The sequence below is a fragment of the Nocardia sputi genome (assembly GCF_023501985.1).
Genome location: NZ_JAMFLC010000010.1, coordinates 1 through 57,671, shown reverse-complemented (window position 1 = coordinate 57,671; position 57,671 = coordinate 1). Strand labels below are relative to the sequence as shown.

Annotated in this window: 47 protein-coding genes (1 of these 47 running past the window's edge); 24 read left to right on the top strand and 23 right to left on the bottom strand. The window is 69.5% G+C overall.

Translation table 11 applies throughout. The features are described from left to right. Positions 1-391, bottom strand: the beginning of a protein-coding gene (locus tag M8859_RS15935; RefSeq protein WP_159923279.1) for a lysylphosphatidylglycerol synthase transmembrane domain-containing protein. 698 nt of this gene lie to the left of the window's left edge; the window shows 391 of its 1,089 coding nt (coding positions 1-391); it begins with the start codon at positions 389-391; its stop codon lies off the left edge, out of view. Between the two features lie 4 nt (positions 392-395). After that, positions 396-1,916, bottom strand: a complete 1,521-nt coding sequence (locus M8859_RS15930; RefSeq protein ID WP_195069778.1) for an adenylate/guanylate cyclase domain-containing protein — start codon at positions 1,914-1,916, stop codon at positions 396-398. A 140-nt stretch (positions 1,917-2,056) separates the two neighbouring features. Here M8859_RS15930 and M8859_RS15925 point away from each other — a divergent pair, with 140 nt between their 5' ends. The 7 genes from M8859_RS15925 (at position 2,057) to M8859_RS15895 (ending at position 7,925) form a co-directional block, all read left to right on the top strand. Beyond that, positions 2,057-3,352 carry an AI-2E family transporter gene (locus M8859_RS15925; RefSeq protein ID WP_372492913.1) on the top strand — a complete coding sequence of 432 codons (1,296 nt, stop codon included), beginning with the start codon at positions 2,057-2,059 and terminating at the stop codon, positions 3,350-3,352. Further along, positions 3,312-4,505 carry a MacS family sensor histidine kinase gene (macS, locus tag M8859_RS15920; RefSeq protein WP_249644466.1) on the top strand — a complete coding sequence of 398 codons (1,194 nt, stop codon included), beginning with the start codon at positions 3,312-3,314 and terminating at the stop codon, positions 4,503-4,505. The genes M8859_RS15925 and macS overlap by 41 nt, the downstream gene beginning before the upstream one ends. Positions 4,506-4,521: 16 nt before the next feature. After that, the gene (locus M8859_RS15915) at positions 4,522-5,187 is read left to right on the top strand and encodes a response regulator (RefSeq protein WP_159923273.1); all 666 of its coding nucleotides are present in this window, start codon (positions 4,522-4,524) and stop codon (positions 5,185-5,187) included. A gap of 72 nt (positions 5,188-5,259) precedes the next feature. After that, entirely contained in the window at positions 5,260-5,952 is a 693-nt protein-coding gene (locus tag M8859_RS15910) for a DUF1707 SHOCT-like domain-containing protein (RefSeq protein ID WP_283779728.1), read from the top strand. A gap of 356 nt (positions 5,953-6,308) precedes the next feature. Further along, on the top strand, positions 6,309-6,923 hold the full coding sequence (locus tag M8859_RS15905; protein ID WP_249644465.1) for an L-2-amino-thiazoline-4-carboxylic acid hydrolase: 615 nt from the start codon (positions 6,309-6,311) through the stop codon (positions 6,921-6,923). Beyond that, complete coding sequence (locus M8859_RS15900) at positions 6,920-7,438, top strand: PadR family transcriptional regulator (RefSeq protein ID WP_195069734.1); 519 nt, start codon at positions 6,920-6,922, stop codon at positions 7,436-7,438. Before M8859_RS15905 ends, M8859_RS15900 begins: the two co-directional genes overlap by 4 nt. 118 nt (positions 7,439-7,556) lie before the next feature. After that, complete coding sequence (locus M8859_RS15895; RefSeq protein ID WP_159923267.1) at positions 7,557-7,925, top strand: MerR family transcriptional regulator; 369 nt, start codon at positions 7,557-7,559, stop codon at positions 7,923-7,925. Here M8859_RS15895 and M8859_RS15890 read toward each other — a convergent pair. Beyond that, entirely contained in the window at positions 7,922-9,112 is a 1,191-nt protein-coding gene (locus M8859_RS15890; protein ID WP_159923265.1) for a helix-turn-helix domain-containing protein, read from the bottom strand. The two genes, M8859_RS15895 and M8859_RS15890, sit on opposite strands and share 4 nt — an antisense overlap. 498 nt (positions 9,113-9,610) lie before the next feature. On the opposite strand from M8859_RS15890, the gene M8859_RS15885 reads away from it, so the two are divergent. Both M8859_RS15885 and M8859_RS15880 read left to right on the top strand, forming a co-directional pair. Next, a complete protein-coding gene (locus tag M8859_RS15885; protein ID WP_236565401.1) occupies positions 9,611-9,937 on the top strand; it encodes a hypothetical protein in 327 nt (108 codons plus the stop codon). Between the two features lie 141 nt (positions 9,938-10,078). Further along, positions 10,079-12,232, top strand: a complete 2,154-nt coding sequence (locus M8859_RS15880) for a DUF2339 domain-containing protein (protein WP_236565400.1) — start codon at positions 10,079-10,081, stop codon at positions 12,230-12,232. A 92-nt stretch (positions 12,233-12,324) separates the two neighbouring features. Here the strand turns inward: M8859_RS15880 and M8859_RS15875 are convergent, their stop codons facing one another. The 4 genes from M8859_RS15875 to M8859_RS15860 are packed head-to-tail and all read right to left on the bottom strand — an operon-like array spanning position 12,325 to position 18,273. Next, complete coding sequence (locus tag M8859_RS15875) at positions 12,325-15,330, bottom strand: MMPL family transporter (RefSeq protein WP_249644464.1); 3,006 nt, start codon at positions 15,328-15,330, stop codon at positions 12,325-12,327. Then, complete coding sequence (locus M8859_RS15870) at positions 15,330-16,058, bottom strand: NYN domain-containing protein (protein WP_159923259.1); 729 nt, start codon at positions 16,056-16,058, stop codon at positions 15,330-15,332. Before M8859_RS15870 ends, M8859_RS15875 begins: the two co-directional genes overlap by 1 nt. Next, on the bottom strand, positions 16,055-16,867 hold the full coding sequence (gene trmB / locus M8859_RS15865; protein ID WP_159923257.1) for a tRNA (guanosine(46)-N7)-methyltransferase TrmB: 813 nt from the start codon (positions 16,865-16,867) through the stop codon (positions 16,055-16,057). Before trmB ends, M8859_RS15870 begins: the two co-directional genes overlap by 4 nt. A gap of 59 nt (positions 16,868-16,926) precedes the next feature. After that, positions 16,927-18,273: a lipase family protein gene (locus M8859_RS15860; RefSeq protein WP_195069731.1), complete on the bottom strand. Its 1,347-nt coding sequence runs from the start codon at positions 18,271-18,273 to the stop codon at positions 16,927-16,929. A 151-nt stretch (positions 18,274-18,424) separates the two neighbouring features. Here M8859_RS15860 and M8859_RS15855 point away from each other — a divergent pair, with 151 nt between their 5' ends. The 4 genes from M8859_RS15855 to M8859_RS15840 all read left to right on the top strand — a co-directional run bounded on the left by M8859_RS15855 (position 18,425) and on the right by M8859_RS15840 (position 24,073). Then, positions 18,425-19,207 carry an SDR family oxidoreductase gene (locus M8859_RS15855; protein WP_159923253.1) on the top strand — a complete coding sequence of 261 codons (783 nt, stop codon included), beginning with the start codon at positions 18,425-18,427 and terminating at the stop codon, positions 19,205-19,207. Positions 19,208-19,273: 66 nt separating this feature from the next. After that, positions 19,274-20,407: a GTPase Era family protein gene (locus M8859_RS15850; protein ID WP_159923251.1), complete on the top strand. Its 1,134-nt coding sequence runs from the start codon at positions 19,274-19,276 to the stop codon at positions 20,405-20,407. Continuing rightward, a complete protein-coding gene (locus tag M8859_RS15845; protein ID WP_249644463.1) occupies positions 20,394-22,022 on the top strand; it encodes a hypothetical protein in 1,629 nt (542 codons plus the stop codon). The genes M8859_RS15850 and M8859_RS15845 overlap by 14 nt, the downstream gene beginning before the upstream one ends. 218 nt (positions 22,023-22,240) lie before the next feature. Beyond that, on the top strand, positions 22,241-24,073 hold the full coding sequence (locus M8859_RS15840; protein ID WP_159923249.1) for a phosphoenolpyruvate carboxykinase (GTP): 1,833 nt from the start codon (positions 22,241-22,243) through the stop codon (positions 24,071-24,073). 113 nt (positions 24,074-24,186) lie between these two features. On the opposite strand, the gene M8859_RS15835 is transcribed toward M8859_RS15840, so the two are convergent. After that, positions 24,187-24,942, bottom strand: a complete 756-nt coding sequence (locus tag M8859_RS15835; protein ID WP_159923247.1) for an HD domain-containing protein — start codon at positions 24,940-24,942, stop codon at positions 24,187-24,189. A gap of 114 nt (positions 24,943-25,056) precedes the next feature. On the opposite strand from M8859_RS15835, the gene M8859_RS15830 reads away from it, so the two are divergent. Both M8859_RS15830 and M8859_RS15825 read left to right on the top strand, forming a co-directional pair. Further along, complete coding sequence (locus M8859_RS15830) at positions 25,057-26,007, top strand: GlxA family transcriptional regulator (RefSeq protein WP_195069729.1); 951 nt, start codon at positions 25,057-25,059, stop codon at positions 26,005-26,007. A gap of 346 nt (positions 26,008-26,353) precedes the next feature. Next, positions 26,354-26,557, top strand: coding sequence for a hypothetical protein (locus M8859_RS15825; protein WP_159923243.1), 204 nt, complete (start codon positions 26,354-26,356; stop codon positions 26,555-26,557). Here M8859_RS15825 and M8859_RS15820 read toward each other — a convergent pair whose 3' ends face one another. After that, positions 26,558-28,003 carry an aldehyde dehydrogenase gene (locus tag M8859_RS15820; RefSeq protein ID WP_159923241.1) on the bottom strand — a complete coding sequence of 482 codons (1,446 nt, stop codon included), beginning with the start codon at positions 28,001-28,003 and terminating at the stop codon, positions 26,558-26,560. Positions 28,004-28,212: 209 nt separating this feature from the next. On the opposite strand from M8859_RS15820, the gene M8859_RS15815 reads away from it, so the two are divergent. Continuing rightward, on the top strand, positions 28,213-28,524 hold the full coding sequence (locus tag M8859_RS15815; RefSeq protein WP_159923239.1) for a hypothetical protein: 312 nt from the start codon (positions 28,213-28,215) through the stop codon (positions 28,522-28,524). Here the strand turns inward: M8859_RS15815 and M8859_RS15810 are convergent. Then, positions 28,521-29,306, bottom strand: a complete 786-nt coding sequence (locus M8859_RS15810) for a class I SAM-dependent methyltransferase (protein WP_159923237.1) — start codon at positions 29,304-29,306, stop codon at positions 28,521-28,523. The genes M8859_RS15815 and M8859_RS15810 overlap by 4 nt on opposite strands. 116 nt (positions 29,307-29,422) lie before the next feature. On the opposite strand from M8859_RS15810, the gene M8859_RS15805 reads away from it, so the two are divergent. Next, positions 29,423-30,595 carry a glycosyltransferase family 4 protein gene (locus tag M8859_RS15805; RefSeq protein ID WP_159923235.1) on the top strand — a complete coding sequence of 391 codons (1,173 nt, stop codon included), beginning with the start codon at positions 29,423-29,425 and terminating at the stop codon, positions 30,593-30,595. Positions 30,596-30,685: 90 nt separating this feature from the next. Here M8859_RS15805 and M8859_RS15800 read toward each other — a convergent pair whose 3' ends face one another. Continuing rightward, positions 30,686-32,758, bottom strand: coding sequence for an MmpA family trehalose lipid delivery protein (locus M8859_RS15800; protein WP_249644462.1), 2,073 nt, complete (start codon positions 32,756-32,758; stop codon positions 30,686-30,688). 185 nt (positions 32,759-32,943) lie between these two features. Between M8859_RS15800 and M8859_RS15795 the strand changes: the two genes are divergently transcribed. Further along, positions 32,944-34,188, top strand: coding sequence for a polysaccharide biosynthesis protein (locus M8859_RS15795; protein WP_195139216.1), 1,245 nt, complete (start codon positions 32,944-32,946; stop codon positions 34,186-34,188). 327 nt (positions 34,189-34,515) lie between these two features. On the opposite strand, the gene pgfA is transcribed toward M8859_RS15795, so the two are convergent. After that, complete coding sequence (gene pgfA, locus M8859_RS15790) at positions 34,516-35,676, bottom strand: cell envelope lipid trafficking protein PgfA (RefSeq protein WP_159923231.1); 1,161 nt, start codon at positions 35,674-35,676, stop codon at positions 34,516-34,518. A gap of 202 nt (positions 35,677-35,878) precedes the next feature. On the opposite strand from pgfA, the gene M8859_RS15785 reads away from it, so the two are divergent. Beyond that, the gene (locus tag M8859_RS15785) at positions 35,879-37,063 is read left to right on the top strand and encodes an acyltransferase family protein (RefSeq protein WP_249644461.1); all 1,185 of its coding nucleotides are present in this window, start codon (positions 35,879-35,881) and stop codon (positions 37,061-37,063) included. Between the two features lie 9 nt (positions 37,064-37,072). Here the strand turns inward: M8859_RS15785 and M8859_RS15780 are convergent, their stop codons facing one another. The 5 genes from M8859_RS15780 to M8859_RS15760 all read right to left on the bottom strand — a co-directional run bounded on the left by M8859_RS15780 (position 37,073) and on the right by M8859_RS15760 (position 44,031). Further along, positions 37,073-37,573 carry a DinB family protein gene (locus M8859_RS15780; RefSeq protein ID WP_195069725.1) on the bottom strand — a complete coding sequence of 167 codons (501 nt, stop codon included), beginning with the start codon at positions 37,571-37,573 and terminating at the stop codon, positions 37,073-37,075. A gap of 119 nt (positions 37,574-37,692) precedes the next feature. After that, a complete protein-coding gene (locus M8859_RS15775) occupies positions 37,693-42,009 on the bottom strand; it encodes an alpha-(1->3)-arabinofuranosyltransferase (protein ID WP_249644460.1) in 4,317 nt (1,438 codons plus the stop codon). A gap of 43 nt (positions 42,010-42,052) precedes the next feature. Then, positions 42,053-42,223 carry a DUF2613 domain-containing protein gene (locus M8859_RS15770; protein ID WP_159923225.1) on the bottom strand — a complete coding sequence of 57 codons (171 nt, stop codon included), beginning with the start codon at positions 42,221-42,223 and terminating at the stop codon, positions 42,053-42,055. A gap of 171 nt (positions 42,224-42,394) precedes the next feature. Next, positions 42,395-43,489, bottom strand: a complete 1,095-nt coding sequence (locus tag M8859_RS15765) for an isochorismate synthase (RefSeq protein ID WP_249644459.1) — start codon at positions 43,487-43,489, stop codon at positions 42,395-42,397. 53 nt (positions 43,490-43,542) lie between these two features. After that, complete coding sequence (locus tag M8859_RS15760) at positions 43,543-44,031, bottom strand: universal stress protein (RefSeq protein ID WP_159923221.1); 489 nt, start codon at positions 44,029-44,031, stop codon at positions 43,543-43,545. 346 nt (positions 44,032-44,377) lie between these two features. Here M8859_RS15760 and M8859_RS15755 point away from each other — a divergent pair, with 346 nt between their 5' ends. From M8859_RS15755 to M8859_RS15745, 3 genes are all read left to right on the top strand, one after another. Continuing rightward, positions 44,378-45,538 carry a glycoside hydrolase family 3 N-terminal domain-containing protein gene (locus M8859_RS15755; RefSeq protein ID WP_159923219.1) on the top strand — a complete coding sequence of 387 codons (1,161 nt, stop codon included), beginning with the start codon at positions 44,378-44,380 and terminating at the stop codon, positions 45,536-45,538. A gap of 98 nt (positions 45,539-45,636) precedes the next feature. Further along, positions 45,637-46,236, top strand: coding sequence for a TetR/AcrR family transcriptional regulator (locus tag M8859_RS15750; protein WP_040870930.1), 600 nt, complete (start codon positions 45,637-45,639; stop codon positions 46,234-46,236). 110 nt (positions 46,237-46,346) lie between these two features. Continuing rightward, positions 46,347-47,606: a DUF5685 family protein gene (locus M8859_RS15745; protein ID WP_249644458.1), complete on the top strand. Its 1,260-nt coding sequence runs from the start codon at positions 46,347-46,349 to the stop codon at positions 47,604-47,606. Between the two features lie 78 nt (positions 47,607-47,684). Here the strand turns inward: M8859_RS15745 and M8859_RS15740 are convergent, their stop codons facing one another. Then, on the bottom strand, positions 47,685-48,575 hold the full coding sequence (locus tag M8859_RS15740; protein WP_223519429.1) for a MaoC family dehydratase: 891 nt from the start codon (positions 48,573-48,575) through the stop codon (positions 47,685-47,687). Beyond that, positions 48,572-49,930: a 3-oxoacyl-ACP reductase gene (locus tag M8859_RS15735; RefSeq protein WP_159930576.1), complete on the bottom strand. Its 1,359-nt coding sequence runs from the start codon at positions 49,928-49,930 to the stop codon at positions 48,572-48,574. The genes M8859_RS15740 and M8859_RS15735 overlap by 4 nt, the downstream gene beginning before the upstream one ends. Before the next feature lie 208 nt (positions 49,931-50,138). Between M8859_RS15735 and M8859_RS15730 the strand changes: the two genes are divergently transcribed. After that, positions 50,139-51,461, top strand: a complete 1,323-nt coding sequence (locus M8859_RS15730) for an acetyl-CoA C-acetyltransferase (protein ID WP_249644457.1) — start codon at positions 50,139-50,141, stop codon at positions 51,459-51,461. Between the two features lie 225 nt (positions 51,462-51,686). Here M8859_RS15730 and gnd read toward each other — a convergent pair whose 3' ends face one another. Beyond that, positions 51,687-52,715: a phosphogluconate dehydrogenase (NAD(+)-dependent, decarboxylating) gene (gene gnd, locus M8859_RS15725; RefSeq protein WP_159930578.1), complete on the bottom strand. Its 1,029-nt coding sequence runs from the start codon at positions 52,713-52,715 to the stop codon at positions 51,687-51,689. A gap of 481 nt (positions 52,716-53,196) precedes the next feature. On the opposite strand from gnd, the gene M8859_RS15720 reads away from it, so the two are divergent. Next, positions 53,197-54,930 carry a VanW family protein gene (locus M8859_RS15720; RefSeq protein WP_249644456.1) on the top strand — a complete coding sequence of 578 codons (1,734 nt, stop codon included), beginning with the start codon at positions 53,197-53,199 and terminating at the stop codon, positions 54,928-54,930. 69 nt (positions 54,931-54,999) lie between these two features. Here the strand turns inward: M8859_RS15720 and M8859_RS15715 are convergent, their stop codons facing one another. The 3 genes from M8859_RS15715 to M8859_RS15705 all read right to left on the bottom strand — a co-directional run. Then, a complete protein-coding gene (locus M8859_RS15715) occupies positions 55,000-56,085 on the bottom strand; it encodes a glycoside hydrolase family 183 protein (RefSeq protein ID WP_159930580.1) in 1,086 nt (361 codons plus the stop codon). Between the two features lie 68 nt (positions 56,086-56,153). Beyond that, positions 56,154-56,906: a helix-turn-helix domain-containing protein gene (locus M8859_RS15710; RefSeq protein WP_159930581.1), complete on the bottom strand. Its 753-nt coding sequence runs from the start codon at positions 56,904-56,906 to the stop codon at positions 56,154-56,156. A 193-nt stretch (positions 56,907-57,099) separates the two neighbouring features. After that, positions 57,100-57,671, bottom strand: a 572-nt coding sequence (locus M8859_RS15705) for an acyl-CoA dehydrogenase C-terminal domain-containing protein (protein WP_249644455.1), incomplete at its 5' end; no start/stop codon positions are given.

The following is a 57,671-nucleotide window of genomic DNA, read 5'->3' as shown; positions in this document are numbered from 1 at the left end:
AGCGCCTGGTCTGCCGATAGGTGAACGCGGTGGAGAACACCTGACCAGCGGGCAGGGTCACCGACATCGCCGTCGCACCGTAGACCACCGCGACGGATTTTCGCTGACTGACCGCGACGCCGCCCGCGTTGAGCAGTTGTTTCTGCACCCTGGCGAATCCGCTCATGGACAATGCCTGTAGCCAGATCGCGGCCGCCACCCAGCCCCAGTGGATTTCGGTGAGTTTGCGCCAGGATTCGTGCAGGCGCGGCCAGAGATACACGCCCTCGGCGATCAGCAGGGCCAGCAGGGCGGCGCCGAGCACCCATTTCAGCCAGCGAAATTTGCCACGGCGGGAACCCGCCGTGGGCGGCGGCGCAGGATCTCCTGCCAGTTCCCCGTCGGCCGTCACGCGGTCAGCCTAACGAACGCGCCGTTTCGACATCGGTATCGCCGGGCGCGTCGGCCCGTTCTCGTGGCCAGGCCAAGAGCGTTTTCCTGCGCCTGCCGCGCAGCTGTACCTCGTCGCCGGTTTCCCACTGGTCCTGCTCGCTTTCCTCGGCGAAATACAGCGCGCTGCCCGAGGCCAGCGTCCGGCCGGGACGTTCTTTGGCCAGTTCGGTGAGCCGGGACGCCTCGTTGACGGGATCTCCGATCACGGTGTATTCGAATCGATTGGCCGCGCCGATGTTTCCCGCGACGGCCAAACCGGCCGAAACGCCGATCCCGATGTCGAGTCCGGGCACTTCCCGAAGGGTTTCACGCAATTCGCGCGCTGCGGCGAGCGCTGCGGTCGGCGCGTCCGGGCGGTCCAGCGGCGCGCCGAAGATGGCCAGCGCCGCGTCGCCGACGAATTTGTTGACGAAGCCGTGATGGCGGTCGATGACGTCGACCACGATGCGGAAGAACTCGTTGAGCAGGCTCACCACCTCGGTGGGCGGGCGCTCGGCCGCGGTGGCGGTGGAGCCGACCATGTCGACGAACAGCACCGCCACGAACCGCGTCTCACCGCCGAGTTCGGTGCCATAGTCCAGCGCCCGCTGCGCCACCTCCTCGCCGACGTGCTGACCGAACAACTCCTGCAGCTGGCGGCGCTTGGCGGCCTCCTCCATCATCCGGTTGAAGCCGACTTGCAGCAGACCGATCTCGCTGCCGTCGAAGACTTCGACCTGCACGTCGCGTGCCCCGGCCTGGACCCGGTCGATGGCTTGGCTGAGCTGGCGCACCGGATCGGAGATGCTCGATCCGGTGAGCATGGACAGCGCGAGGGCCTGCATGATCACCACGCCGCACAGCAACAGGATGGAGATGGCCAGCGACTGCGCGGAGAACTTCACGTCCGAGGAGATCTGGGTGACGCACAGCAGCACGATGGCGATGGTGGGGGCGAAGGTGCCCATGCCCCAGGTCATCGCCATCCTGGTGCCGACGCCCGGGGTGAGGGTGTGATCGAAGGTGCCTTCGGTCAGCGCCTGCGCCGCGACCGGGCGCAGGATGCGCTCGCCCAGCATGTAGGTGAAGCCGAACACGATGGTCGCGGCCATGCACTCGGTGACGATGACCGCACCGGCCAGCGCGGGAGTGTCCCTGATGATCAGCGCGGCCAGCACGGCTCCGCCGATCAGCCACAGCGCGAGATGCAGGATCGCCTGGCGCAGCGGTGCGTGCAGCGCGGCCATCTGCTCCTGGCGACTGGGAGGTCCGCCGCGCATCTGCCAGCGCATGACCGGGCGCAGCATCAGCGCGGACGCGGCCATGCTGAGCAGGCCGCCCGCCACGAAGACGACGCCCGGGATGAGCAGGCCGGTGCGCCTGGCACCGGAGGGCTCGCCCTCGGGAACGGGTAACCCGTATTGGATGAACGCCCACACCAGAACCGCGCCGAAAGCGTTCGCCAGCAGCATCGATGTCAGGTACAGCGGCCAGCGCGTTCGCATGGTCTGTTTGACCGCTTCCAAGGGCGCCGACACGAGGACCAATCTAGCGTTTCGCTCCCACAGCCAGTGCGGGCGCTGGCGGCCGACGCTGCGGCGCCGATCGCGGACAGGGGTCGGCCGAGCCCGTTAGGCTCACGGAGGTGACCGACCCGAAGTCAAGTCCAGACCGGAAAATCACGCTGTCACGGCCTGCCGCGGACACGGTGCACCCGGTCGTCCGGGTATCGGCGGAGTGGGGCTGGCGGCTGCTGGTGTTGTTCGCCCTGGCGATCGCGATCACGGCGATCGTGCAGAAACTGGCGACCGTGGTCATCCCACTGGCGATCGCGCTGCTGGCGGCGGCTCTGCTGGCGCCGCTGGTGGACTGGATCCAGCGAATGGGCGTGCCGCGCGCGGTCGGTGTCTTCGTGGCGCTGGTCGGTTCGATCGGTGTGGTCGCGGGCATCATGACCTTCGTCGTCGAACAGTTCGTCGCCGGTGTGCCGCAGCTGACCGACAAGTTCACCGACAGCATCCATCAGATCCAGGATTGGCTGATCAACGGCAGGCTGCATCTGAGCAACGAGCAGATCCGCAACGCCGGCGACGCCATCGTCAAGGCCATCCAGTCCAATCAGGACAGCCTGACCAGCGGGGCGCTGACCACCGCGACCGTGATCGGCGAACTGCTGACGGGCGCGTTCCTGACGCTGTTCATCCTCATCTTCTTCCTCTACGGCGGCGACCAGATCTGGGCGTTCGTCACCAGGATCGTGCCCAGCGACCACCGTGAGCGGGTGCGCACCGCCGGGCGGCTCGGGTTCGGCACCCTGGTCGGTTTCGTCCGCGCGACGGTCGTGGTCGCCGCCGTGGACGCCATCGGCATCGGAGCCGGGCTGGCCATTCTCGGTGTTCCCTTGGCGCTTCCGCTGGCCTCGCTGGTGTTCATCGGCGCGTTCATCCCGATCATCGGCGCGTTTCTGGCCGGGTTCATCGCGGTGTTCATCGCGCTGGTGACCAAAGGCCTCGTCACCGCCTTGATCGTGCTGGGCATCATCATCGCGGTGATGCAGCTCGAGGGCCATGTGCTGCAACCGTTGCTGCTCGGGCGGGCGGTCAGCATCCATCCGCTCGCCGTGGTGCTGGCGATCACGGCGGGCGTGGTGCTCGGCGGGATCGCGGGCGGTCTGCTCGCGGTGCCGTTCGTCGCGGTGATGAACACCGCGATCCGGTCGTTGCTGGAAGGTCCCGAGGAGTTGTACGAGGAACTGCAGACCGGTGACGAGCATCGCGGGCTGTATTCGGCCGATCCGGATCGAGCCGATCCCGGCCGGTTCGACGTGGCCGCCACACTGCTGGAGGCGACCAAGAAGCGGGCGGTGGAGCGGAAAGCGGCGCAGCAGAAGGCGGAATCCGATGACGGCGCGCAAGCCGACGACGGCACGGCGAAGGACTGAGCTGCGCTCGGCCGACGTGGCGACCACCCCGCTGTGGCGGGCCGCGCAGGCGCTGCGCCTGGTCACGCTGCTGTACGCGGTGGGCCAGCAGGTCGCCTCGGTGCCGTACTACACCAACCAGCGGTTGAGCTGGGTGCTCATCGCGCTGATGGCGGTGTGGTCGGGCGCCTCGGCGATCATGCTGTCGCAGTGGAGCGTCCCCGAGGTGGCCCGACTGCGCACGTGGGTGGTGATCGGCGACCACGTGGTCGTGATCGGGTTGATGGCCGCGACGCGCTTGGTCGCCGACTACGGCTGGTACCACGGACATCAGACGCTGCCGACCACGCTGTGGGCCACCAACGCCGTGATCGGCGCGGCGATCCTGCGCGGACCGTTCGCGGGTGTGCTGTCGGGAGCCCTGATCGCCGCGGTGTCGCTGACGGTGCGCGATCAGTGGGGTGAGGACGTGTGGACGGATGCGACGGTGCCGGTGCTGGTCTCGGTGGGCCTCGCGCTCGGCCTGGCCGCCAACACCGCGCGGCGTGCCCAAGACCAGCTGGAGCAGGCGGTGCGCTTGACCGCGGCGGCCGAAGAGCGCGAACGACTGTCCCGCGAGGTGCACGACGGGGTGTTGCAGGTGCTCAGCTACATCAAGCGCCGCGGCAGCGAGATCGGGGGCCCCACCGAGGAGTTGGCCCTGCGAGCCGGCGAGCAGGAGGTGGCGCTGCGCGTGCTGATCACCGAGCAGGCCGATCACGGGGACGCGGGCGGAGCCGAGGTCGACCTGCGGCCGCTGCTGACCGCGCAATCCACTCCCACGGTGTCGGTGTCCACGCCGGGCGACCCGGTACGGATCGGCCGCTGGGTGGCGAACGAGATCGCCTCGGCCGTGGCCACGGCGCTGTCCAATGTGGAATCGCACGCCGGGCCGGATGCTCGAGCCTATGTCCTACTGGAGGATACCGGCGACGAACTGGTGATCAGCGTGCGCGACGACGGCGTCGGCATCCCGCCGGGCCGGCTGGCCGAGGCCGAAGCCGAGGGACGGATGGGAGTTTCCCGGTCGATCGTCGGGCGGATCGCGGCTCTCGGCGGCAGCGCGGACCTGCTCACCGAGATCGACGGCGGCGTCGGATTCGGCACCGAATGGGAATTCCGGGTGCCGAGATGAGAGACGGGAGGCGGGGATGACGGACCAGGCGGCAGAGCCGATTTCGGTGATGGTGGTGGACGACCACCCGATGTGGCGGGACGGAGTCTCCCGCGATCTCACCGAGGCCGGGTTCCAGGTGACGGCGACGGCCGACGGTGTCGGCGCGGCGGCCAGGCGGGCGGCGGCGGTGCGCCCGGACGTGGTGCTGATGGACATGCAACTGCCCGACGGTAACGGGGCGCAGGCCACCGCCGAGGTGCTGCGGGTGTCGCCGCGGAGCCGGGTGCTGGTGCTCTCGGCGTCGGCCGAACGCGACGACGTGCTCGACGCGATCAAAGCGGGCGCATCGGGCTACCTGGTCAAGAGCGCGTCGGCGGCCGAGCTGGTCGACGCCGTGCGCGCCACCGCCTCCGGTCAAGCGGTGTTCACACCGGGGCTGGCGGGACTGGTGCTCGGCGAATACCGGCGGATGGCGACCGCGCCCACACGGCCCGACGAGCCACACCGGCCCGCGCTCACCGAGCGCGAGACCGAGGTACTCCGGATGGTGGCGAAGGGCCTGTCGGCCAAACAGATCGCTGCGCGGCTGGGACTCAGTCATCGCACGGTGGAGAACCATGTGCAGGCGACGCTGCGCAAACTGCAGCTGGCCAATCGGGTCGAGTTGACTCGCTACGCCATCGAACAGGGGCTCGAGTAGTCCCGGCGGATGGTCCCGAATCAGGGATCGCCCTGATGCGGCCCCGCGCGCGGGCTCGGTAACCTCGATCGCATGGGCGGGCCCGAATCGGTATCCAATGCGGTCGGCTCCGGCGGCGCGGTGGGCGACCGGGAACTGCGCGTGTCGGATGCCGAGCGCGAACATGTCGGTCAGCTGTTGCAGCGCGCGGTCGGCCTCGGCATGCTCTCGCTCGGTGAGTTCACCGAGCGGATGGACACCGCGCTGGCCGCCAAGACGCGCGGGGAACTGAACGCCGTGCTGATCGATCTGCCCGGTGTCCGTCTGGTCGGGCAGCCCGCGGCGCCGTCGTCGACGTTCGTGAACTCCTCGCCCGCCTTCGCCGGGCGGGCCCATCCGGCGCCGGGCTCGAACTCCGCGGGCAACGTGATCCGTTCGCGCATGGCCGGGGTGAACCGCCGTGGTCCGTGGCAGGTGCCGCCCACGCTGTACCTGAACAACTGGATGTCCGGCGTCACATTGGATTTCACCGAGGCGATCATGTCGACCCAGGTCGTGGAGGTGCGTGTCGACGACTTCTGCGGTTCGGTCACCCTGATCGTGCCCGCGGAGGCCACCGTCGACTTGAACGGGCTGGAGCTGATCGGTTCCAGCGTGAACAACAAGGTCCGCACCGGCCCGCCGCTCGGCCCGCTGCATCTGGTGGTGCACGGCAAGATGCGATTCGGATCGGTTACGGCGAAGCACCCGTTCATCGCGCAGTGGCGCAAGTTGATGGGGCGCTGAGCCGACCGGGTCAGTCCGCCGCAGGGGCCATGGCGTCGGGTGGTCGGTGTAGCCCACGTACATCCGGTGGCGTCGCGCACCGGGTTCCGCGGCGCCCCCGTGCGGAACCGTTCCACCAGATCGGATCGGCAAGGAAGATCTCGGCCCCAGCGAGATCAAATCCGCGCCGCCGCCGAACTGGTTTGGAGTAGCCGTAGCGTCGGCCGAAAAATCGGGCGGATACGCCGTGGGTGCTGGGTGCCCCATCAACGGATTACACCAAACCTGTTGTTTCCCGCGCTGCACTACCGGAACCCCTGGATGACGGAGCAATGAGTCAAATTTGACTATAGGTCAAATTTGACTAAGCTTGTGCCGTGATTCCTACTGATGTCACTTGGTTCAGCACGCCGTTCCTCGCCGCCCTCGCCCCACTCGATGAAGCCGCTGTGGTGGCCGATGCCGCAGGTATCGTCGACGAACAACGACACACCGCCGTGGACAAACCGGCCCTCGACATTCTCTGGTTTACCGCCCTGTCGGTCGCCGCCTATCGGTGCTTGCGGCACCGCAACACCCAGCAAGAAGCGATCGAGCAGTTCCGCGCGGCATTCCTCGGCCCGTTCTACGACTGGATCCGCCGCGATACCGAGACCGCGCTCGACGCCTCGGGCAATCCGCTCGATGTGCTGCGCGAAGGTTCCAAACAGCGCGAACGTGACTTCTTCGGCGGCGCCTTCCGCTTCGACCATCCCCAGGACGACGCGAACGGCTACATAGCGGTCGTCCGAAAGTGCTACTACCAGCAGATCTTGATCGCCACCGACGCCGCGGAACTATTGCCGACGTTCTGCGATTTCGACACGTCCTGGATGGACGCCGCTTCCGAGGAGCGTCACGGCATCCGGGTCGAGCGCCCGACGACCTTCGGGTATGGCGGCCCCTCCTGCTGGTTCGTGATGACCAAACTCGCCGACACCGTCCGATCATGAGTGCCGCTACCCGGATTCTCGTGCTCGGCCTGCTTGCGCAGGGACCCAAGCACGGATACGAGATCCGGCGCTGGTTGGAGTCCAGCCACGCCGAGCGGTGGACCGATGTCAAACGCGGTTCGGTGTATCACGCGCTGGCCAGTCTCGAGCGTGCCGGCACGGCAGAGGTGGTCGAGACGCCCGAGTCTGTCCGCGACTCGACAGCCCGCAAGGTCTACCGCATCACCGCCGCCGGCCGGGCGGAGTTGACCGATCTGCTCAGGGTGGGCTGGGGGCGGATCCGCGGCAGCTACCCGCGTGACCTCTATACGATGCTTACTTTCGCCGAGCCGCTCCCACGTGACGAACTGCTCGGTCTTCGTGACCGACTCCGGTCCGAACTCGAAGTGTGGTCCACCGCCACCGACGCCAAAAGCGGCCTCGCCGAAGCCGACCTCATCGCCCTGCTGCTGACGAACGGCCGCGCCCATCTCGAGGCCGACCTGGCGCTGATCGACCAACTTCTCGCGCGGTAGCTGCGCCTTACCCCGGCTTGCCTGCCACCGTCCTCGGGGAGGGGGACGCACATGCGCGAGATGGTAGAACTTGACACAGATGTGAGATTCAAGGGGAACGTGAAAGGCCGGATGGCGGATGCGTATCGGGGAACTCGCGGAGCGCACCGGCGTGAGTGAGCGGTCGCTGCGCTACTACGAGCAGCAAGGCATACTGGCGTCCGATCGCACGCCCGGCGGTCATCGCGACTATCCGGAGCGGGCGGTGGACCGGGTCATCCACATTCAGGAACTGCTCGCGGCGGGGCTCACCAGCAAAAAGATCGCGCGGATCCTGCCCTGCATGCGCGATACGGACGGTGGTCCCAACGAGCACGCCACTCCCGCGCTGGTCGCCGAGTTGCGGACCGAGCGGGAGCGGATCACCCGTACCATCGATGATCTCCTGCGCTCGCGGGAGGTGCTGGACGAGGTGATCGAGCGAGCCGGGGAACGGTCGGTGAGCTAGGTGTTGACCCCGATCCGGCGGGCGAACGCGCGTAGGGGCACCTTCCGGTCGTGGTCGAGCAGTTCGGACACGATATGGCGGGGCAGCGTCTGGTACTTCAGCCAATCCGCGCCGCCCACCCGCTCCGCGGTCAGCAAGGCGTCCAGCGCGCGCTGGTGCCTGCCGGTGCGGGTCAGCGCGACCGCCGTGTCGGCCAGGTGCCGTGCCCGGGACGCCTGCGGGAGACTGCCGTTGGCAGGCATGTCCTTGGCGGCGGCCAGCGCCTCCGGGTAGCGCTCGGAGGAGACGTTGACATCGACGGTCTGCATGACGACCTGCGAAGGGCCGAAATAGGTCTCGTAGTCCTGCCGATCCTGGCCGATCCGCACCGCGACCTCGCTCGCGGCCTCCACCAGCGACAACGCTTCGTGTACGTCCTGCGCCCGGCCCGCCGCGGTCGCACCCTGCAACACCAGCGATCCGTAAGCGGACAGGTGCGTAGGCGTGACCTCGCCGGAGGGCTCCAGGGTCGCCGCCGCGTTCAGCGCGACGCCGCGCGACTCGTCGTAGCGGCCCTGCACCAGCAGCTGCCAGGCAACCGAACCGCGGATGGTGGCCAGCAGCAGCGGGTCGTTGCCCAGCTCGGCGGCGGAGAGCGCCTGCCGGATCGCCAGGAACGCCGGATCGGTCTGGCCGAGATGTACCAGCGTGCATCCGGTTACCCAATACATCCTGGCCAGCAACTCGTTGGCGGGCGCTACCGAACCGTTGCGGGCGGCGTGCACGGTGGCACGCAGCTGGGTCAATCCGGGCGGCAGGATCGAGGTCAGCAGTTCGTAACGGCCCGACCAGTAAGCGCCCCAGGCGTAGTCGACCGCCCTGCGCCCGTCGTCGAGGCTGACCGCCGCCTCCTCTTCGGTCTCGCCGAGCAGGTCGTCGACCGGTGTCAAAGCTCGGCGGATAGCGACGATGCCCGCGTCCGGGTTGGCGGACGGCACGCCCTGGCGCTTGCCGATCAGGTCGGCGATGTCCACGTCCAGGGCCCGCGCGATCTTCTGCAAGCTGGCGATGGACGCGGTCTGGCGACCGCCCTGCTCGAGTTTGCGCACCAGATCCACGCTCACTCCCGCCTGGTCGGCGAGCTGGCGCTGGGTCAGCGCCTTGCCGCGGAACTGGCGGATCCGAACTCCGATCGACGATTCGTCCATACCCAAGTCCTTTTGTTAAATCTGGGTTTCAGAGTACGACGCTATGTTATCTGGGACCACCGAAGTGGGACATTGCGTACGACTCGTCGGCTCCGAGTTGGAATACCGTTGCCTTTCTGCAACTTTGACTGCAAAGGGCGGCGGCGATGAAAATCATGCCGAATACCACCGTGCAGGCCGGGCGTGCCGATCGCGCGTGCCGGCCCGCCGCACAGACCACGCGACCGGCGCGCCACAGCACATTTCGATCGGTACGCCACGTCAGCGCCCTACCGGCGAACGCCAGAACGCGGATGCGCGAACAGCACGGGCCGCTACCCCGAAAGTCCCTCGTCACCATCGGATTCGACGTCATCGATCGGGGGTAGGCGAATGTTCGAGGGCTGTCATTCTCCGCATGAAGTCGCGCGTCTGCTGCGGCATAGGTACGGGCTGCCGGTTCAGCTTCTCGCCGGACGCCCGACCATCACCACCGGCTCCATTATCGGGGCTATCGTCATGCCGCCGGAATTGGGCCGGAAGGTCTTGGCCCAGTTGAACCGTAACCACGCCGCACCGGTGATCGCCGACCCGGGCGAGCGCACGTGGACCTTTCTCGTCGCGCCGCCGAGCCCCGCTCGGCCGGTCGAGGTCCCGGTCCGGCGCTGCCTCGCCGGACACGGGGTCACCGTGGTGCCCGGCGGTCGTATCGTCCTGCTGCCCAGTTCCGACTCGGCCCTCGGCTGGCACTGGGCGGGCGAACCCGCGTCGGGCGTCTTGCGCATGCCGCCTCGCTCGGCGGTGATCGATGCCGTGCACGAGGTCATCGGCTTGCGCGCCCACTGACCATCGGGCGCGACCGGCCCGCACTCGACTGCCCGGGTGCGGGTCGGTCGGGCGGGGTACCCGCACGGTACGAGTAGAACTCGGCTGTCTACAGGGGTTACTACTCATGCTCGCGCGCTTCGCGGCGACGAGCATGAAGTCATGACTACCTCTATCGATCCGGCGCTGCTCGCCCGGCTCTCCAGCGAGTTCACCACGCTGGGGACGCAGCTGGGCGTGCTCGGGCGGGACCTGCGGTTGCTGCGCGAGCAAATCGCCGCGGATTCGGCGGGTGCCGAGGTGGAGTCCGGCTCAGCCGCAACGGAAGCGCCCCTGACCGGGTCGATGCCGGGCGCTGGGGCTCCGAAGGGCTCGGTACCGGGCGGGACCGGTGACCGGATGCCCGGGGGAACGGCATCCGATGCGCCCGGTCGTCCAGTTGCGGGTGGGTCGTCGAGTGCGATGGAAGCCTCCGCGAGCGGTGGATTCGCGGGATCAGAGCCCGCGCCCGCAGCGGTACCGCCGATGATCCCGCCTTGGCCCGGTCATTCGCCGACAGCCGGTATGCCGGTTCCGCCGCCGCAACCCGCGTACGCACCACGTTTCGCACCGCCGCCTGGCAGCGCTTCCGGCGGAGGAGCTCCGTGGCCGCAGAACGCACCGTGGCCGATGCCGGGAGCTGTGCCGCCGCGTCCGCCCGTCCCGCCGCGTGCCCAACCGCGAGTGCCGCACACTCCGTGGTGGCAGCGTGACGGGGTGATCAGCCGGATCCTGGCGCTGGCTGGTGTCGCGGTGACGTTGATCGGCGTCGCGATGCTCCTGGTGTTGGCCGCTCAGGCGGGTTTCTTCGGGCCGGTGCCGAGAGTGGTCGCCGGAGCGGTGTTCTCGGCGGCGCTGGTGGGTGCGGGCGTGCGGGTCTTCGGGCGGACCGGCGGACGAGTCGGCGCTATCGCGCTGGCCGCCACCGGCATCGCGGGCGCTTATCTCGACGTGGTGGCGGTGACCGCCCTTTATCACTGGCTGCATCCGGTGCTCGGGCTCGCGGTCGCGTTCGGCGTCGCGGCCTGCGGCGTCGCCCTGGCGATGCAGTGGCGGTCACAGCCGTTGGCGGTGCTGGTGGTGCTGGCCGCCGCGGTGCTGTCACCGGTGTTGACCACTCGGCTGGTGCTGCTGGCGTTCTTGATCGTGTTGCAACTGGCCTGCGTGCCGGTGCAATGGACGCGAGATTGGCCGTACCTGCACGTGGCGCGGACATTGCCCGCCGTACTGGCGACGTTCGTGTTCGTCGCGGGCGCGGCCGTGGGAACTCCTACGGCGCAGGAACGCACCTGGCTGCTCGTGGCCGCGGCGGCGGTCGCGCTGGTCGGGCTGGCCGGGACGATCGTCGTCGTCCGTCGTCGGCCCGCCGATCTCACCGCCTCGCTGACGATGGCGGCGGCGCTGGTGCCGGTGCTGATCGCCCCGGGGATGTACGAGCAACGGCTCGTTTCGGTTGTGGTGGCCTCGTCCGCCGCCGCGCTGCTATTGCTCGTCGCCGCGGTGAGCACGGTACCGAAACTGGACGCGCACGTGCGCATTCCGGGACATACCGCGCTCGTCGCGGCCGTGGCGGGATCGATCGCCTTGCTCGAGGCGTGCGTCGGCGCGACCGAGCCCCGGACACTGCCCACGGCGCTGCTCGTGGTGGCGCTGGGCTTCCTCGCCGTGGCGGGCCAGCGGATGTCCCGCCCGGCGGCGGGCATCGGCGCGGCGTTCGCGGTGCTCGGCGGCTTCGGGTTGCTGAATATCGCGGGACCGGAAGTGCTTGCCTCGCAGCATCGCTCGGAGGCGAATCTGGGTGTGGCGACGGTGCTCGGCGCGGTACTCGCCCTCGGGGTGGTCGCGGTCGCGCTGTGGAGCGCGCGGCGGTTGCGCGGCTCGGCGACGGGCAATGAGTGGCAATGGATTACCGCGAGCGTCGCCGGGCTCTACGCGGTGACCGCGGTGACGGTCTCCATCGGCGTCGCGGCCGGGACCCCGAACGGGTTCCTCGTCGGCCACAGCGCCGCGACCATCCTGTGGATGGCAGGCGCGACCGGCGCTCTGCTGTTCGGCCTGCGCAAGCTCGCCGCCGCACCCGCTGTCGCCAAACTCGCCTTGGGCTCCGGATTGCCGGTCACGGCAGCGGCTCTGGCCAAGCTGTTCCTTTTCGACCTGGCCACCCTGGACGGCCTGGTCCGCGTCGCCGCCTTCCTCATCGTCGGCATCCTGCTGCTGTTGGCCGGTACCCGCTACGCCCGCGCCTTCGCCGATGCGGGAACGCAGCGGCAACCCTGACCACGGGACCGCCCGCCGAGAAGGCCGCCGCGTTCCCTCCTGGCCGAACCACCCGACCAGGCGTGGCGACCTTCTTCGCGGCGGCTACCCGCTCACTCGCGGTCGCGGCGGCGCAGCAGTTCGTTGACGCTCACCGTGCGGCCGTCGCCGCCGTGGTGCCGCCCCTGCTCCGGCCTGCCGATGTGGCGACGCGAGGAGCGTAGTTCGGCCATCCAGCTCTCGATGCTGCTGCGATTGGTGGTGTCGGGCCCATTGTTCGGCTCCGCGGGCGCCTCGGGCTCGGGTGCGCGGTGGGCAGGACCGTCGAGAGCGGCCCCGGCGTCGGGCGGGAGATACCGCGCCGCACGGGGCGCACCGGGAAGGTCGACGGCCGGCTCCTGCGAGAGGCCGGACAGCGGAAGCGATTCCGCCACGTGGGTCGGGCGCGGCGCGGGCGGCGTGACCGACGAGACGAGCGCTTCCGCGCTGTGCTCGGGGAAGATCACCGATGGCACACCGGCGTGCGGCCCGTGCTGGTCCTGCCGCAGGCCGGTGGGCGGCGCCGGTCGCGGCCCCGCGGGGCCTTGCGGGCCGGCCGGAGGCGACTGCGGTCGCCGCTCCGCCTGGTCCGGCGTGTAGCGCGGGGGGTTCGGGACCTGCGGAATCCGCCGCGGGCGAATCGGCTCACCCTGCGGTGGCGTGGCGTTGCGCGGAGATTCCGGGCGCTTCCTGGTCGGATCGAGTGGCGCGGGCGCGGGCGTCGCCTGCGGTGCGGGCGGCGGCGGGACGCGGTCCAGTCGCCTGGTGGGCGCCTCCGCCTCGATCTCGGCGACCGTCCGCGGCTTGCGCCTGCGCGGCACCTTGTTGGCGTCGGCGACCGCGGGGATCTGCATCGTCACCGGGTCGGTGATCGGCGTCGTCTTGACCAGGTCGACGACCTCGCCGCCACCGGGACGTTCGTCGTCGAGAATCGGCTCGCCGAGGCCGATCTTCTGCTGGATGCGCTTCATCCAGGTGGGCGCCCACCAGCAGTCGTCGCCGAGCAGCTTCATGGTGGCGGGCACCAGCAGCATCCGCAGGATGGTCGCGTCGATGAACAGCGCCGCGATGAGGCCGTAGGCGATGTACTGCATCATCACCAGGTCCGAGAACGCGAAGGCGCCGACCACGACGAGCAGGATGAGCGCGGCCGCGGTGATGATGCGGCCGGTGTGCGCGGTTCCCGCGCGCACCGCCTCGGTGGTGGATGCGCCTTGGGTGCGCGCCTCGACCATGCGCGAGAGCAGGAAGACCTCGTAGTCGGTGGACAAGCCGTAGATCACGGCGATGATCAGCACCAGCACCGGCGACATGATCGGCTGCGGGGTGAAGTTCAGCGGCGTCGCGCCGTTCCCGTCGACGAAGATCCACGTCAGGATGCCCAGCGTGCTGCCGAGGCCGAGCGCGCTCATCAGCGCGGCTTTGATGGGCAGCACCAGCGAGCCGAACGTCAGGAACATCAGCAGCGTCGTGACGAACAGCACCAGCGCGATCATCGCGGGCATGCGGTTCAGCAGCGCGTCGATGCTGTCCTTCTGGATGGTCGGCTGGCCGCCCACGTAGAGATCGACGCTGTCGGGCACCGCTATCGACCGCAGGTACTCGATGGTGGGGTCGGCGTTCTCCGAATCCGCGAGTGTCGCGCTGGTGCGATAGACGTTCGGATCGGTAGTGGAGCGGCTCGGCACGTCGAAAGCGCTGGCGAGGCCGGGCGCCTGGCCCGCCTCCTTCCACACCTTGCCGACGGCGTTGCTGTCCTCGGACACCATCACCAATTGCACCGGGTCGGTCTTCTTCAGCGGGAAGACCTGGTAGAAGTCCTCGAGCGCGACGCGGGTCGCGTTGTCCGGCGGCAGGTATCGCTCGTTGATGCCGCCGAAGGCGAGGTTCTTCACCGGGATGATCAGCAGCAGCAGGACGATGCAGATCGGCACGGCGATCTTCAGCGGATGCTTCATCACCCACTGAGTGATCTTTCCCCAGAAACCGTGCTCGATCTCTTCGGCCGTCTTCGTCTGGCGGAAGCGCTTGAAGCCCAGCATGTCCACGCGCGGGCCGAGTACACCGAGCATGGCGGGCAGGATCGTGATGGCGGTCAGCGCGGCCAGCGAGACCGTGGCGATCGTGCCGTAGGCCACCGATTTCAAGAAGCCCTGCGGGAACAGCAGCATGCCGCCGAGACTGGCGATGATCATGGTCGCGGAGAACACGACCGTGCGTCCCGCCGTCATCACCGAGCGCCGCACCGCCGCACGGGTGTCGTAACCTTCGGCGAGTTCCTCCCGGAAGCGACTGACGATGAACAACCCGTAGTCGATGGCGAGGCCGAGACCGATCATCGACACCACGCCCGAGACGAACGAGTTCACCTCCGTGAACTTCGTCAGCACCATGATGATGCCGTTGGCGCCGATGACGGTGAGACCGCCGACCACCAGCGGCAGGCCCGCGGCCACCAGGCCGCCGAAGATGAAGAACAACAGCACCGCCACCGCGGGGATGGCCAGCATCTCCATGCGCTTCTGGTCGGAAGCCATGGTGTCGTTGAGCGTGCCCGCCACCGCCTGCAACCCGGTGACCTGAACATCGACGCCCAGAATGTAGAAGACGTCCTTCACCTTGCGGTAGTTGCGCACCATCTCGGTGTCGTTGTTGCCGTTGATGGCCACCGAGGCGAAGGCGTGCTTCTTGTCCTTCGCGCCGAAGACGCTGGGCTGCGCGGGGATACCGGCGTCGTTGCGCCAGTACGTTCCGTTGATCTTGGTGATCTCGTCCGGGTGCTCGCGCGGCAGGCTCGCGAGATTGGCGACGACCTTGCCGCTGAATTCGGGGTCATCGATCGTTCTGCCCTCGGGCGCGGTGTAGAGCAGGATCACGTCGCTGTTGTGATCCCGGCCGAACGCCGCGTCGGCGATCCGCGCGGCCTGCGCGGACTCCGAGGTCGGATCGTCCCACCCGCTGGAGCTGAGATGGTGTTCCAAGCCGAGGCCGTAACCGCCCAAAGCCAGGAGGGCCGCCACGACGACGCCGATGACGGCAAAACGCAGGCGGTATACCAGATCGCCCCAGCGTGTGAACACTAAGCGACTCCTTGGGCGGGGCGAGAGGTGAGCAGTGCCGACAGCGGCCGGAACGGCTGCAGCCAGGCACCCTCGTCGGGCAGCGAGTCGAGGCTAACTCGGGGCAGCGGTTCGCGGAACACGCCCGGAATGTCCTCGAGGTCGATGAATTCGAGAGTATCGGATGTGACGGCCCAACTCGCGTGCTCACGGAAGCCGAGTACCTGGACCGGCACGCCTTTGGCGGCGAGTTCCTCCAGCGGTTCGCGGAACGCCTGGCCGTCGGCCGAGGCCACCATGATGCCCGCCAAACCGGCGCCGCGACTGCGTAACGCGATGTGCGCCAGCATGTCGGCGTCGACGTCGGAATCCTCGTCGATCTTGGGTTTGGCGAAGACCGCATAGCCCACGTTGCGCAGGGCCTCCACCCAGGGCCGCACGACGTCGGCGGTGCCGGGCGCGATGTTGGTGAAGACGGTGGCCTCGGGTTCCACGCGATGCACCGCGCCCACCGAGAGTTCGGCGGTCCGGGCCAGCAGCCAGCGGCCGAGCGCGTCGAACCGCGGACGATAGGCGGCGGTCGGACGACCGCCGAGGATGGCGCCGAGGCCCATGTCGAGGTTCGGGGCGTCCCACACCAACAGGACCCTGCGCACGTCCGGCGTCGAGCCGCCCAGACCTTCCGCTCCGCCCCCGTGCACCTCCCCGGCAACATCGACCACTTCGTGGGCCATCTCACTGACGCTCATCGGTCGATCTTCCCCCATATGAGCTCGGTGATGGCGCTACCGGCGCGATGTGCCTTGCCTTCGAACTTGGTGACCGGACGCTCGAAACCGATGGGCGCCGTGGCCCGATGCTCCTCGCTGACCCCGCCCGTGGTCTCGTTCAATCCTTTGAGCAGGGGCTCTGCCATGCCGACCTCGTGGATGTGCTCGGCGTAGCCGGCATGGTCGGTGGCGACGTGCAACACACCCCCCGGCTTCAGGCGGTCGGCGATCAACGCGACCGTCGCGGGCTGCAGCAGCCGCCGCTTGTGGTGGCGCGCCTTCGGCCACGGGTCGGGAAAGAACACTCGGACGCCGGTGAGCGACTCTGGGGCAATCATGTTCTCCAGCACGTCGACCGCGTCTCCGCGCAGCAGGCGGATATTGCCGATCCCTTCGCGCTCGATGCGCTGCACCAACTGCGCGAGGCCGGGCTGGTAGACCTCGATGCCGATCAGGTTCAGGTGTGGTTCGGCCTGCGCCATGGCGGCCGTCGCGGTCCCCGTGCCGCAGCCGATCTCGACGACCAGCGGCGCGTCGCGGCCGAACCACGCGGCCGCGTCCAGTGGCTCGTCGGCGACCTCGCGGCCGATCGAGGGCCACATCCGGTCCCAGGATTGCTGCTGGGTCGCGGTCAGCGCGCCCCTGCGCGACCGGAAGCTGGTGACTCGGGGGTACAGGCGGGAGCCGGTCTTGTGCCGGGGCCCGCCCTCGGCCGGAGCCGAAGCTGTGGACGGCGGGCCCGGAACTGACTCGGCAGTATGGTTCGCGGCGTCGTTCACGACGTCCATTGTCCAGCATCCCGCGATCAGTGCGGTAAGCGGTCGTGCACGGCTCGCTGAGCGGGAGGTCAGGCGGCGCGCGCGGGGGCGATTCTGGTCGCGGTCGGCTGTTGCTGGCGCAGGGGCCTGCCCAGCGCGACCTTGGCCGCTGTGACCGCCATTTCCAGCAGGCCGCGCACCCCCGACGGCGAGGCCGCGACCGACCATACGGTGGTGTCGCCGACGTCGCTCACCGGTTGCCCGGCGAACCGGTCGGCCAGCCAGTCGAGGCTGATCGGGGTGGACAGCGGCAGCAGCGAGAAATGCTCGCTGAGCCGGTCGCGCACGTAGGTCACCGCGGCGCCGCCGCGGCGGTAGCGCGCCACCTGTCCGTCGACGCCCGAGATGTGGATGATCTGGTCGTGGATGGGTTGCACAACCAGCAGCGGGCAGGACGGCGTCGTGTTGCCGAGCCGCAGATCGTCGAACATCGCGTTCAGTTCCGGGGTGTCGAGCACCTCGGCGAGCGGGCGGTCCAAGAAGTCGTCCACCTTCTTGTTGGCCAGCCCGAGGATCGCGCCGAGCGGCGTCGCGTTCTCCGCGCGGACGACGAACCGGTGGCCGTCCGGGCTCAGCTCGTTGTCGATCAGCGAGCTCAACGCGGGGTACAGCCTGCGCAGCGCGGCGATGACGATGGCGGGCAGGCCCGCGTAGGGGGTGCCGTTCAACCGGTCGAAGACCTGGCGCGGGTCGCCGACCGGGGCGCCGAGCACCGCGCCGACGATGTCCAGTTCGGGGGCGTACGTCGGCGCCATCTCTACCGTCCAGGAGCTGGCCATGCCACCGCCGGAGTAGCCCCACACCGCGACGCGGGTTCGCGGGCCGAGACCGAGCGGACCGAACCGCAGCGCGGCGCGGATGCCGTCCAGCGCGCGGTAACCGGGCTCACGCGGCGCACCGAAATTACCGTGCGGACCCTCGTGATCGGCGATGCTCACCGCCCAGCCGCGCCGCAGCGCGTTCGCCACCAGCAGCCATTCCAACTGGGTGATCGAGCCGAGCGCACGCGCGCCGGAGCGCAGGGCGTAGGACGGGGAGCACTTCTCGCTCACCGCGTCCATCGCAGTCTGGAAGGCCAGCAGCGGACGATCCTCGTCCGGTTCCGCGTCGACGGGCAGCAGGACCGTGGTGATCGCCGCTTCGGGAGCCCCGTGCAGATCACAGCTGCGGTACAGTAACTGCCAGGCCGACACCTGTTGCGGCACGATCCCGAACAGCGCGATCTCGATCTTCCTGCTGCGCAGGATGGCGCCGGGCGCCTTGGCCGCGAAGCCCTTCGGCGGTCGATGGAACGGGTCCGCGCTGGGCAGCAACGGCTTGCGTTCGGTGGGACAAGCGGGCTGCGAGTCGACAGCGCCGATGACATCCGCGGTCATCGCGACCTCCTCATCGTCGAGGTCGGTTGCCGCATGCGAAAGGCCAAGCTGCGCACCGGTTGTGGTGCCGACCACTTCAGCAGGGTAAGTGACCGACCGGGCGTCTGGGAACCCCGGAGTACACGGCGTCCGCGGCACTAGACTCCCCGGCATGAGCAGACCGACTGTATTCATCACCGGCGCGGCGGCCGGTATCGGGCGGGCGACGGCCTTGCTTTTCGCTGCGCAGGGATACCATGTCGGGGCTTATGACATCGATGAAGTGGGGCTGACCAGGCTTTCCGGGGACATCACCGCCAAGGGTGGCGCGGTGCACACCGGTGTTCTCGATGTGACGAACGACACCCAGTGGGCGGAGCGGCTCGCGGAGTTCCACGCCGCGACCGGACGGTTGGACATCCTGGTCAACAATGCGGGCATCCTGCGCGCAGGGGGGTTCGAGTCGATCGAGCTGTCCGCCCACCGGGCGATCGTCGAGGTCAACTTGGTCGGTGTGCTCACCGGAACGCACAGCGCGTTCCGCTACCTGCGAGACACCCCGGGCGCCCAGGTGGTCAACCTCTGCTCGGCTTCGGCGATCTACGGCCAAGCCGAACTCGCCAGCTACGGTGCGACCAAGGCGGCGGTCAAGAGTTTCACCGAGGCACTGGACCTCGAATGGGAGCGCTACGACATCCGGGCGCTCGCGATCTGGCCGCTGTTCGTGGCCACCGCCATGGTGGACGGCGTGACGACGGGGACGACGAAGTCGCTGGGCGTGCGGCTGAGCGCCGACGACGTGGCCGCCGGAATCTGGGAGGCCACCCGCAAGCGCGCCCGGCTGCCGAAGGTGCACTACGAGATCGGCACGCAGGCGAAGCTACTGGCGACGGTGGCGAAATACGCGCCGAACTGGGCGGTGCGGACCGCGAACAAGTACTTCAGCGGCAGCTGAGCGGTCCAGCCTGTCCCATGGCCTGACTTCTGACAGAATTGCGCACCGTAAAAGGGGGTGTGCAGCATGCCGACAGCCACTGATTCCGATGGGCCGCTGCGGGAGCGGGGCGTTCCCACGTCCGATCACGATCAGCTCGACAAGCTGCTCGCCGAATTGCGCTTCGGGACGGGGCGCGACCCGCAGATCGGGTATGCCGCCGCCGCGGCCGTCAGCGCATGGCGCAAACCGCCGCGCATCCAGGTGACCGGGCGCGCGCACGCGGGGCGGACCACCGTGCTGCACGCGCTCGCGCTCATGTCCGCGGTGGAGACCGACCCGGTGGACCGGCCAGGGGCGCCCGATCCGGAACTCGACGCCGACATCGTCGTCTACGTGTTGTCGGCGGCGCCGACACCCGCCGATCGCAGAGTGCTGGCCACGCTGCCGCCGCAGCGCACCATCGCGGTATTGAACAAGGCGGACGCGATCGGCTCCCGCTGGGGCGATGCGGTGGCCGCGGCCGAGCAGTACGGCACGCAACTGCGGATTCCGGTGGTTCCGGTGGTCGCGTCGCTGGCTGTGCGCACTCGTGCCGGCGTGCTGACCGACGCTGATCTGGACCTGCTGCGCAAGCTCGCCGCCGAAGCCGACCCCGCGCTGATCCTCTCGCCGGAACTGTTCGTCGCGCCGGGACCGGATGCCGCCGAGCGGGAGCAACTGCTGCGTCGCTGGGACCTGTACGGCGTGGCCTGCGCGTGCGCCGCCCTGCGCCACGATCCGGACCTCGCTCCACAGACGCTGCTGCAGATTCTGCACGCCGCCAGCGGCGTCGACGCGCTGCACCGGCTGCTGCACCGCCGCTACGAGCAGGTGTCCGCGTTGCGCGGCGGTGAACTGCTCGACGAGCTGGCCCGCCTCGCCGCTCGCGCGGTCCCGGAGGAGGGCGGCCGCGCGCGCGATCTCCTGGAGTCCTATCTCTACAGCGACGACGCCCTCTGGCTCGGACTCTGCGCGGGTCTGGCCGGACCCGAGGTGGCCCACCTCGCGGCGGGGTATCCGGCACCCGCGCCGTCGGACGCCGACGATGCGCTTGCCCGCGCGACCCGCTGGCGCGCCGTCGTCACCAGCGACATGCCCCCCGCCGCGCGCCGCGCCGCGTTGCGGGTGCACAACGGGTACGTCCGACTATGGGAACGGATGAGCAGTGCCGGTCTCTGAACCACCGGAATCGTCGGCGGCGACCACAGGTCCCGGGACGGATCCGGTCTCGGGCGCCGGTCGCGACGGGGCCGATCGAGATTCGCCCGCCGATGGCGAGTCCGGTCGCCCGGCCCCGGTGACCGCCCTCGCCGCATCGCCCGAGCTCGCGGCCGTGGTCGAGCGATGGAATCCCCAGGGTATGGCGCTGCTGCGCGCGGTGCGCGGGTCCGGCGCGGCGGGCGTTGTCACTGTGATCGGTCCTCCCGATGTCAACACGACCTTGTTGCGCACCGAACTGGCCCGGTTCGAACCGCGCGTCACGCTGTCCGAGCCGCTCGCCGACGGGAACGCGGCGGTGGAGACCACCTCGCCCGCCGTACCGGCGATCATTTTGATCCTGCTCGACGCGGGCACCACCATCGGCGCGGACATGCTGGGGGTGATCGACCGGTTGCGTGCGAACGGCACTCGCCTGCTGCTGGCCATGAACGGCATCCACGCCTACCGGGACTGGCAGGCGGTACGCGCGCGTGACCTGGAGCTGCTCGCCGAGCGAGGCGCCGCGGACTTGGACATCGTGCCGGTCTCGGCGCGGCTCGCGGCCGCCGCGCGAACCGCGGGCGACGCGGGATTGCTCGATCGCTCCGGTCTCGGCGCCCTGCACGCGCAGCTCACCGCGGCGGCGGCCGCCGGTGGGGGCCGGTCGGACGCGGTCATCGGAAGAGTCTTGGCCGACACGCGCCACCGGGTGGTCGAGCAAGTGGCCGCCTTGCGCTCGGGCGCCGAAGTGGCGCGGCTGCGTGAGCAACGTGCTGTGCTGCTGGCCGGCCGCGACGGCGGACGAGCCACGGCGATGTCCGCCCTGCGCGGGCAGCTGCACCTGGCGCGGGTGGACCTGATGACCGAAATCGGCGCGAGAATCCGGGCGCTGCACACCGCCGCCCGCGCCGAACTGGATCGGCTGCGCCCGGCCGACCTCGCCGGCTACCCCGCTCGGCTGCAACACGCCGTCACCGAACTGACCGGTGAACTCGACCACGTCATCGATCTGCGGATCGCCGAATTGGGCGCCCGGGTCGAGAGCGCGGACGCGGGTGTGCCGCCGCGACGGCGTGACCCGGCCCCGCGGGTGGGCCCCGATCCGGATCCGCGCCATCGGGGTGTCGAAGATCACCTTATGATCGCGCTCGGCGCGTCGGCGGGTGTCGGGCTGGGTCGCTTGCTGGTTGCTCCGTTCTCGCTCGTACCCGCCCTCGACGTGGCGACCGTGCCGGTGACTTTGCTGCTCGGCGGCGGTGCGGCGGCGTGGGTGATGCGGGCTCGCGGCCAGCTGGCGGATCGAGCGCACATCCGGCAATGGGTGGCCGACGCGCTGGTCAATGTAAAAGCGCAGCTAGAGCAGCGGGTGGCGACCGCGCTCGTGGAAGCCGAGACCGTTCTGGCCGATCACGTGGTCCAAGCAAGCACCGCGCGAATGATCGAGGCCGATCGCAGGGTGGCCCGGCTGGAGGCCGATTTACGCAGGTTGGCGGCCGAGCAGCCGGGACAACTCGCCGCATGCGAGCGCGACATCCGGATCCTCGACCGCTGGATCTCGCCTGTTGAAACGAGCGACCAATTGGGTACACAGTGAGGAACCCGATACCGTACCGGTCGTCACATGGCGTTAACCTCTATTCAGGAACTTGGGCGTCCGCTAAGTCCTGATCTGCCGCCCTCCTGGGGTGCGCGTTCGACCGGTCGGAGCGGGCGCCTTCCCGCCAACGGTGGCGCTCGGTGCATTCGCGCTGGTCATGGGCCTAGGGCCAGGCGGCGAAGCAGCGAGTAGTCGCCCATCTCAGGAGAGTTTTCATGACGTCAGCGACCATTCCTGGTCTTCGTGGATCCGACGGCAAGGCGCCGACCGAGCACAGCGAACTACTCGCCTGGGTACAAGAAGTCGCCGAACTGACCCAGCCGGACCGAGTGGTGTGGGCGGACGGCTCCGACGAGGAATGGGAGCGGCTGACCGACCAGCTCGTCGCGGCGGGGACGTTCAAGCGGCTGGACGAGAAGAAGAAGCCGAACTCTTTCCTCGCCCTGTCGGACCCCTCCGACGTGGCCAGGGTGGAATCCCGCACATTCATCTGTTCGAAGTCCGAGGCCGACGCCGGCCCGACCAACAACTGGGTCGACCCGACCCAGATGCGTGCCACGATGACCGAGCTCTACCGCGGCTCGATGAAGGGCCGCACCATGTACGTGGTGCCGTTCTGCATGGGTCCGCTCGGCGCCGAGGATCCGAAGCTGGGTGTCGAGATCACCGACTCCGAGTACGTCGTGGTGTCGATGCGCGTGATGACCCGCATGGGCGCCGCCGCCCTGGAGAAGCTGGGCGCCGACCGCCCGTTCGTGAAGGCGCTGCACTCGGTGGGCGCGCCGCTGGCCGACGGCCAGGCCGACGTGCCGTGGCCGTGCAACGACACCAAATACATCACCCACTTCCCCGAGGACCGCGAGATCTGGAGCTACGGCTCCGGCTACGGCGGCAACGCGCTGCTGGGCAAGAAGTGCTACTCGCTGCGAATCGCCTCGGCGATGGCCCACGACGAGGGCTGGCTGGCCGAGCACATGCTGATCCTCAAGCTGATCTCCCCCGAGAACAAGGCGTACTACATCGCCGCCGCGTTCCCGAGCGCCTGCGGCAAGACCAACCTCGCCATGATCCAGCCGACCGTGCCGGGCTGGCGCGCGGAGACCCTCGGTGACGACATCGCCTGGATGCGCTTCGGCAAGGACGGCCGTCTCTATGCCGTGAACCCCGAGTACGGGTTCTTCGGCGTCGCGCCGGGTACCAACCGCAGCTCGAACCCGAACGCCATGGCCACTTTGGAGGCGGGCAACACCGTCTACACCAACGTCGCGCTGACCGACAACAACGACGTCTGGTGGGAGGGCTTGGAGGGCGAGCCCGATCACCTGATCGACTGGAAGGGCAACGACTGGTACCAGCGGGAGACCGAGACGCTGGCCGCTCACCCCAACTCCCGCTACTGCACGCCGATGGCGCAGTGCCCGATCCTGGCGCCCGAGTGGGACGACCCCCAGGGCGTGCCGATCTCGGCGATCCTTTTCGGTGGCCGCCGCAAGACCACCGTCCCGCTGGTCACCGAGTCCTTCGACTGGCAGCACGGCGTGTTCATGGGCGCGACGCTGTCCTCCGAGCAGACCGCGGCCGCCGAGGGCAAGGTCGGCACCGTGCGCCGCGACCCGATGGCCATGCTGCCGTTCCTGGGCTACCACGTCGGCGACTACCTGGGGCACTGGATCAACGTCGGCAAGAACGCCGACGCCGCCAAGCTCCCGAAGATCTTCTACGTCAACTGGTTCCGCCGTGGCGAGGACGGGCGCTTCCTGTGGCCGGGCTTCGGTGAGAACTCCCGCGTGCTCGAGTGGATCATCGGCCGCATCGAGGGTTCCGCCGATGCCGAGGCGACCGCGATCGGTAACGTGCCGACCGCCGCGCATCTCGACTTGGACGGGCTGGACGTCGACGCCGCGGATGTCGATGAGGCGCTTTCCGTGGACGCCGGGGAATGGCGTAGGGAGATCCCGCTGATCGAAGAGTGGTTCGAGTTCGTCGGTGACAAGCTGCCTTCCGGCGTGCGCGACGAGTTCGAGGCGCTCAAGCAGCGTCTGGGCTGACACTCCACCCAAAGTAGCATCGCCCGCACCATCCGGCAGGATGGTGCGGGCGATTTGTTCTGCGCGACAGAGGATTCGCCTGCCTCGTCCGGCAATCGGTCGCAGTCGCAGCGTTATTCGGTGAACGGCGCCAGGCGGATCATGGCCAGGAAGCCCGCGCTGTTGAGCCAATGGATCCGACCCTTCGGCACAGCTTTCGCTTCCGCTCGGAACGCCGCGACCACGTGCCGCTTGAAGCCCAGTCGCGGATGACGCCGCAGCAGTTCGTCGACCCAATCCCCGTCCAGCTCCGCCAGCCGTGTTCCGAGCACGTCCGCCGACGCTCCCGCGGAGACGAACCCGCCGGGGTCGCTGAGATCGTCGGCGACCCCGGGTGTGACGTGGGCGGCGATGGCCGCGCCGATAGCGGTGGCGCGTTCCTGGGCTGCGCCCGCATCGAGCGCGAGGGCGGCAGCCCGTTCGCCGCCCGTCACCGCGAAACAGCGTCCCGGCGTGGGATGTTCGAGTTGCAGGTCGTGCAGCAGACATGAGACGTAGACCAGCTCGTCGTCATAGGCTGCGCCGTCGAGATCGGCCAGGACCCGTCCGAAGTAGTAGGTCCGCAGCGAGTGATTGAGCACGGGGGGAGTAAGCGCCTCGCTCGCCTCCGTCTCCGCCGCGACGGCGAGCTTGGAGTCGGGCAACCGTAGGCCGGCGAACTCCAGCTTTCCGCGTCGCCCCCGCCTGCCCAGCGCGAGCCGGACCCGGTTGGGCACCATGGCGGGCAGCGAACGGGCGGTCGCGACCGCCAGCCTGAGTCGTTGTTCGGTCGACAACGCGCCACCGGTGCGGGTGGCCCATGCCCAATCGAGGCCCGTCGGTCCGGCCACTTTGCCCTCCTTTTCCTCGGAACTCGGTGTGCACTGAAGTCAAGCCTGTGTCAACATCCACGACGAGTGGCGGGATTGACAGTAATACTCGGATTCGTGCCAAACTGGTAGGCGATGAAGCAGGTCGTGGCGCTGGCGCTGGACGGCGTCATGGCATTCGACCTGGCGTGTGCCGTCCAGGCGTTCCGGCACGGTCCCGGTAAGACCGGCGAGCCGTCCGGGTTCGAGATGCGGACCTGCGGGTTGCGCCCGGGTCCGGTGTGGACGCCCAACGGCTTCGAATTGCGGGTGGAGCACGGGCTCGAGGCGCTCGCGGAGGCGGACGTCGTCGTCGTGCCCGGGATCGGCATTCCCACCCTGCCCACGCCGCGTGCGGCGCTGGACGCACTGCGCGACGCCGCGAGACAGGGCGCGACCATGGTGAGCATCTGCGTCGGCGCGTTCATCCTGGCCGAAGCGGGTCTGCTGGACGGACGCCCCGCGACCACCCATTGGGCTTACTGCGGTGAGTTCGCGCAGCTGTATCCCGCGGTGAAACTGGACCTGACGGCGCTGTATGTCGACGACGGCGACGTACTCACGTCGGCTGGGCTGTCGGCGGGCTTGGACCTGTGCCTGCACGTGGTCCGCAGGGAGTTGGGCGCGCACGCGGCGGCCGAGCTGGCCAGGTGGAACGTCACCGCTCCGCACCGGGAGGGCGGTCAGGCGCAGTACATTCCGGACAGGCCGGGCGTGCGAGCCGTCGACGGCGGTCTCGCCGCCACCCTGGCCTGGGCGATCGCCGAACCCGCTGCGGCGGTGGATGTTTCGGCGCTGGCCGCGCACGCGTTGATGAGCGAGCGCACTTTCATCCGCCGGTTCAAGGCGGAAGTGGGCACGACGCCGCGGCGGTGGCTGGACGCGCAGCGCACCGCTCGGGCCCGGGAACTGCTGGAAACCACGCGTTTGCCGGTGGAAGTCGTTGCGGCGAAGTCCGGTTTCGGCAGTGTCACCGCACTGCGGGTGCACCTACGCGCGGCCACGGGTGCCACGCCGGCCGCGTACCGCCGATCACTGGCCAGGTGAGCGCGGCGACGCAACCGAACGATTCGGCGAATGCCGTTATCGGGGAACCGTTTCGAACGATCCGACCAGTTGGTGTCCGGTGGCCGGTGTCATGTCGCGTCGTGCCGTCGCGCGCGGATTCCCGAAATTTCCACGGATCGACGGGTTTACCAGTGCATGGAATGGGGTAATGATCTTGGTAAGAGATTTTGTGTAGTTGTAACTTATGCTTGGCGTGTTCTTCCTTCCGCATCACACAGTCGGATTACTGACGGTTAACTGATCGACTGAACGACTTCCCTTCCGACGTCGGACCCGCGGTGCCCGCGGCGTACGGCGAGATCGACGCGCGAGAGGTGGTTGGAGCATGGCCGATCTGGAGACGGCGACGTCCCTTGCCCCAATGGTTGCCGAATTCGATTCGGCGACCGCGAGCACGCCGCTGCGCCGGGTCGCGGAGCGGCTGCGCGCGGTGTTGCCGCCCGGGTGGCGCGTCGAGATCGTCGACGCCCCACCCCCGCGTTACGGCAACCGCGCCCCACTCCTGCGGGTGGTCATGCCACCCGACTGATCATCCGGTCCAGCCGAGTGGCATGAGCAGCGACTTCTGCTCGCAGAACGAATCCAAGCCCTCTGGGCCGTTCTCGCGTCCCAGCCCGGAGGCCTTGTAGCCGCCGAACGGCGAAGTCGGGTCGAACGCATACCAATTGATCGCGTAGGTGCCGGTACGCACCCGCGCCGCGATCTCGGCGCCGTGCTCGACGTCGGCCGTCCACACCGAACCGGCGAGGCCGTAGACCGAGTCGTTGGCGATGGCGACGGCCTCGTCCTCGGTCTCGTACGGAATGACCGACAGCACCGGCCCGAAGATCTCCTCCTGGGCGATGGTCGACTTGTTGTCCACGTCCGCGAAGATCGTCGGCTCGATGAACCAGCCGCGGTCCAAGCCCTCCGGGCGGCCGCCCCCGAGCACCAGTCGTGCGCCCTCCGCCTTTCCCTTGGCGATGTAACCCTCGACCCGGTCCCGCTGTCGCTCGGAGATCAGCGGACCCAGTTGCACGCTCGGATCGCTGGGGTCGCCCACCTTCATCGTCTTCACGTGTCCGACCAGCGCGTCGAGTATTTCGTCGTACCGGCTGCGCGGAACGAGGATGCGGGTCTGCGCGACACAGCCCTGACCGCTGTTCATCAGGCCGGAGAACGCGAGCATCGGGATGCCTGTCGCGACGTCCATGTCCGGCAGCAGGATCGCCGCCGACTTGCCACCGAGTTCGAGCGAGACACTCTTGAGCTGACCGGTGGCGATCGCGCCGATCTTGCGGCCGACCGCGGTGCTCCCGGTGAAGGTCACCTTGTCCACACCGGGATGGGAGACGAGGTACTCGGCCGCGTCGGGCTCGGCGGGCAGCACCGAGAGCACGCCTTCGGGCAGCCCGGCCTCGGTGCAGATGTCGGCGAGCATATTGGCCGTGATCGGCGTCAGCGGGGACGGCTTCAGTACGACGGTGCAACCGGCCAGCAGGGCAGGGGCGAGCTTGTTGGCCGCGAGGAACAGTGGAACGTTCCAGGCGGTGACCGCCGCGACGACGCCGCGCGGCTCGCGGGTGACCCGTGTGGTGCCGAACCCGCCGACCCGGGTCTCCTGCCAGGGGAAGGACTCGGCCAAAGCCGCGTAGGCGTCCAATGCGGCGACCGCCGGGATCTGATTCAGCGTCATCGCGATCATCTGCGGTGCGCCGACCTCGGCGGTCAGCGCGGCGAGCAGATCGGCGGAGCGCTGTTCGATCAGCCGGGCCACGCGGGTGAGCACCGCGGCGCGCTCCTTCGGCGGCGTGGCAGGCCAGGGGCCGTGGTCGAAGGCGTGCCTGGCCGCGGCGACCGCGGCGTCCACATCGGCCCGGCTCACCGCGGGCACGCTGCCCACCGGCTCGACCGTGACCGGCGAGATGACCTGGACGCGCTCGGCGGTGGCTGGAGCGGTCCAGCGGCCGCCGATGAACAAGCTGTCGTAATGCATGAGAACACGTTACAGTTTTGCCCCTCTTCTGTCTGTAACCTGTTCTAATTTTGGCCGATCGCGAGGCCCTGACCGGTGTGAATCCCGACCTCTCGGTTCGCTTTTCGCAGAACGCACTATTGCGTTCTGTTGCTGGAAAGGGGATGCTGTAGCGACATATCGGCTTGCTCCATTACCGAACCGTTACCGCAAACTGGGGAGTCCGAGTCATGGCGGTGCAAGTGATCGGCCGGTCGCTGATGACCAGTGATCAAACCGAGCATCAGGCTAAGTGTGTCGGCAGCGGTGGGTGGGTGGTCTCCTTCCTACCCGGCCGCACCCTGACGATCGAGCAGGCGACCGCGGCTATGCAGGCAGCCGAGGCGGTCGCCGCCGTCGGGATGCTGGCCGACATGGTCGGTCTGACCACGCTCGAGACCGTCGGGTTGGCTATGCGGGAATCGCCGTGGAGCGAGCCCGTGCACGCGCCGTGCGGGAAGCGGCACTGGCGTCGAGGATGGCTGGAGCCTTACCTCGGCTAACTTTTAGTTGCCACAACGACCAGATTGCTCACAAGTAACTCTCGCATCATGGGTACCCGGACCAACCACCACGCCCAGCGGGGGTGGTAGCGCGGAAAGACGGTGTGCACCTCGGCCGGAGTGCCTGCTGCCCAGCGCAATCCGTCCGCGGCCCGCACCGCGAACAGCGACCTGCCGAACCTGTTCTTGGGTTCGCGTCCGTGCTTGCGCCGGTAGCGGCGCGCGGCGTACTCGCCACCGAGGTAGTGCCACGGCCCGGTCTCGTGCCCGCCGAACGGGCCGTGCCACACCGTGTAGGAGAGCACGATCAACCCGCCGGGCCTGGTCACCCGCACCATCTCCTCGGCCATCACCCACGGCTTCGAGACGTGCTCGGCGACGTTCGACGAGAGACAGATGTCGAGCGCGTCGTCGCGGAACGGCAGCGCCATCCCGGACCCGCGCACCGCGCCCGCCACCGAGAGCCCGGCGGCGTGCATCTCCGACGGGTCGGGTTCCACCGGTATGTAGCGGGCCCCCGTGTGGGCGAACTCGTCGGCGAAGTAACCCGGTCCGCCGCCCACGTCGAGGATCGTCGCGCCGTCCAGCGACCGGCCGGTGAGGTCGGCGTAGAAGTCGGCGATCATCGCCGCGGTGTCGGCCGCCAGACCTCCGTAGAACAGCGCCGGGTCGGTCTGCTCGAACCGGAAACTACCGAGCAGCCGCAGCGACCGGCGCAGGGTCGCCCGGCGGGCGAACCGGGGCGAGCTGCCGCGCGTCGGCGTTTTTTCGGCTTTGAGCACGGCGCCGAGTCTCGCACAACCCCGATGGTGGGCCTCTCGGGCGGGTGCTCGGGTTAGGGTGTAGCGCGACATCCGACGTTCCCAACCGGGACCTACTGACCGAGAGAAGCTCCACCGTGCGCGAAGTCCTCCTGCTCTGCTGGCGTGACACCGGGCACCCGCAGGGCGGCGGCAGCGAGCGGTACCTCGAGCAGGTCGGCGCGCAGCTCGCGGCACGCGGGGTCAAAGTCACCCTGCGCACCGCCCGCTACCCCGGGGCGCCGCGGCGGGAACGTGTCGACGGCATCGACATCAGCCGGGCGGGGGGACGCTACACGGTGTACCCGCGGGCGCTCGCCGCGCTCCTGCTCGCCAGAATCGGCCTCGGCTCGTTGCGCGGCGTGCGGCCCGACGCGGTGATCGACACCCAGAACGGCATCCCCTTCTTCGCAGCCGCCGCCACCACGGCCCCGTCGGTGGTGCTGGTGCACCACGGACACCGCGAGCAGTGGCCGGTGGCGGGCCGGGTGGTCGGTCGCATCGGCTGGTGGATCGAGTCGCGGCTGTCGCCCCGCGTGCACCGGCGCAACCAATACCTGACCGTTTCGCTGCCCTCGGCGGAAGAACTCGCCACGCTCGGTGTGGACCGTGCGCGAATCGCGGTGGTCCGCAACGGAGCCGAACCGGTTCCAATCGACGCGCCGACGGGCGCCGCGGAAACCCGCACTGCCGCACCCACTGTCGTGGTGTTGTCCCGGCTGGTGCCGCACAAGCAGATCGAGGACGCGCTCGCGGCCGTGGCCCGGCTGCGTGACCGTATTCCCGGTCTGCGTCTCGACGTGATCGGCGGCGGCTGGTGGGCGGACAACCTGCGCGACAACGCCCGTGAACTCGGCATCGCCGACGCCGTCACCTTCCACGGGCACGTGGACGAGCGCCGCAAGCACGAACTGCTCGCCCGCGCCTGGGTGCACGTGCTGCCTTCCCGGAAGGAAGGGTGGGGCCTGGCGGTGATCGAAGCCGCTCAGCACGGTGTGCCGACGGTCGGATACCGGAGTTCGCGCGGGCTCACCGATTCCATCGTCGACGGCGCCACCGGCATCCTGGTCGACGACGTCGCCCAGTTGGCCGACGCCGTCGGCGATCTGCTGGACGATCCGGGAGCGCGCACCGTCATGGGTGAGAAGGCCCGCGCCCGCGCTCGCGAATTCTCATGGGAGCAAACCGGAAAGGGCGTGTACGAGGTCCTGGTCGCCGCTGCCCGCGGCGAGCATGTCACCGGATTGATCGCGCCCCGGACGGTCGACTGAACCCAGCGCGCCGAGAAGCGCGGGTGTGTTCGTCGCGGAGGCCGGTGCTCACGGGGCGCCGTTGCTCGGGCAGTCGCGTGCGGGTCGGTCCTAGCGCTGCGTTCTGGCGCGGGATCGGGCGCGCGTACCCAGAGCGACCAGCGGGCCCGCGACGAGTAGCGCGGCCCACAGCATATGGGCGGCGGCGGTGACGGAGCGTTGCGCGGTCGTCGATCCACCGCGCTCGATGACACCGGGCACGCGATACAGCGCCAGGTCGGCGTCCTCGTAGATCCGCTCCAGTTGGGCGAGGGTCGTCGCCGATGCGCCGAGCGGCCCGGGGGTGGTCCGTTCGACGAGGACCCAGCCGACTCCGAGGCCGGCCAAGTCCGCAGCCGAGGCGCCGTGGAGCAGACGTGTTTCCGCTTCTCGCGCGCGAGAACCTTCGCCGGACACCGTACGCCCGCGCACCGGAAGCTCACCGGTCTGCAGGACGTCGTTGGGCAACATGCGCGGCGCCGGGTCGAGCACGGGCGCCGGGCCGCTGTAGCGGAACTTGCGGAACATCCCGCCCGGCAGCACCGCGACGTCGCCGGGGCCGTCCATACGTTCGGCGACCTGCTGCCAACCGGCGGGATAGTGCACCGCCCGCACGGCGCCGCCGACGCCCCACGCGAGGTCGTAGAACGGCAACACGAGAAGGACGACGAATACCGCCGCGACCGTGGATGTCACGGCCGGAGGCGCCGCCGCAGGCCGATCTGTTGTCGTGAACCGCTGTGCGGACGAAAGGCGCCGGGCCGCCACCGCGCATCCCGCCGCCGCGCACAAGGCATAGGCGGGCATGGCGAGGGCCACGTACTTCTGGGAGTCCCGCAGCAGTCCCGCGCCGGGCACGTGGGTGACCAGCCACTCCAGTGCGTGCATTCCCCACGCCGTCGCGCCGAGCGCGGGAAACAGGACCGCGACCGCCGCGAGCAGGAGCAGCGCGCGGCGGACATGGCGGTGGTCCGGGTCGGCGCCGCCCGTGGCGACGGAGCGCACGCCCAGCGCGACGATCACCAGCAACAGCAGCGTCGCGATCGTGGCCAGCGGCGTGGCGCGCGAATCCGGTACCGCTTCGGAGTTCCAGATCCCGCCGAGGCCGGCCAGGCTGCCGAGCGTGCCGAGGCCGGGTTCGGCACGAGCGGCGAAGGCCGCGATGCCCGCGGGATCGGACGGCTCACTGCCCGCGCCCGACAGCACCGTCGCGGCGAGCCATGGCGCCGAGCCGGCCAGCCACAGGACGAACGTAGCGGGCAGTTGGCGTCGATGGACCAGGGCGAACGCGGTCGCGCCCGCCAACAGCGCACCGGTCGGTGTGAGCCCCGCGGCGGCGAGGAATCCGGCCAGGGCCGCCCAGGCGGTCGCCGTTCGCGCACTCCCGCGCTGCGCCGCCTCGATGGGCCCTTTCCTCCGGTCTCTGCGCGCCGCGTCGGATCGCGCGCCGTTGCGGGAACGTGCCGTCGAGTCGGCTGCTGTGGCCGCGCCGAGGCGTTCGGACGAACCGGTTGTCGGTGCGTCCACCGGTTGGGCTTCATCGGTCTGCCCGCTGGTCTCGGTCGTATCCGAGATCGGGGCTTTGTCGACGTGCTCGGCTTCATGCGGTGGGCCGTCTGCTACCAGGTCGTTCTCGGGCTGGGCCGGTGGATGCGACAGAAATCCCTCGCGTTTCTTCGCGGTGGCCGTCGATCGGAGGCGGTAGGCGGCCAGGGCTGTCCACGGCAGAGCGGCATAACCGGCCAGCAGGCTCCAATGCCCCTGTAGCAGGCGCTCGGCCACGTACGGGTTCCACAGCGCCACCGTCGCGGCGACCAGTTGCGGCCCGAGCGACGCGCGCAGCAGTACGCGAGCGAGCGTCGCCGCCCCGTACGCCGCGGCCCACAGGGCGACGATCAGGATCGCCTTCACCAGCACCCCACCGTCGACGAACGCCGACAGCACGGCGAGCAGCGCGTCCTGCGGCACCGCCCGCGGCGCCGCGTCGCCGAGACCGAGCGCCGAGTCGGTCGGATAGCTGCGCGGCGTGCTCACCGCGTCGCGCAACAGCAGATACCCCGGCGCGGCCAACGGCCCGGTCACGAGCAGAGCCCCGGCCGCGCTGTACACCGCAGCCACCGCTCGATCCCGACCGCTCCCGCTCACGCCTGAGCACTGTACGTCCCCATCACCGCCGCCGCAGGGCCGAGCGCGCACGGGCCGTGCCGTTGGCGCTACCGGCCCTGCCGTGTGCGAGCGCCCGAACCGCGCTCCGAAACTGTCGCGTCCGCCGCGAGCAGGTCGCGTGGTCCGGCGGGGCGGGACGCGGGACCGGGTGTGCGGGTGGGACGATGGGCGGCGTGTCTGCTGTCCATCGGTTTCCTGTGGTGGCGGATCTGACGTGGGTGACGGCGGGTGCGATGACCGCCAACGTCGCCGGGTATCTGCTGCAGCTGCTGGCCGGGCGGTGGCTCGGGGTCACCGGATACAGCGAATTCGCGAGTCTGCTCGCGGTGCAGCTGCTGTGTGCGGTGCCCGCGCTGGCGTTGCAGAACGTGGTCGCCCGGGAACTCGTGCGCGGGGCGGGAATGGCGGCGCTGCGGGGGCTCCAGTGGCGGTGCGCGGTGATCGTGGCCGCGGTGGCCGCGGTGCTGGTGCCGCTGGTCGCCGTCGCGTTGAACGTCGGGGTGGCCGCCACCGCGGCCGCGCTGGGTGCGGCGCCTGCGCTGGTGCTGTTGTCCGGCGAGCAGGGAGTGCTGCAAGGCGGCAGGCGGTTTCGCGCCTTGGGCATGGTGCTCGGCGCCGCCGGGATCGCCCGGGTTTCGCCCGCCCTGGTCGTCCTCGCGCTGGGCGGCGGCGCGACGCTCGCGCTGTGGGCGGCGGCCTGCGGGGTCGCCGCGGCGGCTCTGCTCGCCAGGATCGTCGCCGGTGTGGCGTCCGCGCGCGTCCCCGGCGGAGTCAGAGCCGACGCGGTCGCCGCCGCCCCGGGCGTGTTGCCGGTGCTGCGGGCCGCCCAGGTGCAGGCGGCGCTGATGGCGCTGTCGTCGGCGGACCTGATCGTGGTCCGGATGGTGCTCGACGACGTGGACGCCAGCCGCTACGCGCTCGGCACCATCGCCACCAAGATCGCCTTCTGGTTGCCGCAAGCGGTCGGTGTCGTGCTCTATCCGCGGATGGCGCAGCCGACGCACTCGGCGGGCGCTATCCGGGCGGCGCTCGCGGTGCTCAGCGGGATCGGCTTGATCGCGGTGCTCGGCGCCGTGCTCGCCGCGCCGCTCGCTCCGCTGCTGGCGGGCGAGGACTACGCCCCGATCCAGGATCTGCTGTGGGTGTTCGCGCTGCACGGCGCGCTGCTGGCCGTGCTGCAAGGCGCGGTGCTGTCGGCCATCGCCGTCGACCGCACTTCGCTCGCGCTGGTCACCTGGCTGGGCCTGGTCGTCGAAGTCACGTTGATGCTCACGCTGGCCCGCTCGACACCGGCGCTGATCATCACGGCCGTATCGGTCGCGGCCACCACCACCCTCGTGGTCGCCGTCATCGTCCTGCGCGCGGCCGATCACACCACACGTCCGGAGCCGCTGCGCCCGGTCGGCTGACCGGAGATCGTTCGCGGTCGACATTTCGAGCGCGGACGATCACGGCGCTGCCCGCGCATTCTTCCGCCCCGTCTGGTGATGCCCGAAGGAGGACGCCACGACGGTTGGCTGCCTGTTTCGCCACCGGGCCGAGTGAGTTGGGGGTGTCCATCCCACCCCGAGGGCGAGATACCGAGCGGGCTTCGGCCGCCTCACGTCCCGGCGTGCGGGCGCGATGCTGCCGATCAATCGAGGCACGCTCGTGTCGCCGAAGCGCGCGGACACCGAAACGAGTTCGGCTCCCCAGCCGCAGGGCGGGGGAGCCGAATTCAGAGGCGGTCAGCCGGATCAGGGTTGTTTGTTGATCCGGATCTGCTCGGTCGGCGCATCGTCGGCGCCACGGTTACCACGCGGAGCGGGACCGGATGAAGCCGCGCCGCTCGGACGCTGGCCAGGGGCGCCGCCCGCCCGTACAGGCCGCGCAGCCGAGCCGCCGCGCAGACCGAGAACCACACCGGCGATCAGCGCGATCACGCCGAGGACGCCGAGGACGATCGGCATGACGCGGCCGTACAGCGACAGCTTGTCGATGTTCTCCTTGGCCACCGAGATCTGCGACTCGATCGTGTTCTCGTCGAACACCAGGTGCGACTTCAGCGCGGTGACCTCGGGCTTGTCCGCGGTGCGCGAGTAGTACAGGTGCAGTGCCTCGCCGCCCTTGACCACAGTGCCGGTCTCCGGCTCGACCCACAGGTCACGGGTGTTGGTGTAGTAGCGCGTCATGGTCACCGGGGCCTCGCCGCCCTCGACGCCCCACTTGGCAGCGGGCAGGCTCAGCCGGTTGGTCGGCGCCTGCACGACGTCCCAGAGGCTGGTGGCGGGCACCGACATCTGGAAGTGGTAGACCTTCGTGTTGTTGACCTCGGTCTCGCCCATGAAGTTCACGTCGTAGGTCTTACGCGTGTTGAGGTCGAAGTACGGGTAGCTCTTCTTCTCGGTGCCGATCGGGAACCGGTACTGCAGACCTGTGTGCTGCACCGGCTCGGCGATGCTCTCGCCCTGGGGGTTCGTCGTCACCGCGATGGAGCCGTTCGGGTCCGTGTCGACCGGCATGCCGGTTACGCGGTCGATGGTGACCCGGTCGATGGTCGCGGTCAGCAGTCCGGTGTCGCCCTGCTTGTCGATGCGCCGCAGCGTCTGGCCCGCCTGCACGGTCATCTGCTGGGCGTCGGCGGGCTCCTCGACGGTGAGGAAGCGCTGCGAGACCAGCGGGACGTTGGTATCGACCTTGGCCGAGCCCTCCGGCGCGGTCAGCGACTTGGAGTCGAGCACGAGGCTGTCCTCCCCCTGCTGATTCGTCGCGATCGTGGTGATCTCCAGATCGAGGGGAGTCTTCGCCAGTTTGTCGACGGTGTAGGTCGGGATCATGATTGCGGCGACGATCAGCAACGCGCCGAGACCCACGAGCAGGCAGGCCACCGTCCTTCTGGTACCGGCACTCAGTGCCATGCAAACTCTCCTCGTCGTAGAACACAGGTCGCTCCGGCGAGCACTGCGGGCAGGCCGCGGCACTCGTGAGCCCCGACACTAACAGTCCGATGTCGTACTATGCCGCGTCGAGGCCGGAAACGGCCGAGAAATCGCCCGAGTCTAACGCGAAATCTGAAACGTCGGGTTATCAACTGTGGATTCGCAAGGCAGACTGGAGCCGATGACAGCGACCCTGCCCACCCCCACGCCCGCCGGAGAACGGGTGCGCCCGCGCGCGTTCGTGCCCGCGCTGGAAGGCATGCGCGGGATGGCCGCGCTCGGCGTGCTGCTGACCCACGTCGCCTTCCAGACCGGAGAATCCGGCACGCCGGTCGTCGGCCGGGTGTGGGGACGGTTCGACATGGCGGTGGCGGTGTTCTTCGCGCTGTCGGGGTTCCTGCTCTGGCGGCCGCACGCCGCGGCCGCGCGCGGACTCGACTCCGCGCCGCCCGTCGGCTACTACCTGCGGCATCGTGCCGCACGCATCCTGCCCGCCTACTGGGTGGTGGTGTGCGCGGTCCTGGTGTTGCTGCCCAGCGCCGCCGGGACCGCGGGCATGCGGGTGTGGGTGTCGAACCTGGCGCTGCTGCAGATCTACGTGCCCTTGACGCTGACCGACGGTCTCACGCAGATGTGGAGTCTGTCGGTGGAGGTGGCCTTCTACTTGGTGCTGCCCGTGCTGGCGTTCGCGCTGGTGCGCCTGCGCGGGTCAGCGGCGCGCCTGCGGGTGCCGGTGCTGCTCGCCGTGGCCGTCGTCAGCCTCGGCTGGAACTTCGTTCCGGTGCCGACTCCGGACGCGATCCACGCGGACAACTGGCTGCCCGGCTATCTGCCCTGGTTCGCCGCGGGCATGCTCCTGGCGGAGCTCGCCGAACATAGCGTTCGGCTATCACGCTGGTGGAAAATCGGGGCGAATCAGCCCCTGATGTGGACGGTCGCGACGGCCGCCTTTCTGCTCGCGGCAACCGATGTGGCCGGTCCCGCCGGGCTCACTCGGGCCGAGCCTTGGCAGTACGTGGTGAAGATGGGACTCGGCGCGGTCATCGGGTTCGCCTTGCTCGCGCCATTGGTGTTGCGGGATCCGGCGGCGCGCGGGCACCGCTGGCTGGAGTCGCCGGTGGCCGCTGCGCTCGGGCGCTGGTCCTACGGCATCTTCATCTGGCACCTCGCGGTGCTGTCGATCGTGTTCCCGGTGTTCGGCATCCTGCCCTTCCAAGGCGACTTCGGTTACGTCCTGGTGCTCACGGTCGCCATCACCCTTCCGGTCGCCGCGGCCAGTTACGCGCTGGTGGAGGAGCCGGTGCGGCGCTGGGTCCGCAGCCGGGACCGGGTCCGGCGAACCGCGGAACCCGAGCCCGCGCCCTGATCCTCGCGGTCAGCCGTCCAGTTGCCGGTGCATGTCCACCAGGTGGTGGCGCAGCTCGTGCAGGGTGTGCACCGCGAGCCAGCGCAGCGAACGCTCGTCGGGCTCCGGGTAGGGAAAACGCAGCGTGCGCTCCCAGTCGTCGTCGCCGAGCCGCTCCAGCACGTTGGCGAACAGCAGCGCGGCGTCGCGGATCTGGCGGGCCACGTCCGCGGGATTCTGCTCGGCGTAGCCGTCGTACTCGACGCGCTCGTCCCGGCCCATCGGCGTGACGGTCGGGTTGTCCGAGCGGCGGGCCTCCAGCACGCGCTCGCGCTGGGCCAGCAGGACATCGCGCATGTGGCAGGCGTATTCCAGGGGCGACCAGACATCGGGCTTGCCGCGCTGTCGTAGTCTGCCGCTGTCGCTACCGAGCAGATCGGCGTATTCCACGGCGTGCTCCCGTGCCAGCGACGGCACGTCGGCCGCCGAAGCCAAGTCGTAGACGAAACCGCATTCGGCACAGGTGTTCACGCGTGGTCACGTTAGCAACCAGTGCCGTTGCGTCGCATGGCGAATGGGCGCCTCGGCGACCGGAGACCGTTCGTGCGTTCCGGTCGGCGCGTCGGCGCGTGACGACGACCGGTGAGCGGTCAGCGCGGTGGCGCCGAAGGCTCGGCATCCTCCGACCGGCCGCCACCGGCTCGTTCGGCGCGTTTCGGCCGGGGCAGCGCCGCGACTCCTACCGCGACGATCGCGACCAGGGCGGGCAGTTGCACCAGCAAGGACCCGCCCATATAACCCTCGGACGAGCGCCATGGACCGGTGGACAGCACGGCGGCCGACAGCATCGTGCCCACACCCGCGACGACGACGAGGGCCCGGGCGGGGAGATACGACGTCCAACGATGCGCGGCCAAGGCGATCACTGTGACGCCCGCGCCCACCGGACCGGCGATCACGGTGGTCGCACCGGCGAGTCCCACCGCGCCCAGCCAGCGGCGGCCCCAGGTGTCCGGCACTTCGCCGCGCGCGTCGGGGGCAGGGGAGTGCGTGTCGGCGCGGACCTGCTCGGATTCGACCGCATCGGTGCGGGTCGATCCGCGGCCGCGACGGGGGACGGCCAGGACAGCGAGCGGCAGGAGCAGCAGCAGGCCGCCGAAGATGCCGAGGCGATACCAGCGATCGACCGGGAAAGCGACCGTCACCGGGCCGGTGGCATCGGCAGGCAGCAGCCAGGCCTGCCGCCAGCCGTCGACCACCACCGGTTCGAGCGCGCGCCCGTCCGCGCTGGTCGCGCGCCATCCGACGTTGGTGCTCAGCGGCAGCACGAGCAGGCGGGTTCGGGCGTCGGACACCGGCGGAGCGGAGGTTTCCGTCCCGGAGCGGTTCAAGCGCAGCCGATCCACGAAGAACAGGTCCGTCGGCCCGACCGCCACGTCGGCCCGGCCCTGCGGCAGCGCGAGCTCGCCCGGTGCCCCGGACTCCGGCTCGGCCGCGTCGTCGGTGCACACCCGGGCGGGAACCGGTGCGCCGGAACGCAATTCGCCGACGGTGGCGGTGACCGTGGTGCGCAAAGTGCGCCCGCCGGCGTCGATCGTCGGGCCCAGCGCACACGGGACGGTGATCTCGCGGTCCAGTGGCGCGGCCGTGGGGTAGTCCGGCCCCAGGACCGCCACCTCCGCCAGGCCGGACGGCTGGGTCTGCACGAAGCCGAGCGCGGTCTTGTCCAGTACCGGCCGCCAGGTCCGCATGCTGAGCTCGATGCGATCGGTCACGGTGGGGTGCAGGGAGATTCGCGTCGGCGCGCCCGGATCGCCGTCGTCCAGCTCGCGCACTTGCGGACCGTCACCGAGATTCACCGTCACCGAGGTGGGCGCCGCGGGCAGGCCGCCGAGCGATGGGGTCAGTTCCAGGCCGGTCACCAGCACGGGCTCGGGCAGCTCGATCGTGAGGGTCGGCCTGCCGCCGGTCAGTTCGCGGACCGAGTCCTCCGGTGCGGTCCAGCTGGTACGCGGATCGCCGTCGGTCGCGGCGAAGGCGGCGCCGCGCAAATCGCCCACGTCGGCTTTGCCCCTGGCCACCGGGCGGGCGCGGTCGGTGAGCAGCGCCTCCAGGGCCGGACCCTGCCTGGTGCGGACGGTCAGTTCCGGGAAGACCGCCATCGGCTCCGGAACGGTCAGCGTGCGCTGGAACGTGCCGGGCTCCTCCGGCGCCAGGGCCAGACCTTTGCTGCAACGCACCCGGTCGGGCGCGTCGAAACACGCGCTGCGGCCGGGGAATTCCTGGCCGAGATCCCACGCCCGCACGCGAGCGTCGGCTGGACCCGACGGCACCACGGTCCGGTGCCGGATGTCTACCCGCACGGGCGCGTCGCGCTGCGAATAGTCGTCCAGCGCGAGTTCGCTGAGGCCGAATTGCCCGCCGCCGGAGCCGCCTTCGGTTCGAATGGCGGTGATGGTCAGCCACTCGGTGCGGCCCGCGGGCAGTGAAACCGAGACCGGCACACCGGGTTCGGAGACCCGGACCGAGACGGTGCCGTTCGCGGTGCGCACTTCGATCCACTTGATCGGGTCGCCGATGGCGGCCGAACTGGTCGTCATGCTGAGCTGCCCGGCTCGGATGGGGCGATCGAGATCGAGCCGGAGCCACTGGCCGAGGGCGCGTTCGATGCCGTTGCTGATCCACGCGGTGGCCGGGTCGCCGTCGACGACGGCCGCGGTCGAACTGCCCGGCGCCGCTCCGCCGAGCTGGGTGGCGTCCGCGGCCGAACTCGACGCGGTGATCGTGGCGCCGGACCATTCACCGCGCACCAGTTCCGCGCCGGGCACGAGATAATCGGGCACCAGGTTGTGCGTGCGGCGCGCGTCGTCGGGGGCGCGCAGCGCCGAGTTGTGATTGTCCACCCGGCCGAAATCGGCTTCGCGATCCATCGGCGTGTCCGTGACGGTCACCGGGCCGATCGGCAACCCGGCCTCGGCCGCGTCGGCGGCGAGCAAGGTGAGGGTCCGGTTGGCGCCCGGGTCACGATGCATTCGCTCGAGCACTTCCGGTCCACCCTGGACGACCGGAACGTCCCCCAGCGGAACGGTGTACGCGCCGGGGAACGCCTCCGGTGCGCCGGTTCCGCCTCGTACCTCGGCGGGCGTGCCCGGTCCCGGCGCGTCCACCCGGTAGATCTCGATGGCCGGGTACGGCGGGCGCAGGTCGCCGTCGGCCACCAGGTCGTCGGCGATCACCACGGATTCGATCGGATCGCCGAACTCGGCCACCTTGCGCAGGCCGGGCGAGCCGTCGAGCGCCTGGTGGGCGAGTATCGGCCGGGTCGAGCGGGAAGTCTCCGGGTCGAGGTCGTTACGCAGGACGACGACGCCGATGCCCTGGGCCGTCAGTGTCGCGGCGAGCCCCGCCGAGGGCCTGCCGTCGGCGATGAGCCGCTGCACCGAATCCATCGCGCGAATGGTGCCGGGCGGGTTCAGCGGCACCGCGTCGCGGACCGCCCAGGGGGTTTCGGCCAGCGCTTGCAGCGGTTCGTCGCGGGTGAGTCCCCAGACCTGGCTGCCGAAGGGAGCGCCGGGCACCACCAGAGCGCGGGTGTCGGCGGCGTTGTCCGCCAGCCAGTCGGCGGTCTGCTGCCAGTAGGCGGGCACGTGGTCGTAGGCGCCGCGCGGCGCGAGTCTGCCGGTCCAGGCCAGTGAGGTGGACAGGGCGAGCGCGGTGAGGATCAGCGCCGCGACCGCGACCGCGCGGTCCCGTTCCGGGTGCGCGAACGCGCCGCGCCAGACCGGCAGCGGCGCGGAGGCGGGCAGCGGAACCCGGGCGAGCAGCTGAGCCAGCCCGAGCACGAGCGGGATACGGATCAGCGGCTCCAGCTTGTGCACGTTGCGCAGCGGGGCGCCGCCGGAGTCCAGGAAGACGCGCACCGACTCCGCGAACGGTCCACCCAGCTCACCGACGAATCCGGCGCAGATACCGACCAGCCCGACACACAGGATCAGCACGAGCCTGCCGCGATACGGCATGGACCGCAGAGCCAGGCCCGCCATGCCCGCCGCCGCGACCAACCCGGTCGCCAGCACCGCCGCAGGCTGGGTCACCAGCACCGCGCCCGCGATACGCTCCGGCGAGACGAACGGCGTCCAACTGTCGGTGCCGCGCAGCACTTCGCCCAGCGACGCCCACTGTGTGGTCACGCCCGAGGACTCGATGTAGTCCAGGAACGGTGGGCTCACCTTGCCGAGCAGCAGCAGCGGCACCACCCACCAGAACGTGGCCAGCACCAGCAACGGGATCCACGCCGCGGTGAAACGCCACCACCGCCGGTTCGGCCGGTAGGACGCCCACCACAGCAGAGCGGGCAGGAAGGCGGCCACCGTCGCGACCGCGTTGACCGAGCCCATCAAGGCCAGCGCCAGCGCGCTTCCGGCGGGCGAGGCGGCTCCGCCCCGCCGCCGGTCGCGCCGGGCGACGCCGAGCGCGGCGGGCGCCAGCAGCACCCACGGCGCCAGCATCATCGGCAGCGTCTCCGAGGAGATCGACCCGATGGTGGTCAGTACCCGTGGCGACAGCGCGAAGGCGAGCGCGGCGACGACGCGCGACCCGCGCGTCCCGATGCCCAGCGTTTCGCAGAGGCGGACGATCCCCCAGAATCCGGCGAGCAGCAGCAGCGCCCACCAGATCCGCTGCGTCACCCAGGCAGGCACGTTCAGCACATGGCCGAGCGAGAAGAACGCACCGTGCGGGAAGAAGTATCCGTAGGCCTGGTTCTGCACCTGGCCCATCGGCGCCTGGCTACTCCACAGATGGCTCGCGCGTGCGAGAAAGCCGAGCGGATTCTGCGCCAGGTCGTATTTCGTGTCGGCGACCGTGAGGCCGGGCGCCTGCGCGAAGGTCAGCAGGAACGCCGCGACGACGGTCGCGGCGAACCAACGTCTGCCCAGCGGCGCGGTGCTGTGCTGCCCCGGCGCCACGGGCGATCCGAGCGAGTCGGCGGGTGAAGCGGAGGTCAGCGGGTCAGCGGCTGCCGTACTCAACGTTGTTCAGCAGCGAGGAGTCCTTGTCGCCGCTGCGGTCGATGTCCGGTCGCGTGTTCTGCTGGATCGCCATGGTGATCAGGAAGACACCGATGACGCCCAGCACGGCGCCCGCGACGGCACTCGCAACACCAGGGACAGCAAACTTCATCGCGGCACTCCAATACGTCGATGCAGGCACGTTCCCGGTCAACCTAGCAGGGCGTCCGGTATTTGTATGCGTTCAGGCCGCCGAATCTCCGGCGGCTTGTCCGGCGGACCGCCGCCTGGAGCGCACCGAGCAGCTCGGCACGCTGCTGCCGGACGGTCCCGATCGGGCGCTTCAGCGCGAGGGCAGAGCGCAGTGCAGCGCGCCGAGGAGGGTGCGCAGTTTCGCGGTCGTCTCGTCGAGTTCCGCCTGCGGGTCGGAGGCCGCGACGATGCCGCCGCCAGCGTGCGCCCGCACGGTTCGGCCGTCGGCCGAGAGTTCCGCACAGCGGATCGCGACCACCCAGGCGCCGTCGCCGTCCGCGTCGCACCAGCCGACAGCGCCGCCGTAGAACCCGCGGTCTTCCTCGATCTGCGTGATCGTGTCCAGAGCCAGATCGGTGGGGGTGCCGCAGACCGCGGGCGTCGGGTGCAGCAGCAGCGCCAAGTCGAGTGCGGTGATCGTGGCGTCGCTCAGGCGGCCGGTGACCGGCGTCGCCAGGTGCCACACCTCATGGGTGCTGACCAGCTCCGGTGTGTCAGGAATCGACAGTTCGGCGCAGATCGGGCCGAGCCGCTCCCGGATCCAGTCGATCACGAACGCGTGCTCGTCGCGATTCTTGGTGCTGGTCAGCAATTCCCGGGCCTGGGCGGCATCGGCATCCGGGTCGGGCAGCCGCGGCGAGGTGCCCGCGAGCGGGCGCAGCGTCACGATGTCGCCCTGCCGAGCGATCAGCACCTCCGGCGTCGCCCCCACCAGGGTGGCGCCGGGGCGTCCGGCGGGCGTCAGGTCGACCGCGAAGACGTTCGCGTGCGGATGCCTGGTCAGCAGGTGCCCGGCGACGACTTCCGGGTCGAGCGCCGAACGCGCCTCGGCCAGCACCGAACGCGCCGCGACCACTTTGCGGAGTGGTTGCGCGGGATCGTTGAGCTGCTCGACCAGCTTCGTCACGCGCGCCACGTGCTCGGCCGGGCTCGGTATCTCGGCCACCACTCGCACGTCGGGCAGATCCGGCAGCGCGGCGGGCCGCCAGGGACCCGCCGTGTGCTCGGCGTGCTCCGGCACACACAGCGCGGCGGGCTTGCGTGGATCGAAGGGCAACGCACCGACGACCAGCTCCGCGCGGCCCTCCCGCAGCGCTGCCCGCGCTTTTCGCGCGTCGTCGAAGAAGACGCGGCTCCCATGACCCCGAACAACTCCGTCGGCCCGAGCAAGCAGGAACCCATCCATGACCCCAACCTAACCCCGTCGACGCGCCCCATCGCGCTGGAGCGATCCAGATCTCACGCGTGCGCGGCCGGGGAGTTCTTGCCCGGTGGGACCAGCAGAACGGGGCGGTGGCAGTGCTTGAGGACGGCGTCGGCGACGCTGCTGTGCAGGAGCGCGCGAATCCCGGTGGCGCCACGGGTGCCTGCGACGATGATGTCGACGTCCAGCTCGTCGGCGCAATCGACGATGGCGTTCCAGATGGTCGTGGTGCATTCGGCGGTGCGCGCCTCGGCGTTCAGTCCCGCCGACTCGGCCAGCCGCACGCCCTCGGCGTTGGTGGCGCGCGCGTCGACGTAGGCGATGTCCTCGAGCTGGTCGTCGGGCACCCATTCCGGTTGCATGACGCCCGAAAGCCCGGACAGGCGAGCGGCTTGACGCACCATGGGCTCCCAGGCGGTCAGCACGATGGCTCTATTCGCGCTGAGGAATCGCCCGGCGTATTGGACGGCGCGTTTGGCGTTCTCCGAGCCGTCGTAGGCGATGAGCATCAGATCGCAGGGCACGATGACCTCCTGGGCAGGCGCATGCCGACACCATGAGGTTACCCTCGGCGGCGCGCGTCAACCGGCTCGTTTTCCGGCTTCCACCTGCGAGAACGCGGGCCGCGACCAGCCCGGCCGCGGTGATGTCCGGCGTATCCCGTCCGAGCATGAGCGGCGGCAGGCGGCGCGCGGCCGGCGCCGGCGCGCTGCCGGAGGGCGGCGACACGAAATGCTCGGCGCCGCCGGTGATATCGCTCCGAGGCGGCCCCGCGCCGGGACGGCCATTCGGCGCCGCGCGCGAGTTACCTGCCCGGTAGGGCTGGAGCGACTGCGGTCGCGCACCTCGCGACGAGTACGGTTGGCCTCTATGCGGAAGACGCCTCTGCTCGTCCTCGCCGTTCTCGCCGCCGTCGCGACCGCCTGCTCGAACGGCGGCTCCACCGAGTCGGCCTCGTCGAGCACCACCACGCCGGAAGCGACCACCGCAGCGATCCCGGCTACCGGCTCGGCGCCCCCGGACTGCAACGCCGGATACCTCGCGCAGTTCACCACCCGCGGGAAACTCGCCCAGTTGCTGACCGTCGGCGTCACCGGCGCCGCCGACGCCGCCGGCGTGGTGCGCGATGAGCAGATCGGCGGCATCTTCGTGGGCGGCTGGACCGACGAGGCGCTGCTCGGTTCCGGGCAGATCACGCAGGTGACACAGGCCGCCAAGGTACCGCTGATGGTCACCATCGATGAGGAAGGCGGCCGCGTCTCGCGGGTGCGCGACCTGATCGGCCCGGCTCCGTCGGCGCGGGAGACGGCCCAGACCATGAGTCCCGAGCAGTACTACAGCGCGACGCTGGCCAGGGGTCGGGCGCTGAAGGACCTCGGCGTGACGGTGAACTTCGCCCCCGATGTCGACGTCAGCTCCCAGCCCGACGACACGGTCATCGGCGACCGCTCCTTCTCCGACGATCCGGCGGTGGTCACCCGCTACGCGGACGCCTACATCCGGGCTATGCGCGAGGTCGGCGTCGGCACGGTGATGAAGCACTTCCCCGGCCACGGTTCCGCCTCGGGCGACTCGCACACCGGCGCGGTGCGCACCCCGCCGCTGGAGCAGATGCAGACGGTGGACTTGGCGCCGTTCCGCGACCTGGTCGGTTCGGGCGCCGCCGTCATGGTCGGTCACTTGGACGTGCCCGGACTGACCACACCGGACGTCCCCGCCAGCATCAGCCCGGAAACGATGCGTTTGCTGCGCGAGGGCACCGGTTACGGCGCCGCCGCGTTCCAGGGACCGATCTTCACCGACGATCTCGGCGGCATGGCGGCGATCACCAGCCGGATGTCGATCGAAGACGCCGTCGAAGCCGCGCTGCTCGCCGGCGCGGACAATGCCCTGTGGATCACCACCGATGCGGTGCCTCAGGTGCTCGACCGGCTGGAGCAGGCCGTGTCGAGCGGGCGCCTGCCGATGGCGCAGGTGGATGCCTCGGTGTTGCGCATGGCCGCGTTCAAAGGTGCGCTGCCGCGCTGCTGAGCGCGCCGCACGGCCGAGTCGGGCGACTGGTGAGCAAATCGGACCGCCGGAACTTACCTTGGAGTAATATATGAGATTCACCTGTGGTAGGAGTGTTGATGGCGGGCGGTACGAAGCGACTTCCGCGGGCTGTACGCGAGCAGCAGATGCTCGACGCCGCCGTGGAGGTCTTCTCGCGTAAAGGCTTTCACGACACGTCGATGGACGCGATCGCCGCCGAGGCGAAGATCTCCAAGCCGATGCTCTATCTGTACTACGGCTCCAAGGACGAGCTATTCCGTGCCTGCATCCAGCGGGAGGGGCTGCGGTTCATCGAATCGGTCGCGCCCGCGGGCAACCCGTTGTTGACGCCACACGAGCAGGTGCGCACCGCGCTGGAGGGCTTCCTCGGTTTCGTCGACCGCAACCGGCGCTCCTGGCAGGTGCTCTACCGGCAGGCCATCGGCCAGCAGGCGTTCGCCTCGGAGATCGAGAACGCGCGCGAACGCGTCATCGAGCTGACCGCCAAACTGCTGGAGTCCAGCGCCAAGCACGCCGAACCGGGGACGAACTTCGACGTTGTCGCGGTCGCGGTGATCGGCGCGGGCGAGGCCATCGCCGACCGGCTGGCCAGTGGCCGCATCGAAGTCGCCGAGGCGGTCGACCTGTTGGACGACTTGGCCTGGCGCGGCCTGGCGGGCCGGAAGAAAACCGAGTAGCCCGCCTTTTGCCCACCCTGGTTGCCTCCGCGCCGCCCTCCTGCCACAGTGCGTGAGTTCGCAAAACGCGGACCGGCTCATTCGATCGAGCCGGGAGAAACGGGGCGGAAGTGTTCGGGTTGCTCAGGCCGTGTGCGCACGGCGCTCAGAAGTACGGAATCGATGCGGCCGAGTGGCGTGCGCATCTGTGCGGTTTGTGTCTCGGGCTGCGGGACGGGCACGGTCAGCTCGCCCGCGCCACCACCAACAAGGACGCGCTGGTGCTGAGCATGCTCACCGAGGCGCAGTCCGGTTCGTCGGCACGCACCACCGCGGCGCCGTGTCCGCTGCGGGGAATGCGCCGCGCGTCGGTGGCCACCGCCGATTCGCCCGGCGTTCAGCTCGCCACCACCGCCTCACTGCTGTTGGCGGCGGCCAAGATTCGCGACCACGTGGACGACGGCGAGGTTGCCGCGCTCGCCCGCGCGCCGCTGGCGAAAGCCGCGACGCGCTGGGACCGGGAAGCCCGCGCGGGCGCGGAGCGGATCGGTCTCGACGTCGAACCGCTCGTCGCGGCGCTGAACGCGCAGGTGCGACTGGAGCAGGAGGCGAAAGTCGCGGTGGGCGGTTCGGGCAGGGCGGGGTCGGCCGGGTTCGAGCCGGAACCGCTTGCCGCTTCGCCGCATTGGCGCTCGGCGATGGGGCCGTCGGCCGATCCGCTCGACCGCTTGACCGCGCCGACCCAGCTGTGCGCCTCGTCGTTCTTCGCGCACACCGCCGTGCTGGCCGACCGCCCGGGCAATATCGATGCGTTGCGGCAGGCAGGGTGGGAGTTCGGCCGGATCGCGCATCTGGCCGATGCCGTCGCCGACTACGACGACGACGCCACCCATGATCGCTTCAACCCCCTCGCGATCACCGGAATCACCGTGCCCGAGGCTTACGACCTGCTGCGGCAATCGAATTCGCGCCTGCGCGCGGCCGTCGCGGCGGCCGAGCTGAGCCGGGTGCCCACCGTCCGCTGGATGCTGCTGGACCCGCTGACCGCGGTGCTGCGGCGGCTCGGTCACGGTCTGGGGACCTTCGCCGCCCACACCTGCTCGGCGTCGCCCGATACCGAAGGCTCGCCGCGCGCCGAGGTTCGCGCCCGCGTACCGGGAACCGGGAGCCGTCCGCCGACCCGTCGTCCGGGCGTCGGCGAATCCCTCGCGCTCATCCTGGGCGGCTACTGCACCGGGTACGCGTGCTGCGCCGACCACACTCAGCCGTGCACCGGCGAACGCAAGGACGCCTGGATCAAGAATTGCGACTGCGGCGATTGCGGCGAATGTGACTGCGGCTGCTGCAATTGCGGTGACTGCGGCTGCTGCAACTGCAATTGCGACTGCTGATCCGCACCCGCAGAGCTCGCCGAACGCACTGAGCCGCATCCCGATTCACCCAGATCGGGATGCGGCTCAGCGGATCGTTCAGCGCAGGGTCGCCGTCAGATGCGGGTATCCCTTCTTCGGGTGGCGCAGTGCCAGATCCCAACCACCTTCGGCCTGGTCGGCATACACGTTGACGGTGGAAGGCAGCAGAATCGGCTTACCGAACTTGACCGAGTACGTGGTGTGTTCCGGGATGCGCCCCTCGACGGCGCCGAGGATGGCCGCGGCCGACCACATGCCGTGGGCGATCGACCTCGGGAAGCCGAACGCCTTGGCGCCCAACGCCGAGGTGTGGATCGGGTTGTGGTCACCGGACGCGGCGGCGTAGCGGGTGATCGTCTTCTGATCCACCCGCAACGTGCGCAGCGGTGGCGGCGGGACCTCGTCGGGCTTCGGCTCCTGCTTCGGCCCGCCCGACAGCGAGGTGCGCTGCTGGTGTAGGAACGTGGTGACCTGGTGCCACACCAGTTCCCGCCCCACCTTCACATCGCTGATCGCGTCGACGAGCAGCCCCTTCGGGTGCTCGCGAAGGTTCTCGATGTGCGTGCGGATGTCCAGCGGCTCGCTCACCGAGATGTCCCGGGTGCGCTCGATGACGTTCTGCGCGTGCACCGCGCCCACCGCCACGAACGGGAAATCCCGCGCCACCACCAGCTGCATCGCCAGCGGGAAGGTCAGGATGAACGGATAGGTCAGCGGCAGCGCGTCGCCGAACCGAAGACCGGTAGCCCGGCAATAGGCGGCCAGATGATCCGGATCCACCCGCAGGCCCTCGAGCTGCACGGCCCGGTCCGGCAGCGTCGGCTTGCGCGCCGAGAGCAGCGGCACCGCACCGAGTGCGGCCTTCGCGAACAGGCGGCTGTTCTTCGGCGGTTCGGTGAGGGCGATCACCTGCGTCTTCTCTCGGCCTGCCTGCGCCTGGGTCATCATGCTCCGATCAGGCTCTGCCCGCAGACCCGCACCACGTTGCCGGTCACCGCGTTGGAAGCCGGGCTCGCGAAGTAGGCGATGGTCTCGGCGACGTCGACGGTCTGACCGCCCTGCAGCAGCGAACTCATCAGCCGGCCCGCCTCCCGGGTGGCCAGCGGGATGGCTGCGGTCATCGCGGTCTCGATGAAACCGGGCGCGACGGCGTTGATGGTGATGTTCTTCTCCGCCAGTTTCGGCGCCTCGGCGTCGACCATGCCGATGACGCCCGCCTTGGAGGCGCCGTAGTTGGTCTGGCCGCGGTTGCCCGCGATGCCCGCGATCGAGGACACGTCGATCACGCGACCGCCCTCCTTCAGCGCGCCCCTGGCCACCAGGCCCTCGGTGATCCGGTGCGGCGCGGCGAGATTGACGTTGATGACCGCGTTCCAGCGGCCCTCGTCCATGTTCGCCAGCAGTTTGTCGCGGGTGATGCCCGCGTTGTGCACGATGATGTCGATGCCGCCGAAACGCTCGGTGGCGAACTCGGCCAGCTTCTCCGCCGCGTCGGGCGCGGTCACGTCGAGCGCGAGCGCGGTGCCGCCCACTTTGTTCGCGGTCTCCGACAGCGCTTCACCCGCTGCTGGGATGTCGGCCACGATCACCTGGGCCCCGTCGCGGGCGAACACCTCGGCGATGGTCGCGCCGATGCCGCGCGCCGCGCCGGTGACCACGGCGACCTTGCCGTCCAGCGGGCGGTCCCAGTCGGCGGGCGCGCTCGCGTCGTCCTTGCCGACCCGGATCACCTGGCCGTCGACGAACGCCGACTTGGCCGAGAGCAGGAAGCGCAGGGTCGACTCCAAGCCGGTCGCCGCGGCGGACGCATCCGGGTGCAGGTAGACCAGCTGAGCGGTCGAGCCGCGCAGCAGTTCCTTGGCCACCGAGCGGGTGAAGCCCTCCAGCGCGCGCTGCGCGATCTGCTGGTCCACGCCGGACGCCAGCTCGGGCGTGGTGCCGATGACCACGATGCGCCCGGACGGGGTGAGGCTGCGCAGGGCGGGCTGGAAGAATTCGAACAGCTGCGAGAGGTCCTCGATGGTGCCGATGCCGGTGGCGTCGAACACCAATGCGCCGTACTTGGTTTCGGGGCTGAGCGCGTCGGCGAAGGTGTAGTCCGACAGCAGCGCGCGCACCGGCTCGGCGACCCGGCCCTTGCCGCCGATCAGCACCGGGCCCGGCAGCGCGGGCTCGCCCTTGACGTAGCGGCGCAATGCCTCCGGCTTCGGAAGGTTGAGCTTGCTGGCCAGGAACGCGCCAGGTGCGGAGTGTACGAACGATCCGTAGAGGTTGGGAGCACCCTTGCTCTTGCTGGCTGCCACTATTCCTACCTTTTCTGAGTTCAGTCTCTCGGGTCTGGGGTAGCCCCGGCGTGGTTTGCTGGCGCACATTTGCGGGGTACGTGTCGACATTAAACTTACTCCAGAGTAAGTTTAATGTAAACAACCGCGACGGGGCGCCGATCAGCGTGGAATGTCCGCGCCGGACCGGGCCACCGGGACATCCATCCACGAGACCTTGGAGACTCGAGTGACTAGCAAAGCCCGTTCGGCGAAGAGCACCGCCAATACCGGTAAGACCACCCGCCCGGTCGCGATCGTGGGCGGCAACCGGATTCCGTTCGCTCGCTCGGACAAGGCGTACGCGCACGCCTCCAACCAGGACATGTTCACCGCCGCGCTGGACGGTCTCGTCAGCCGCTTCGGCCTGCAGGGCGATCGGCTCGGCATGGTCGTCGGCGGCGCCGTACTGAAGCGGGTCGGCGAGCACGGGCTGATCCGGGAGAGCGTGCTCGGCAGCAAGCTCAGCCCGTACACCCCGGCGCACGACCTGCAGCTGGCCTGCGGCACCGGGCTCCAGGCGATCGTCACCGTCGGTGACGCGATCGCCGCGGGCCGCATCGAGGCCGGCGTCGGCGGCGGCACCGACACCACCTCGGACGCTCCGATCGGCGTGAGCGAGGGCATGCGGGAGTGGATGCTCGACGCCAACCGCGCCAAGACCAACAAAGACCGCCTCAAGCTGGTCGGCCAGCTGCGCCCGAGCATGCTGGGCATCGAGATCCCCCGCAACGCCGAGCCGCGCACCGGGTTGTCCATGGGTGAGCACGCCGCCATCACCGCCAAGGAGTTCGGCATCCCGCGCGAGGCGCAGGACGAGCTGGCCTACCTGTCGCACAAGAACATGGCGGCCGCCTACGACCGCGGTTTCTTCGACGACCTGATCACGCCGTTCCTCGGTCTCACCCGCGACGACAACCTGCGGCCGAACTCCTCGATCGAGAAGCTGGCCACTCTGAAGCCGGTCTTCGGCGTCAAGGCGGGCGACGCGACCATGACCGCGGGCAACTCCACTCCGCTGACCGACGGCGCCTCCGCGGTGCTGCTGTCCAGCGAGGAGTGGGCGGCCGAGCGCAAGCTGCCGATGCTGGCCCACCTGGTCGACAGCGAGGTCGCCGCGGTCGACTACATCCACGGTCCCGACGGCCTGCTGATGGCGCCGACCTACGCGGTGCCGCGCCTGCTCGCCCGCAACGGCCTGACCCTGCAGGACTTCGACTACTACGAGATCCACGAGGCCTTCGCCTCGGTGGTCCTGGCCACCCTGGCCGCGTGGGAGTCCGACGCCTACTGCAAGGAGCGCCTCGGCCTCGACGGCGCGCTCGGCTCGATCGACCGCAGCAAGCTCAACGTCAACGGCTCGTCGCTGGCCGCGGGCCACCCCTTCGCCGCCACCGGCGGCCGCATCGTCGCCGCCACCGCGAAGATGCTCGCCGAAAGGGGCTCCGGCCGAGCCCTGATCTCCATCTGCGCCGCGGGCGGCCAGGGCGTCGTCGCCATCCTCGAGCGCTAGACCACTCCTCGCAGGTAGGCATCGAAGGCGGTATGGGTTCGAAGAAGCGGACCCATACCGCCTTGCCGTCTGTCCGCTGTGAGAACGGTGAGCGTATTTCGCCGATCGCTGCGGGGCGGGCTCCCATAGGTCGGGGAAGAGGTTGTTGGCGGCAGTAATCCGCCGATTTCGCGGACCGGGCCGTAGTCCGCCGCTCTCGGGCTCATGCGCGGAGCGGAAACCGCCTCATTTCCCGGGCAGTTCGATGTGCCCTCCGAAAGCTTTGCGCATCGCCGAGAGCACTTTGTCCGCGTATTGGGCATCGCCTCGGGAGGAGAAGCGCGCGAAGAGGGCCGAGGCCAGGACGGGTACGGGTACGCCGGTGTCGATGGCGGCATCGACGGTCCAGCGGCCCTCTCCGGAATCGGAGACCCGGCCACTGTAGGAATCGAGGTTCGGGTCCGCGTGCAGCGCGGCCGCGGTGAGGTCCAGCAACCAGGAGGCGACCACCGAGCCTCGCCGCCACAACTCGGTGACCTCGGGCACGTCGATGTCGTACCGGTAGTACTCGGGGTGCTCCAGCGGTGTCTCCTCCGCGGAGAACTCGCCGGGGTGCTCGGCTCCGTAGTTGGCCTTCTGGAGGATGTTCAACCCCTCGGCGTAGGCGGCCATCGCCCCGTACTCGATGCCGTTGTGCACCATCTTCACGAAGTGACCCGCACCCGCGGGCCCGCAGTGCAGGTAGCCCAGTTCGGCGGTGGACGGCTCGCCGGTGCGTCCAGCGGTCCGTTCGGCCGCCTCGAGGCCCGGTGCGATGGACTTCAGCAGCGGATCCAGGTACTTCACCGGCTCGGTCTCTCCGCCGATCATCAGGCAGAAGCCGCGGGCCAGGCCGAACACCCCGCCCGAGGTGCCGATGTCCACGTAGTGGATGCCCTTGGGTTTCAGCTGCTCGGCGCGCCGGATGTCCTCGTGATAGCGGCTGTTGCCGCCGTCGATGACGATGTCGTCCGGCTCGAGCAGTTCGGCGACCTGTTCGATCACCGCACCGGTCGCGCCGGCGGGAATCATCACCCACACCACGCGTGGGGTCTCGAGCATGCCGACGAATTCGGCGAGATCGGTGCTGCCGCGGAAGTTGTCCCCGAGCTCGGCGCGCAGTTCGTCGATGTGAGCGGAGTGACGTTCGTACCCGACGGCGGTGTGTCCGTCCCTGACGATGCGACGCACGATGTTGGCGCCCATCCGGCCGAGGCCGATCATTCCCAACTGCATGCCATCCATCTCCCTTGTATGCGAAGTCTTGCGGCGGGTCGTCCCCCCTCTCGATTCTCCCCGCGTGGGATCGGTCACGGTTCGTCCCGCGGGTGTAACGCCCCTGGCGGCACACCGATAAACAGGTCGGCTCCGCGCAGTTGCCAGACCCCCGACCCGGCAACTGCGCGGGCCTCTTTGTGTGGTGTACCCGGTTCTTTGCGCGGGATTTGCTCTACGCCCGAGCTGTGCCGACCGCTGTCGGTAGGGACCACTATCGTTGGCGGGGACTCGCATCGTGCGGGTCCACAATTCCATGGAACGGGGAGGACGGTTCGTGACGAGCCAGCCGAGCACCGGAGGACACGGCCCACACCCTGGTGGCGAAGTCGGACGGCGCCAGCTCCTCGGGGCGGAGCAACCCCAAGGATCGGACCGGTCGGTCGCGTGGAGCGGCGACGCGCAGCCTACTCAGCCTCTGCACACTACCCGGCGAGGGCCCGTGCCGCCCGCACCTCGCCGTGCGCCCGCGCGTCGCCCGATCTCCACTCCGCCACCGAAGCGCCTGGACACCGCGCTCGTGCGCCGGGCGGGTATCGCCGTCGGCGCCGTCCTGGCGGTCGCCGGTCTCGGATACGCGGTGGACTGGGTGCTGTCCGCGGGTGAGGTGCCGCGCGGCACCGTCGTCGCGGGCGTCGACGTCGGCGGCATGGACAAGTCCGCGGCCGATGCCGCTCTGCGCGCCGAACTCGATCCGAGGACGAGCCGGGAACTGCCGCTGCGCATCGGCGACGTGCAGACCCGCATCGTGCCGAGCGCCGCCGGACTGGCCGTGAACTGGGACGCCACCTGGTCGCGGATCGGCTCCCAGCCGCTCAATCCGTTCACCCGGCTCGCCTCCTTCTTCACTACGCGCGACGTGGCGATCGTCAGCGCGGTCGACGAGCAGGCCATGGATCGTCAGCTGACCGAGCTGCGGGTGCACGACCGCCCCTCGGTGGAGGGCACCATCACCTTCGACCGGGCCAGACCCGTCGCGGTGCCGCCGGTCCCCGGACGAGTGCTCGACGCCGCCGCCGCTCGTACGGAATTGGCCGACCACTGGATCACCGGGACGACGCTGGATCTCCCGGTGGTTCCCGCGCCATTGGGCGTGCGTCCGGAAGCCGTCGACAAGGCACTGCGCGAGATCGCCCAACCCGCCGTGCAGGCGCCGATCTCCTTCGCCGGCAAGGGCGGCGCGGCAAGGCTCGATCCCGAGCAGATCGCCTCCGTCCTGACCTTCGCGCCGGACGGGCAGGGTGGTCTGGCAGTGTCGGTGAATCAGGACGCCGCGATCGGACTGCTCGCGCCGCAACTCGCCACTACGGAAGTGGAGCCGAAGGACGCGACGTTCGCGGTGTCCGGTGGCAAGCCGTCGGTGGTCCCCGCCGTGGTCGGCGACAAGATCAACTGGCCGAAGACCTTGGAACAGTTCACCGCACTGCTGGTCGCCCCGGGCGAGCGGACCGCGCAGGCGGTCTACGAGCGCATCGAACCGAGACTGACCACCGAGGCCGCGCAGGGTCTCGGCGTGATCGAGACCGTCGGATCGTTCACCACCGGTGGTTTCAGCGGCCCTTCCGGCGTCAATATCCGCACCGTGGCCAGGAAGGTCAACGGCGCGATCGTCAAGCCGGGAGAGACGTTCTCGCTCAACGAGTTCACCGGTCCGCGCGGCACCGCCGAGGGATATGTCGAGTCCGGCATCATCGACCACGGCCGTCCCAGCACCGCCGTCGGCGGCGGCATCAGCCAGTTCGCCACCACGCTCTACAACGCGGCGTACTTCGCCGGCCTCGAGGACGCGGGCCACACCGAGCACAGCTACTACATCTCCCGCTACCCCGCCGCCCGCGAGGCCACCGTCTTCGACGGCGCGATCGACCTCGCATTCCGCAACAACTCGCAAACCGGCATCTACATCGAGACTTTCGCGACCGACTCGGAAATCACCGTCCGCCTGTGGGGCACCAAGACGGTCGATGTCGAATCCATCACCGGCGAGAAGACCAAACCCACCGAACCCAACACGATCACCTTGCCCAAGGGCAAGGACTGCATCGCCTCCGAAGGCGCACCCGGCTTCACCATCTCCGACACCCGCGTCATCACCGACCGCAAGACGGGACGCGAAGTCTCCCGCAAGACCCGCACGGTGAAGTACGACCCCATTCCCATCGTGAAGTGCGAGTGAGGAAACAGCGGCGAACGCACGCCGAGCGAATCCGCTCCGTCCCGCGCTGGACAGGGCGGATTCGCACTTTCACAACGGTGTTTTCATCAGCAGCACGTTGTACTGGGTGTGCTGGGTGACCAGGAAGTAGAGGTCACGGCCGGTTTGGTAGGGGTAGATCATCGGCGCGTAAGCCGTGGGGAGGGAGCGGGCTTCGATGAGGACGCGAGGCTCGCTCCACGGCCCTTCCGGGGCGGACGCGGTGCGCAGGACGACGTTGTTGGCCGGGTCGGTGGTCAGCATGACGTACTGGCCGAGGTGTTCGTTCCACATGACAGAGAGTTCCGCGACGCCGCCGAGGATCGGGGCCGCGGTCTTGGCGTCGGTGGGCTTCCACGCTTTGCCGTCCCAGTACTCGTAGGCGTCGATGTCGGCGATCTGGGCTTCTTTCGCGCGGGAGACGAAACCGGGATTGTTCCGGCCCGCCGGCGTGCCGTAGCGGTAGATGTAGCCGCCCGCCTTTAGGAAGGCGTTCTGCTGGAAGTTCTCGTGGCCGTCGACGTTGGCACGGCGGGTGTGGGTGAGCTGCGACCACGTGGTGCCGCCGTCATGGGAGGCGGCGAGGGTGGAGAAATTGGTGTGCCACCTGCCGTGATCACCCCATTCGCGCACCGACATCATGCTCATGTACTGCACGCCGCCCACCGAGATGCCCGCCGTGGGAATCAGGCTGATCTCGATGCCGGGGATCTTGGGGCTCGGTAACGGGTTGGGCACCACGTCGTCGAAGATGATGCCGTCGGCGGGGTCGTGCGAGGAGCTGCGGAACAGCACGTTGCTGGTCCAAGCCCAGAGGCTGCCCGCGAGGAGGTTGGGCACGCCGATGCCCGCGCTGTCGCCGAAGGCGGTGATCATCCGGCCGTTGCCGTCGTCCCACATGATGCCGAGGTCGGTGCCGAGCACGTTGACCGCTTGCGTGCGATTCGGGCTGTCCATGCCGGTCACCTGGAACACCGCTTTGGTCGGGCCGGGCAGCTCGGGCAGGCCGTGAATGCCGTTGAGCGCTGGGATCGGTATGACGTTGTTCGGGTCTGCTCCGGCGGGCGCGGCGGCGGTCAGCGCGAGAACCGCGGTGAGCGCGCCGGCTCCGGCGAGTGCGGACAGCGATCGAGTCATCCGGCAATTCCCTTCTCGTGGGACGCAGTCTGCTGGGTAATTCTGCCTGCTCGCCGCCGCGATGTCGCCTACATCGACGCGTGGGCTCCGCGCGTTCGGCCGATCGTCACCAGCCGGTGCAGCCACCACGGGCGTTCCGGGAGCTCGGGGCTGTAGACCCGCATGCTCATCGAGCGGATCCGGCCCGTGGCGAGTTCGCGTACCCGCAAACTGCGGCGGGGGATGTCGGCGGCGCGTACTTCGGTGGTCCACATACGGTCCCAATCGGGGGAGCGGCGGCAGCGTTCGGCGATCTGTTCGACGCGCTCGCGCGGGGCGAGCGGAGACAGGATGCGGAAGGCGTCCACGAGCAGGTGCGCCTCCACGGCCCAGTCCACCATCACCCGCCGGGCCGCCGCGTCGAGAAACATCCACTCCAGCACGTTCGCTCGGGCGACAGCTCCGGGAAAGGCGCGTTCGTAGGCGGAATTGGCCTCCACCAGATCCTGGGTCGGCATCCGCTGGTAGCAGGCCGGGTCGGGAAGGCTGTGCAGGTCGGCTCGGTCGTCCGGGGTCGGCACGTCGGGGCCCGGTCCGTAGGCGGCGGTGAAGAAGCTGGGCAAGGTCAGCACGACGATGTGCTTGCGATACCAGATGGGCACCTCGAGCGCGTCGAACAATTGTTGCAGCAGCGCGTGATTCGGCGAGACCGCGCCCGTTTCGACTTCGTCCAGCACCGCCTCGGCGAGGCCGGCGCGCTGGGCGAGTTGGGTCGGTGTCAATCCCGCGGCGAGTCGTCGTTCGCGCAGATAAGCGCCGATGCCAGTCGTGTTGCGCGTCACCTCGGGCACCCCTGCCGACAATCTTCGCGTCGAACTGTGTGGATCGGGAGGTTCCTGCTGCCCTCCGGGAGCACGCAATCTACCGGAGAGAATCGGCGCCGAACGGCGATCGAATGTCACGAAACGACAAATCTAGACGACAAAGGCCCGGAGAAGATCTCCGGGCCTTTGTGCCGTATCGGTGGTGCGAGCGTCAGAACGCGGCTTCGTCCAGCTCCATGATGTCGTTGTCCAGGTTGGACAGCACGGCGCGGGTGGCGGTCAGCTCCGGCAGGATGTTGCGCGCGAAGAACTGCGCGACCGCGACCTTGCCCTGGTAGAACGCCTCGTCGGCGCCGGTGGCGCCGTTGTCCAGCGCCGCGATGGCGACCTCGGCCTGGCGCAGCAGCTGCCAGCCGATCAGCAGATCACCCACCGAGAGCAGGAAGCGCACCGAACCCAGGCCGACCTTGTACAGCTCGCTCGGCTGCTCCTGGGCGCCCATCAGGTGGCCGGTGAGCGTGGCGGCCATGGCCTGCACATCCTCCAGCGCGGTGGCCAGCAGCTTGCGCTCGCCCTTCAGGCGGCCGTTGCCCGCCTCGGCGTCGATGAACTTCTGCACCTGTCCGGCCACATGGGCCAGCGCGACGCCGCGGTCACGGGCGATCTTGCGGAAGAAGAAGTCCTGCGCCTGGATGGCGGTGGTGCCCTCGTAGAGCGAGTCGATCTTCGCGTCGCGGATGTACTGCTCGATCGGGTAGTCCTGCAGGAAGCCGGAACCGCCCA

What these genes read in the sequence shown, in the direction of transcription:
- M8859_RS15910 (WP_283779728.1), top strand. Translation starts at nt 5,260, where the DNA reads ATGGGCGGGCCCGAATCGGTATCCAATGCGGTCGGCTCCGGCGGCGCG.
- M8859_RS15930 (WP_195069778.1), bottom strand. Translation starts at nt 1,916, where the DNA reads ATGCGAACGCGCTGGCCGCTGTACCTGACATCGATGCTGCTGGCGAAC.
- M8859_RS15715 (WP_159930580.1), bottom strand. Translation starts at nt 56,085, where the DNA reads ATGACTCGATCGCTGTCCGCACTCGCCGGAGCCGGCGCGCTCACCGCG.
- M8859_RS15900 (WP_195069734.1), top strand. Translation starts at nt 6,920, where the DNA reads ATGAGTGCCGCTACCCGGATTCTCGTGCTCGGCCTGCTTGCGCAGGGA.
- M8859_RS15740 (WP_223519429.1), bottom strand. Translation starts at nt 48,575, where the DNA reads ATGATGACCCAGGCGCAGGCAGGCCGAGAGAAGACGCAGGTGATCGCC.
- M8859_RS15750 (WP_040870930.1), top strand. Translation starts at nt 45,637, where the DNA reads ATGGCGGGCGGTACGAAGCGACTTCCGCGGGCTGTACGCGAGCAGCAG.
- M8859_RS15830 (WP_195069729.1), top strand. Translation starts at nt 25,057, where the DNA reads ATGAAGCAGGTCGTGGCGCTGGCGCTGGACGGCGTCATGGCATTCGAC.
- M8859_RS15770 (WP_159923225.1), bottom strand. Translation starts at nt 42,223, where the DNA reads ATGAAGTTTGCTGTCCCTGGTGTTGCGAGTGCCGTCGCGGGCGCCGTG.
- M8859_RS15890 (WP_159923265.1), bottom strand. Translation starts at nt 9,112, where the DNA reads ATGGACGAATCGTCGATCGGAGTTCGGATCCGCCAGTTCCGCGGCAAG.
- M8859_RS15785 (WP_249644461.1), top strand. Translation starts at nt 35,879, where the DNA reads ATGACAGCGACCCTGCCCACCCCCACGCCCGCCGGAGAACGGGTGCGC.
- M8859_RS15755 (WP_159923219.1), top strand. Translation starts at nt 44,378, where the DNA reads ATGCGGAAGACGCCTCTGCTCGTCCTCGCCGTTCTCGCCGCCGTCGCG.
- macS (WP_249644466.1), top strand. Translation starts at nt 3,312, where the DNA reads ATGACGGCGCGCAAGCCGACGACGGCACGGCGAAGGACTGAGCTGCGC.
- M8859_RS15825 (WP_159923243.1), top strand. Translation starts at nt 26,354, where the DNA reads ATGGCCGATCTGGAGACGGCGACGTCCCTTGCCCCAATGGTTGCCGAA.
- M8859_RS15885 (WP_236565401.1), top strand. Translation starts at nt 9,611, where the DNA reads ATGCCGCCGGAATTGGGCCGGAAGGTCTTGGCCCAGTTGAACCGTAAC.
- M8859_RS15795 (WP_195139216.1), top strand. Translation starts at nt 32,944, where the DNA reads ATGGGCGGCGTGTCTGCTGTCCATCGGTTTCCTGTGGTGGCGGATCTG.
- M8859_RS15815 (WP_159923239.1), top strand. Translation starts at nt 28,213, where the DNA reads ATGGCGGTGCAAGTGATCGGCCGGTCGCTGATGACCAGTGATCAAACC.
- M8859_RS15840 (WP_159923249.1), top strand. Translation starts at nt 22,241, where the DNA reads ATGACGTCAGCGACCATTCCTGGTCTTCGTGGATCCGACGGCAAGGCG.
- M8859_RS15850 (WP_159923251.1), top strand. Translation starts at nt 19,274, where the DNA reads ATGCCGACAGCCACTGATTCCGATGGGCCGCTGCGGGAGCGGGGCGTT.
- trmB (WP_159923257.1), bottom strand. Translation starts at nt 16,867, where the DNA reads ATGGACGTCGTGAACGACGCCGCGAACCATACTGCCGAGTCAGTTCCG.
- M8859_RS15880 (WP_236565400.1), top strand. Translation starts at nt 10,079, where the DNA reads ATGACTACCTCTATCGATCCGGCGCTGCTCGCCCGGCTCTCCAGCGAG.
- M8859_RS15765 (WP_249644459.1), bottom strand. Translation starts at nt 43,489, where the DNA reads ATGGATGGGTTCCTGCTTGCTCGGGCCGACGGAGTTGTTCGGGGTCAT.
- M8859_RS15820 (WP_159923241.1), bottom strand. Translation starts at nt 28,003, where the DNA reads ATGCATTACGACAGCTTGTTCATCGGCGGCCGCTGGACCGCTCCAGCC.
- M8859_RS15860 (WP_195069731.1), bottom strand. Translation starts at nt 18,273, where the DNA reads ATGACCGCGGATGTCATCGGCGCTGTCGACTCGCAGCCCGCTTGTCCC.
- M8859_RS15855 (WP_159923253.1), top strand. Translation starts at nt 18,425, where the DNA reads ATGAGCAGACCGACTGTATTCATCACCGGCGCGGCGGCCGGTATCGGG.
- M8859_RS15895 (WP_159923267.1), top strand. Translation starts at nt 7,557, where the DNA reads ATGCGTATCGGGGAACTCGCGGAGCGCACCGGCGTGAGTGAGCGGTCG.
- gnd (WP_159930578.1), bottom strand. Translation starts at nt 52,715, where the DNA reads ATGCAGTTGGGAATGATCGGCCTCGGCCGGATGGGCGCCAACATCGTG.
- pgfA (WP_159923231.1), bottom strand. Translation starts at nt 35,676, where the DNA reads ATGGCACTGAGTGCCGGTACCAGAAGGACGGTGGCCTGCCTGCTCGTG.
- M8859_RS15915 (WP_159923273.1), top strand. Translation starts at nt 4,522, where the DNA reads ATGACGGACCAGGCGGCAGAGCCGATTTCGGTGATGGTGGTGGACGAC.
- M8859_RS15870 (WP_159923259.1), bottom strand. Translation starts at nt 16,058, where the DNA reads ATGAGCGTCAGTGAGATGGCCCACGAAGTGGTCGATGTTGCCGGGGAG.